Annotated in this window: 51 protein-coding genes and 1 pseudogene (1 of these 52 cut by a window edge); 24 read left to right on the forward strand and 28 right to left on the reverse strand. The window is 66.9% G+C overall.

Annotated features, from left to right (window positions below; genetic code table 11):
- Positions 1-314: 314 nt before the first annotated feature.
- Both lptG and lptF read right to left on the reverse strand, forming a co-directional pair.
- Positions 315-1,421: an LPS export ABC transporter permease LptG gene (lptG, locus tag AC6CHL_RS13565; protein WP_498294808.1), complete on the reverse strand. Its 1,107-nt coding sequence runs from the start codon at positions 1,419-1,421 to the stop codon at positions 315-317.
- The gene (lptF, locus tag AC6CHL_RS13570; RefSeq protein WP_498294810.1) at positions 1,418-2,500 is read right to left on the reverse strand and encodes an LPS export ABC transporter permease LptF; all 1,083 of its coding nucleotides are present in this window, start codon (positions 2,498-2,500) and stop codon (positions 1,418-1,420) included. The genes lptG and lptF overlap by 4 nt, the downstream gene beginning before the upstream one ends.
- Positions 2,501-2,604: 104 nt before the next feature.
- On the opposite strand from lptF, the gene AC6CHL_RS13575 reads away from it, so the two are divergent.
- The 5 genes from AC6CHL_RS13575 (at position 2,605) to AC6CHL_RS13595 (ending at position 8,604) form a co-directional block, all read left to right on the forward strand.
- Positions 2,605-4,083 carry a leucyl aminopeptidase gene (locus AC6CHL_RS13575; protein ID WP_498294812.1) on the forward strand — a complete coding sequence of 493 codons (1,479 nt, stop codon included), beginning with the start codon at positions 2,605-2,607 and terminating at the stop codon, positions 4,081-4,083.
- 86 nt (positions 4,084-4,169) lie between these two features.
- Entirely contained in the window at positions 4,170-4,595 is a 426-nt protein-coding gene (locus AC6CHL_RS13580) for a DNA polymerase III subunit chi (RefSeq protein ID WP_038690584.1), read from the forward strand.
- A 48-nt stretch (positions 4,596-4,643) separates the two neighbouring features.
- Complete coding sequence (locus AC6CHL_RS13585) at positions 4,644-4,832, forward strand: YqaE/Pmp3 family membrane protein (RefSeq protein ID WP_038690586.1); 189 nt, start codon at positions 4,644-4,646, stop codon at positions 4,830-4,832.
- A 43-nt stretch (positions 4,833-4,875) separates the two neighbouring features.
- Complete coding sequence (locus AC6CHL_RS13590; RefSeq protein ID WP_498294814.1) at positions 4,876-7,644, forward strand: valine--tRNA ligase; 2,769 nt, start codon at positions 4,876-4,878, stop codon at positions 7,642-7,644.
- A gap of 135 nt (positions 7,645-7,779) precedes the next feature.
- Complete coding sequence (locus tag AC6CHL_RS13595) at positions 7,780-8,604, forward strand: EamA family transporter (RefSeq protein WP_498294816.1); 825 nt, start codon at positions 7,780-7,782, stop codon at positions 8,602-8,604.
- 167 nt (positions 8,605-8,771) lie between these two features.
- Here the strand turns inward: AC6CHL_RS13595 and rimI are convergent, their stop codons facing one another.
- From rimI to pssA, 3 genes are read right to left on the reverse strand one after another with little or no spacing between them, the layout of a single operon-like run.
- Complete coding sequence (gene rimI, locus AC6CHL_RS13600) at positions 8,772-9,269, reverse strand: ribosomal protein S18-alanine N-acetyltransferase (RefSeq protein WP_038690590.1); 498 nt, start codon at positions 9,267-9,269, stop codon at positions 8,772-8,774.
- Positions 9,266-9,772 (reverse strand): hypothetical protein, encoded by a 507-nt coding sequence (locus tag AC6CHL_RS13605; protein ID WP_498294818.1) that lies wholly within the window; start codon positions 9,770-9,772, stop codon positions 9,266-9,268. The genes rimI and AC6CHL_RS13605 overlap by 4 nt, the downstream gene beginning before the upstream one ends.
- Positions 9,769-10,548 (reverse strand): CDP-diacylglycerol--serine O-phosphatidyltransferase, encoded by a 780-nt coding sequence (pssA, locus tag AC6CHL_RS13610; protein ID WP_038690594.1) that lies wholly within the window; start codon positions 10,546-10,548, stop codon positions 9,769-9,771. The genes AC6CHL_RS13605 and pssA overlap by 4 nt, the downstream gene beginning before the upstream one ends.
- 160 nt (positions 10,549-10,708) lie before the next feature.
- On the opposite strand from pssA, the gene AC6CHL_RS13615 reads away from it, so the two are divergent.
- The 3 genes and pseudogenes from AC6CHL_RS13615 to AC6CHL_RS13625 form a co-directional block, all read left to right on the forward strand.
- Positions 10,709-11,089, forward strand: a complete 381-nt coding sequence (locus tag AC6CHL_RS13615) for a DUF4124 domain-containing protein (protein WP_038690596.1) — start codon at positions 10,709-10,711, stop codon at positions 11,087-11,089.
- A 101-nt stretch (positions 11,090-11,190) separates the two neighbouring features.
- Positions 11,191-12,882: a proline--tRNA ligase gene (locus tag AC6CHL_RS13620; protein WP_498294820.1), complete on the forward strand. Its 1,692-nt coding sequence runs from the start codon at positions 11,191-11,193 to the stop codon at positions 12,880-12,882.
- Between the two features lie 167 nt (positions 12,883-13,049).
- Positions 13,050-13,421, forward strand: a pseudogene (locus AC6CHL_RS13625) (H-NS histone family protein); the annotation flags it as partial.
- Positions 13,422-14,006: 585 nt separating this feature from the next.
- On the opposite strand, the gene AC6CHL_RS13630 reads toward AC6CHL_RS13625, so the two are convergent.
- The gene (locus tag AC6CHL_RS13630; RefSeq protein ID WP_038690601.1) at positions 14,007-15,266 is read right to left on the reverse strand and encodes a threonine/serine exporter family protein; all 1,260 of its coding nucleotides are present in this window, start codon (positions 15,264-15,266) and stop codon (positions 14,007-14,009) included.
- A 101-nt stretch (positions 15,267-15,367) separates the two neighbouring features.
- On the opposite strand from AC6CHL_RS13630, the gene AC6CHL_RS13635 reads away from it, so the two are divergent.
- The 4 genes from AC6CHL_RS13635 to AC6CHL_RS13650 are packed head-to-tail and all read left to right on the forward strand — an operon-like array spanning position 15,368 to position 18,916.
- Positions 15,368-16,480: an ABC transporter permease gene (locus tag AC6CHL_RS13635; protein WP_128096518.1), complete on the forward strand. Its 1,113-nt coding sequence runs from the start codon at positions 15,368-15,370 to the stop codon at positions 16,478-16,480.
- A gap of 4 nt (positions 16,481-16,484) precedes the next feature.
- Positions 16,485-17,315 carry an ABC transporter ATP-binding protein gene (locus AC6CHL_RS13640; protein ID WP_038690605.1) on the forward strand — a complete coding sequence of 277 codons (831 nt, stop codon included), beginning with the start codon at positions 16,485-16,487 and terminating at the stop codon, positions 17,313-17,315.
- 3 nt (positions 17,316-17,318) lie between these two features.
- Positions 17,319-18,245: an MlaD family protein gene (locus tag AC6CHL_RS13645; RefSeq protein WP_038690607.1), complete on the forward strand. Its 927-nt coding sequence runs from the start codon at positions 17,319-17,321 to the stop codon at positions 18,243-18,245.
- On the forward strand, positions 18,242-18,916 hold the full coding sequence (locus tag AC6CHL_RS13650; protein ID WP_498294822.1) for an ABC-type transport auxiliary lipoprotein family protein: 675 nt from the start codon (positions 18,242-18,244) through the stop codon (positions 18,914-18,916). Before AC6CHL_RS13645 ends, AC6CHL_RS13650 begins: the two co-directional genes overlap by 4 nt.
- Here the strand turns inward: AC6CHL_RS13650 and AC6CHL_RS13655 are convergent.
- From AC6CHL_RS13655 to rfbB, 7 genes are all read right to left on the reverse strand, one after another.
- Positions 18,879-19,469, reverse strand: coding sequence for an alpha-ketoglutarate-dependent dioxygenase AlkB family protein (locus tag AC6CHL_RS13655; RefSeq protein ID WP_498294824.1), 591 nt, complete (start codon positions 19,467-19,469; stop codon positions 18,879-18,881). The two genes, AC6CHL_RS13650 and AC6CHL_RS13655, sit on opposite strands and share 38 nt — an antisense overlap.
- A gap of 56 nt (positions 19,470-19,525) precedes the next feature.
- Entirely contained in the window at positions 19,526-20,158 is a 633-nt protein-coding gene (locus AC6CHL_RS13660; RefSeq protein ID WP_313246192.1) for a CoA transferase subunit B, read from the reverse strand.
- Position 20,159: 1 nt separating this feature from the next.
- The gene (locus AC6CHL_RS13665) at positions 20,160-20,894 is read right to left on the reverse strand and encodes a CoA transferase subunit A (RefSeq protein ID WP_038690614.1); all 735 of its coding nucleotides are present in this window, start codon (positions 20,892-20,894) and stop codon (positions 20,160-20,162) included.
- Between the two features lie 77 nt (positions 20,895-20,971).
- Positions 20,972-21,871 carry a dTDP-4-dehydrorhamnose reductase gene (gene rfbD, locus AC6CHL_RS13670; RefSeq protein ID WP_498294826.1) on the reverse strand — a complete coding sequence of 300 codons (900 nt, stop codon included), beginning with the start codon at positions 21,869-21,871 and terminating at the stop codon, positions 20,972-20,974.
- Complete coding sequence (gene rfbC, locus AC6CHL_RS13675; protein WP_159495672.1) at positions 21,868-22,425, reverse strand: dTDP-4-dehydrorhamnose 3,5-epimerase; 558 nt, start codon at positions 22,423-22,425, stop codon at positions 21,868-21,870. The genes rfbD and rfbC overlap by 4 nt, the downstream gene beginning before the upstream one ends.
- Complete coding sequence (rfbA, locus tag AC6CHL_RS13680; protein WP_159495671.1) at positions 22,422-23,309, reverse strand: glucose-1-phosphate thymidylyltransferase RfbA; 888 nt, start codon at positions 23,307-23,309, stop codon at positions 22,422-22,424. The genes rfbC and rfbA overlap by 4 nt, the downstream gene beginning before the upstream one ends.
- A 32-nt stretch (positions 23,310-23,341) precedes the next feature.
- On the reverse strand, positions 23,342-24,397 hold the full coding sequence (gene rfbB, locus AC6CHL_RS13685; protein WP_498294829.1) for a dTDP-glucose 4,6-dehydratase: 1,056 nt from the start codon (positions 24,395-24,397) through the stop codon (positions 23,342-23,344).
- Between the two features lie 287 nt (positions 24,398-24,684).
- Between rfbB and AC6CHL_RS13690 the strand changes: the two genes are divergently transcribed.
- From AC6CHL_RS13690 to AC6CHL_RS13735, 10 genes are all read left to right on the forward strand, one after another.
- Positions 24,685-25,431, forward strand: coding sequence for an electron transfer flavoprotein subunit beta/FixA family protein (locus tag AC6CHL_RS13690; protein WP_038690629.1), 747 nt, complete (start codon positions 24,685-24,687; stop codon positions 25,429-25,431).
- Positions 25,431-26,369 carry an electron transfer flavoprotein subunit alpha/FixB family protein gene (locus AC6CHL_RS13695; protein WP_498294831.1) on the forward strand — a complete coding sequence of 313 codons (939 nt, stop codon included), beginning with the start codon at positions 25,431-25,433 and terminating at the stop codon, positions 26,367-26,369. Before AC6CHL_RS13690 ends, AC6CHL_RS13695 begins: the two co-directional genes overlap by 1 nt.
- A gap of 60 nt (positions 26,370-26,429) precedes the next feature.
- Entirely contained in the window at positions 26,430-27,383 is a 954-nt protein-coding gene (locus AC6CHL_RS13700) for a glycosyltransferase family 2 protein (protein WP_498294833.1), read from the forward strand.
- Complete coding sequence (locus tag AC6CHL_RS13705) at positions 27,380-28,141, forward strand: GNAT family N-acetyltransferase (RefSeq protein WP_463600326.1); 762 nt, start codon at positions 27,380-27,382, stop codon at positions 28,139-28,141. Before AC6CHL_RS13700 ends, AC6CHL_RS13705 begins: the two co-directional genes overlap by 4 nt.
- A 52-nt stretch (positions 28,142-28,193) precedes the next feature.
- On the forward strand, positions 28,194-28,580 hold the full coding sequence (locus AC6CHL_RS13710) for an EamA family transporter (RefSeq protein WP_478070266.1): 387 nt from the start codon (positions 28,194-28,196) through the stop codon (positions 28,578-28,580).
- A gap of 30 nt (positions 28,581-28,610) precedes the next feature.
- The gene (rffA, locus tag AC6CHL_RS13715) at positions 28,611-29,747 is read left to right on the forward strand and encodes a dTDP-4-amino-4,6-dideoxygalactose transaminase (RefSeq protein WP_463600325.1); all 1,137 of its coding nucleotides are present in this window, start codon (positions 28,611-28,613) and stop codon (positions 29,745-29,747) included.
- A 167-nt stretch (positions 29,748-29,914) separates the two neighbouring features.
- Positions 29,915-31,276, forward strand: a complete 1,362-nt coding sequence (locus tag AC6CHL_RS13720; RefSeq protein WP_498294835.1) for a phosphohexomutase domain-containing protein — start codon at positions 29,915-29,917, stop codon at positions 31,274-31,276.
- 14 nt (positions 31,277-31,290) lie between these two features.
- On the forward strand, positions 31,291-32,694 hold the full coding sequence (locus AC6CHL_RS13725; RefSeq protein ID WP_463600323.1) for a mannose-1-phosphate guanylyltransferase/mannose-6-phosphate isomerase: 1,404 nt from the start codon (positions 31,291-31,293) through the stop codon (positions 32,692-32,694).
- Positions 32,695-32,879: 185 nt separating this feature from the next.
- The gene (locus AC6CHL_RS13730) at positions 32,880-33,503 is read left to right on the forward strand and encodes a class I SAM-dependent methyltransferase (protein ID WP_159495664.1); all 624 of its coding nucleotides are present in this window, start codon (positions 32,880-32,882) and stop codon (positions 33,501-33,503) included.
- A gap of 197 nt (positions 33,504-33,700) precedes the next feature.
- Positions 33,701-35,755, forward strand: coding sequence for a hypothetical protein (locus AC6CHL_RS13735; protein ID WP_498294837.1), 2,055 nt, complete (start codon positions 33,701-33,703; stop codon positions 35,753-35,755).
- Positions 35,756-35,800: 45 nt separating this feature from the next.
- Here the strand turns inward: AC6CHL_RS13735 and AC6CHL_RS13740 are convergent, their stop codons facing one another.
- From AC6CHL_RS13740 to AC6CHL_RS13800, 13 genes are all read right to left on the reverse strand, one after another.
- Positions 35,801-37,867: a hypothetical protein gene (locus AC6CHL_RS13740; RefSeq protein WP_498294839.1), complete on the reverse strand. Its 2,067-nt coding sequence runs from the start codon at positions 37,865-37,867 to the stop codon at positions 35,801-35,803.
- Positions 37,864-38,769 carry an NAD-dependent epimerase/dehydratase family protein gene (locus tag AC6CHL_RS13745; RefSeq protein WP_463600320.1) on the reverse strand — a complete coding sequence of 302 codons (906 nt, stop codon included), beginning with the start codon at positions 38,767-38,769 and terminating at the stop codon, positions 37,864-37,866. Before AC6CHL_RS13745 ends, AC6CHL_RS13740 begins: the two co-directional genes overlap by 4 nt.
- On the reverse strand, positions 38,753-39,787 hold the full coding sequence (gmd, locus tag AC6CHL_RS13750; RefSeq protein ID WP_159495660.1) for a GDP-mannose 4,6-dehydratase: 1,035 nt from the start codon (positions 39,785-39,787) through the stop codon (positions 38,753-38,755). The genes AC6CHL_RS13745 and gmd overlap by 17 nt, the downstream gene beginning before the upstream one ends.
- A gap of 287 nt (positions 39,788-40,074) precedes the next feature.
- On the reverse strand, positions 40,075-42,954 hold the full coding sequence (locus tag AC6CHL_RS13755; protein WP_498294841.1) for a glycosyltransferase: 2,880 nt from the start codon (positions 42,952-42,954) through the stop codon (positions 40,075-40,077).
- Entirely contained in the window at positions 42,955-44,430 is a 1,476-nt protein-coding gene (locus AC6CHL_RS13760) for an FkbM family methyltransferase (RefSeq protein ID WP_498294843.1), read from the reverse strand.
- A complete protein-coding gene (locus AC6CHL_RS13765) occupies positions 44,427-45,692 on the reverse strand; it encodes an ABC transporter ATP-binding protein (RefSeq protein ID WP_478070183.1) in 1,266 nt (421 codons plus the stop codon). Before AC6CHL_RS13765 ends, AC6CHL_RS13760 begins: the two co-directional genes overlap by 4 nt.
- Positions 45,689-46,483: an ABC transporter permease gene (locus tag AC6CHL_RS13770; RefSeq protein ID WP_354285168.1), complete on the reverse strand. Its 795-nt coding sequence runs from the start codon at positions 46,481-46,483 to the stop codon at positions 45,689-45,691. The genes AC6CHL_RS13765 and AC6CHL_RS13770 overlap by 4 nt, the downstream gene beginning before the upstream one ends.
- Positions 46,480-47,850, reverse strand: coding sequence for a glycosyltransferase (locus AC6CHL_RS13775; protein WP_498294845.1), 1,371 nt, complete (start codon positions 47,848-47,850; stop codon positions 46,480-46,482). Before AC6CHL_RS13775 ends, AC6CHL_RS13770 begins: the two co-directional genes overlap by 4 nt.
- Positions 47,851-47,887: 37 nt before the next feature.
- Positions 47,888-49,069, reverse strand: coding sequence for a cystathionine gamma-synthase (locus tag AC6CHL_RS13780; RefSeq protein WP_498294847.1), 1,182 nt, complete (start codon positions 49,067-49,069; stop codon positions 47,888-47,890).
- A gap of 130 nt (positions 49,070-49,199) precedes the next feature.
- Positions 49,200-50,570 carry a pyridoxal-phosphate dependent enzyme gene (locus AC6CHL_RS13785; protein ID WP_038690651.1) on the reverse strand — a complete coding sequence of 457 codons (1,371 nt, stop codon included), beginning with the start codon at positions 50,568-50,570 and terminating at the stop codon, positions 49,200-49,202.
- Positions 50,571-50,771: 201 nt separating this feature from the next.
- Positions 50,772-50,990, reverse strand: a complete 219-nt coding sequence (locus AC6CHL_RS13790; RefSeq protein WP_038690653.1) for an HP1242/YdcH family protein — start codon at positions 50,988-50,990, stop codon at positions 50,772-50,774.
- A 392-nt stretch (positions 50,991-51,382) separates the two neighbouring features.
- Positions 51,383-52,294 carry a coiled-coil domain-containing protein gene (locus tag AC6CHL_RS13795; RefSeq protein ID WP_448132956.1) on the reverse strand — a complete coding sequence of 304 codons (912 nt, stop codon included), beginning with the start codon at positions 52,292-52,294 and terminating at the stop codon, positions 51,383-51,385.
- Positions 52,294-52,635, reverse strand: coding sequence for a DUF4398 domain-containing protein (locus tag AC6CHL_RS13800; RefSeq protein ID WP_051598900.1), 342 nt, complete (start codon positions 52,633-52,635; stop codon positions 52,294-52,296). Before AC6CHL_RS13800 ends, AC6CHL_RS13795 begins: the two co-directional genes overlap by 1 nt.
- A gap of 154 nt (positions 52,636-52,789) precedes the next feature.
- Between AC6CHL_RS13800 and AC6CHL_RS13805 the strand changes: the two genes are divergently transcribed.
- Positions 52,790-53,923, forward strand: coding sequence for a PilT/PilU family type 4a pilus ATPase (locus AC6CHL_RS13805; protein WP_038690656.1), 1,134 nt, complete (start codon positions 52,790-52,792; stop codon positions 53,921-53,923).
- Positions 53,924-53,969: 46 nt separating this feature from the next.
- On the opposite strand, the gene maiA is transcribed toward AC6CHL_RS13805, so the two are convergent.
- A complete protein-coding gene (gene maiA, locus AC6CHL_RS13810; RefSeq protein ID WP_498295043.1) occupies positions 53,970-54,614 on the reverse strand; it encodes a maleylacetoacetate isomerase in 645 nt (214 codons plus the stop codon).
- Between the two features lie 29 nt (positions 54,615-54,643).
- Positions 54,644-55,633 carry a fumarylacetoacetate hydrolase family protein gene (locus tag AC6CHL_RS13815; protein ID WP_137191130.1) on the reverse strand — a complete coding sequence of 330 codons (990 nt, stop codon included), beginning with the start codon at positions 55,631-55,633 and terminating at the stop codon, positions 54,644-54,646.
- Positions 55,634-56,391: 758 nt separating this feature from the next.
- Here AC6CHL_RS13815 and AC6CHL_RS13820 point away from each other — a divergent pair.
- A protein-coding gene (locus tag AC6CHL_RS13820) for a DEAD/DEAH box helicase (protein WP_447591737.1) crosses the window boundary here: on the forward strand, positions 56,392-57,319 show its 5' portion. The gene runs 476 nt beyond the window's last position; only the first 928 of its 1,404 coding nucleotides appear in the window; its start codon is at positions 56,392-56,394; the stop codon falls past the right edge of the window.

A 57,319-nucleotide genomic window follows, 5' to 3' on the forward strand; every position in this document is an offset into this window, starting at 1 on the left:
TAGTGCCGGCCGCTGGCCGGCTCCCGATACCGCCTGACAGATTCCGGGGAGCCGGCCAGCGGCCGGCACTACCTGGGCGGTGGAGATTCTGCGGGGAGCCGGCCAGCGGCCGGCACTACCTGGGCGGGGAGATTCTGCGGGGAGCCGGCCAGCGGCCGGCACTACCTGGGCGGGGAGATTCTGAGTGGAGCCGGCCAGCGGCCGGCACTACCTGGGCGGTGGAGATTCTGCGGGGAACCGGTCCGGGCGGCGCCATTCCGGCCGCACACGACGCACCTTCCAGAGCGGGTCACCGCACAACGATGGACGCCGCGTTACCCCGACTTGCGCCGGAACAGCATCCCCGACACCACCAGCATCACGATCGGCGGCAGTGCGTAGGCAATGCGGTAATCGAACTTCAACGCACCGGCCATGCGCCCGAAGAACAACTGCAGCAGCCAGAAGCCCAGCGCGAACAGGATGCCCAGGAACAACCGCTTGCCCATCCCGCCGCTGCGCAGCGAGCCGAACGCGAACGGCACCGCCGCCAGGCACAACGCCAACACGTTCACCGGGTAGAACCACCGGCTCCAGTAGATATCCTCGTAATCGCGCGCATCCAGCCCATTGCGCTTGCGGTACTCGATGCTCGTGCGCAGGTCGGCCGCGCGCAGGTTGCGCGGCTTGGAGATGCCGCTGGCCAGCGCCGCCGCATCCAGCTTCGAATTCCACGGCTCCGATTCCACCGTCTCACGCGTCGCCGAGCGCTCCCCGAACGTATCCCGGCGCACCTTGTTCAACACCCAGCCCGTATCGCCGTGCTCGGCCGTGCCCGCGTAAGTCAACGACGCCAGCTTGCCGTCGTCGCCGATCTTGTACAGCCGCACATCGCGCAGCACCAGCTTGGTCCCGCCGCCCGGCAGCAGCTGCTCGTCGCCTGCGCCCGCGTTGAGGAACGTATCGCCCTCGCGTGCCCACACGCCCGAATAGCGGGCCACCGCCATGTCGTTGCCCCACTTGGCGCTCATCCGGATGTCGTCGGCCCGGCTCTGCGCCCACGGCGCCAGCGTCTCGCCGGTCAACACCATCACCGCCGTCAACAACGACAGCGCGATCGCCACCGACGCGCTCAGGCGCTTGCGCGACAGGCCCAGCGCGCGCAGCGCGGTCAGCTCGGAGGTCGCCGCCAACTGCCCCAGCCCCATCAGCGAACCGATCACCGCTGCCGTCGGGAAGAACGTGTAGGCCCGGCGCGGCACCGTGTACAGCACCCACGCGGCCGCATGGCCGATCGTGTAGCCGCCCTTGCCCACGTCCTTGAATTCGCCGGAGAAGGCCATCACCACGTCCAGCCCCAGCAGCACTGCCCAGGTCAGCAGCACCGTGCCGAACACCGACCGGCCAAGATAAAGATCAAACCGCATCGGGCGAAGCTTCATGCGGTCCTCCGCGGGCGCGACAGCTTGCCGTCACGCAGGTACATCCAGATCGCCAGCGCCAGCAGCGGCAGGCTCAGCCACCACAGACCGACACTGCCGGACAATTTGCCATCGGCGATCCAGCGCGTGCCGATGAACATCAGGTTCATGCCCACCAGGTAGGCCAGGAACGCCAGCATCATCCGGCCGTAGCGCTGCTGGCGCGGCGAACTGCGCGCCAGCGGCAGCGTCATCAGCGCGAACGCCAGCGCGATCAGCGGCGGGGTGATGCGCGAATGCAGCTGCGCCTGCGCCGCCGGGCGCGCGTCACCCAGCAGCTGGGTGGTGGGCAGCAGCTCGGGGTCATCCTTCTGGCGGGTGTCGGCGCCGTCGGGCATGGCCACGTCGTTGCGCGCGAAGGTCATCAGCTTGTAGTCCAGCGCGCCGTTGGCCGGCCCTTCCACCTGGTGGCCGTCGTCCAGCTCCAGGTAGCGCTGGCGCTCGCCCTCGAAGAACATGCGGCCGTGGTCGGCCGACACCACCTCGATGCGGTCGTCCTTCTGCCGCTGCAGGAACACCTTGCCCAGCCGGGTACCGTCCGGCGACAGCGAGGACAGGTAGACCACCCCGCCGTTGTTGGGCAGGTTGGTGAACTTGCCCGACTCCAGCCCGGCCATGGCCACGCTGCGGTTGGCTTCCACGATCATGGTCTCGCTGGTGCGGTCGGCCCAGGGGCCCAGCCACAGCGAGCACAGGCCGATCAGGCCCACCACCGGCAGCACCAGCATCAGCACCGGGCGCAGCAGCCGCCTGGGGCCCACCCCGATGGCAGTCAGCACCGCCATTTCCGAGTCCCGGTAGAGCCGGGCGGTGGCCAGCAGCAGGCCCAGCATCAGCGCCAGCGGCAGGATCAGCGGCATGTAGACGATGAACTGCAGGCCCAGCTGCGAGAACAGCAGGCGGGCCGGTACGCGGCCGTCGGCGATATTGCCGAGGATGTCCACCAGGACACCACCGACGCTTACCACCAGCAGCACGATCAAAGTGGCCAGGAAACTCTGGACGAAATCACGCAGGAGATAGCGATCGAGCTTCGACATGGGGCGGTGGTTTAAACTCTCGGATTCGTTCGCGGTGCTGCCCAGTCTACTGACGGGACGTAAACAGCTCGCGATTGTACGGATTTGCCAACGGAATCTGATCAATGGCCCTGGAATTCACCCTGAACCACGCAACGCCGGCCTCGGCCGCGTTCGATTGCGTCATCGTCGGCGCCTACGCCGACCAGACCCTGAGCCCGGCGGCACAGGCCCTGGACACCGCGTCCGGCGGTCGCCTGACGGCCCTGGTGGCCCGCGGCGACGTCGGCGGCAAGACCGGCAACACCACGCTGCTGCACGACCTGTCGGGCGTCACCGCCCCGCGCGTGCTGGTGGTGGGGCTGGGCGAACCGGCCAAGTTCGGCGTCCCGCAGTACCTCAAGGCGGTGGGCGATGCCAGCCGCGCCCTGAAGAGCGGGGTCAACCACCACGCGCTGTTCACCCTGACCGAGCTGGAGGTCAAGGGCCGCGATGCCGCCTGGAACATCCGCCAGGCCATCATCACCGCCGACCACGCCGCCTACCGCTACAGCGCCACCCTGGGCAAGAAGAAGGCCGACGAACCCGGCCTGACCCAGCTGGCCATCGCCGGTACCGACGCCCAGGCCCTGGCCCAGGGCCAGGCCATCGCCGCCGGCGTGCAGTACGCCCGCGAGCTGGGCAACCTGCCGCCGAACCTGTGCACCCCGGCCTACCTGGCCGAGTCCTCGGTTGCCTTCGCCCAGGCCCACGCCGGCGCCGAGGCGGAGATCCTGGACGAGCACCAGATGGAAGCGCTGGGCATGGGCTCGCTGCTGGCCGTGGCCCGCGGCTCGGCCAACCGCCCGCGCCTGGTGGTGCTGAAGTGGAGCAACGGCGGCGATGCCAAGCCCTACGTGCTGGTCGGCAAGGGCATCACCTTCGACACCGGCGGCGTCAACCTGAAGACCCAGGGCGGCATCGAGGAGATGAAGTACGACATGTGCGGTGGCGCCAACGTCATCGGCACCTTCGTCGCGGCGGTCACCGCCAAGCTGCCGCTGAACCTGGTGGTGGTGGTACCGGCGGTGGAAAACGCCATCGACGGCAATGCCTACCGCCCGTCGGACGTGATCACCTCGATGTCGGGCAAGACCATCGAAGTGGGCAACACCGACGCCGAAGGCCGCCTGATCCTGTGCGACGCGCTCACCTACGCGCAGCGCTTCGAGCCGGCCGCGCTGGTCGACGTGGCCACCCTGACCGGTGCCTGCCTGGTTGCCCTGGGCCACCAGACCGCCGGCCTGATGACCAAGCACGACGACCTGGCCAACGAACTGCTGGCCGCCGGCGAGCACGTGTTCGACCGCGCCTGGCGCCTGCCGCTGTGGGACGAGTACCAGCCGATGCTGGATTCCAGCTTCGCCGACGTCTACAACATCGGCGGCCGCTGGGCCGGCGCGATCACCGCCGGCTGCTTCCTGTCGCGCTTCGCCGAAGGCCAGCGCTGGGCCCACCTGGACATCGCCGGCGTTGCCAGCGACGAAGGCAAGCGTGGCATGGCCACCGGCCGCCCGGTTGGCCTGCTCAGCCAGTGGCTGCTGGACCAGGTCGCCCGCGCCTGATGCCGTGCCCGATCGGGGGGGCCTGAGCGCCGCCCCGATCCCGCCCGGCCTGCTGCCGGGCCTTCCCTTTCGATCCTGGCCTGCCCATGTCCCGTGCTGATTTCTACCTGATCGCCAAGCCCCGCTTCCTGACCGAGCCGCTGCGCCTGGTCTGTGAGCTGGCCCGCAAGGCCAACGACGCCGGGCTGTTCACCCTGGTGCTGGCACGCGACCAGGCCCAGGCCGAGGAGCTGGACGAGCTGCTGTGGTCGTTCGACGACGAGGCCTACATCCCCCACCAGATCGCCGGTGAGGACATGGACGAGGAGGAGGCGCTGGTGCTGATCGCCGTGCCCGGCACGCCGGCCCCGGCGCGCCCGCTGGTGATCAACCTGCGCGACGACCCGTACCTGGCCGAGTGCGACCGGGTGCTGGAAGTGGTGCCGGCCGACCCGGAAGCGCGCGAACCGCTGCGCGAGCGCTGGCGCCAGTACAAGGCGCTGGGCTTTGACCTGAACAAGTACGACATGTAACCCGCGCGGCGCCCGCCGTGGTGCCGCCACCGAGCCCGGAGACCCTTGATGCGCCTGTTGATCGCCCTGATCTTTCCCTGGTTCGCCTTCTTCACCATTGGCCGCCCGTTCGCAGGCATCCTCTGCCTGATCCTGCAAATCACCCTGATTGGCTGGCTCCCGGCCGCGATCTGGGCCGCCTACGCGGTTTCGCAGTTCCATACCGACCAGAAGATCCAGCGCGCCCTCGGGCGCTGATGTTCCGGCACCCCCACCTCCCGTCTTCGATCCTGGTTCCCGCATGACCCAACTCGCCTCCAGCTACGACCCCAAAACCTTCGAAACCGCGCTGTACGACGCGTGGGAGAAGGCCGGCCATTTCAAGCCGTCCGGCAAGGGCGAGCCGTACACCATCCTGCTGCCGCCGCCGAACGTGACCGGCACGCTGCACATGGGCCATGCCTTCCAGCAGACCCTGATGGACGCGCTGGTGCGCTACCACCGCATGCGCGGCTACGACACGCTGTGGCAGGTGGGTACCGACCACGCCGGCATCGCCACCGAAATGGTGGTCAGCCGCAACCTGGCGCTGGAAGGCAAGGGCGAGACCCGCGATTCGCTGGGCCGCGAGGGCTTCATCGAGAAGGTCTGGGAGTGGAAGGCGTTCTCCGGTGACACCATCGAACGCCAGATGCGCCGCCTGGGCACCTCGGCCGACTGGTCGCGCAGCACCTTCACCATGGACCCGCAGCCGTCCGAAGCGGTGATCGAGGCCTTCCTGCGCTGGCACGAGCAGGGCCTGATCTACCGCGGCCAGCGCCTGGTCAACTGGGACCCGGTGCTGAAGACCGCCATTTCCGACCTGGAAGTGGAGAGCGTGGAAGAAGACGGCTTCCTGTGGTCGATCAGCTACCCGCTGGCCGATGGCAGCGGCACGCTGACCGTGGCCACCACCCGCCCGGAAACCATGCTGGGCGACACCGCGGTGATGGTGCATCCCGAGGACGAGCGCTACGCGCACCTGATCGGCAAGATGGTCAAGCTGCCGCTGACCGACCGCGAAATTCCGGTGATCGCCGATGACTACGTGGACCGCGAGTTCGGCACCGGCGTGGTCAAGGTCACCCCCGCGCACGACTTCAACGATTACCAGGTGGGTGTGCGCCACAACCTGCCGATGATCAACCTGTTCACCCCGGTGGCCGCCATCAACGACAACGCCCCGGAGAAGTACCGCGGGCTGGACCGTTATGAAGCGCGCAAGGTGATCCTGGCCGAGCTGGAAGACCTGGGCATCCTGGTCGAAACCAAGCCGCACAAGCTGCAGGTGCCGCGCGGCGACCGCACCCAGCAGGTGATCGAGCCCTACCTTACCGACCAGTGGTTCGTGAAGATGGACGTGCTGGCCAAGCGCGGCCTGGAGCTGGTGGAGAACGGCAGCATCCAGTTCGTTCCGGCCAACTGGATCAACACCTACCGCCACTGGATGGAGAACATCCAGGACTGGTGCATCAGCCGCCAGCTGTGGTGGGGCCACCGCATTCCGGCGTGGTTCGATGACGCGGGCAACTGCTACGTCGGCCGCGACGAGGCCGATGCACGCGCGCGCAACAACGTTGGCGCCGACGTCGCCCTGCACCAGGACAGCGACGTGCTGGAAACCTGGTTCTCCTCGCAGCTGTGGCCGTTCTCCACCCTGGGCTGGCCGAACGAGCAGGCGATGGCCGACCGCGGTTTCGAGCGCTATCTGCCGTCGGCGGTGCTGGTCACCGGCTTCGACATCATCTTCTTCTGGGTGGCCCGCATGATCATGGCCACCGACAGCTTCACCGGGAAGATTCCGTTCAAGGACATCTACATGACCGGCCTGATCCGCGATGCGCAGGGTCAGAAGATGTCCAAGTCCAAGGGCAACGTGCTCGACCCGCTGGACATCATCGACGGCATCTCGCTGGAAGATCTGGTTGCCAAGCGCACCACCGGGCTGATGAAGCCCAAGGATGCGCCGAAGATCGAGAAGGCCACGCGCAAGGAATTCCCCGACGGCATCATTGCCCACGGTGCCGACGCGCTGCGCTTCACCATTGCCGCGCTGGCCACGCACGGCCGCGACATCAAGTTCGACATGAGCCGCGCCGAAGGCTACAAGAACTTCTGCAACAAGCTGTGGAACGCCAGTCGCTTCACCCTGATGAACACCGAGGGCAGCAGCTTCACCGGCGTGCCGCAGCCGCGCACCGATGCCGAGCGCTGGATCCTGGCGCGTCTGGCGGCGGTGTCGGCCGAGGCACAGACGCACTACGCCAACTACCGGTTCGACCTGCTGGCCCAGTGCCTGTACGAGTTTGCCTGGAACGAGTTCTGCGACTGGTTCCTGGAACTGACCAAGCCGGCGCTCAACGGCGACAACGCCGAGGACGCGGCCAGCACCCGCCACACCCTGCTGTACGTGCTGGAAGCACTGCTGCGCCTGCTGCACCCGCTGATTCCGTTCGTCACCGAGCAGCTGTGGCGCCAGGTGGCCCCGCGCCTGGGCCTGGGCGAAGACACCCTGTCGCTGCGTCCGTACCCGACGGCGGAAGAGTTCGCGGGCGATTTCGCCCGTGCCGAGGCCGACGTGGAATGGCTCAAGGGCATGGTCAACGCGCTGCGCCGCGTGCGCAGCGAACTGAACGTGCCGCCGGCCAAGCAGGTCACGTTGCTGCTGCAGGGTGGCACCGAAGACGACCGCACCCGCGTGGCGCGCTTCACGGCCTCGCTGTCGTTCCTGCTGAAGCTGGCGCGCATCGATTGGCTGGCCGACGCGGCCGATACCCCGCCGTCGGCGGCGGCCATCGTGGGTGAGCTGAAGCTGCTGGTGCCGCTGGAAGGCCTGGTCGACCTGGGCGCCGAGCGCGCCCGCCTGGACAAGGAAATTGCCCGGGTGGAGTCTGAGAAGGAGAAGAGCCAGACCAAGCTGGGCAAGTTCACCGACAAGGTGCCGGCGGCGGTGGTCGAGCAGGAACGCGTGCGTCTGGTGGAATGGACCGCGCAGCTGGCCGGCCTGGTCGAGCAGCGCGCGAAGTTGTAACGCGGCGGTGTTTGTCTGGGGGTACCGACCCATGGTCGGTACCTGCCGGGTGGGACGATGGATGCAGCCACCCATGGGGTGGCTCTACCGGGGCATGATGCGTGTTCGTCCATGGAATGCGTGCCTGCCGACACGATGTCACTCTCCATTTTCTGTACCGTGCTGTTCGCTGCCCTGCTGCATGCCAGCTGGAATGCGATCGTCAAACGCGGCAGCGATACGCTGCTGACCACGATCCTGGTTACCGGGTCGGCCGCGCTGATCGCGTCCCTCCTGCTGCCCTTCGTGCCCGCGCCGCTGCCACGCAGCTGGCCATGGCTGGCCGCCTCCACGGTGTTGCAGGTCCTCTATTACGTTCTGGTTGCGCGCACTTACCGGGTGACCGACATGAGCGCGTCCTACCCGCTGATGCGCGGCTGCGCACCGATCCTGGTGGCGCTGGTGGGCACCGTGTTCCTGGGGGAACGCCTGCATGCGGTGGCGTGGTGCGGCATCGCACTGATCTGTGCGGGCATCCTGTGCATGGCACGCGGCGGCGCACGCCAGCACCTGTGGCTGCCGTTGCTCAATGCCGGGGTGATCGCCACCTACACGCTGGTCGATGCATGGGGCGCGCGCCAGTCCGGCGCGGCGCTCAGCTACACGCTGTGGCTGTTTCTGTTGTCCGGGCTGCCGCTGCCGCTATGGGCGGTGTGCACGCGTGGGCCCCGGCTGTGGGCCTACGCGCGGGAAAACGCGGGCTTTGGCGTGGTCGGCGGGATCGGCACGCTGACCTCGTATGGGCTGGCGCTGTGGGCCATGACCATCGCGCCGGTGGCGATGATTTCGGCGCTGCGCGAAACCTCGATCCTGTTCGGCATCCTGATCTCCGCGTTCGTCCTGCACGAGCGGGTAACGCGGATGCGCTGGATCGCGGCGGGGTTGATCGTTGCGGGCGCGACGGTGTTGCGGGTGGCGTGAGGGTGCGCCGGGCGTGCGTGGCCCCGGTCTGGCGTTGCGTGCAGCCGACCAACGGTCGGCTCTACCTGTGTGCCGTGGCGCGCAGCCGACCAACGGTCGGCTCTACGACGGTCGGTAGAGCCGACCGTTGGTCGGCTGCCTTGCGCCGTTTCGGCTGCTTTCCGCCGTTACAGCGGCGGCATGGTCTGGATGTCGTCGTCCACCAGCTCCATCGCCATCACCAGGGCATCCTCACGCCCCTCGCGGGCCGGGTAGTAGCGCGGGCGGCGGCCAATCTCGTTGAAGCCTTCGCTGTGGTACAGCGCCACCGCCGGCGTGTTGGACGGGCGTACTTCCAGGAACACGCGCTGGGCGCCATGGTCGCGTGCCAGCTGGACCAACGCGCGGAACAGAAACCGGCCCAGGCCGCGCGACTGGGTCTGGGGATCCACACACACATTCAATACGTGGGCTTCGTCGGCCGCGATGCTGAGCACGCCGTAGCCGACCAGTACGCCATCGTCCTCCAGCGCCAGCGCCGGGTAGCCCGCCCGCAGGCAGTCCACGAAAATGCCGCGCGTCCACGGGAACGGGTAACCGCGCAGTTCGATCGGCATCAGGGTGTCGATATCGCTTTCGCGCAGCGCGCGCAACGCCAGTGGGCGGGGCGAGCTGACCGCGCTCACGGCCGGCCCCGCTTGCGCAGGGCCCGCAGTTGCGGCCACAGCGCGCGCTTGGCGGCGGCATTGCCGCGCAGGTCGTCCAGGTTCCACCCGGCCATCAACGCCTGCGTCTCCGGCTCGGCGGGATTGCAGCCGGACGCCCGCAGCAGGGCGATCTGCAGGCGGTCGGGCATGCGCACGGCCGGGCGGCGGCCGGGGCTGCGTTCGCGCGTCGCTGCCGGGGTCTCCCCGGCACTGCCGCTGCCCGCGGCGGCCGGCGCATCGATGCTGGTCGGCGCAGTGCGCCGCGGCGGTGGCGCGGCGTGCGCCGGAATATCCGCTGCCGGCGAGGGCGCGGGCGGCGCCACGGCGCGCTCGGCCGGCGCGGCATGGGTCGCCACGCTCAGCGTGATCGGTGCCGGGGCGACCTCGTCGATCTGCCCGTCCACGAACACCGTGTAGCCCATCGCCTGCAGCCACGACTGCTGCGCCGGCGACCACAGCGGCGGCAGGCCGGCCTCGCTCACGCGCGGGGCTCGGCCGTCTTGCGGGCGCGCTGCCACAGCCAGTAGAACGGGCCGGACAGGGCGTACACGATGCCGACGGCAAACAGCACCCGCGGCAGGTCGATGACCATGATGGCAATGGCGATGGGCACCAGCGCCAGGGCCAAGAAGGGCACGCGATCGGCGCGCGGGCCGCGTTCGCCGCTGCCCTTGAAGCTCCAGAAGCGGATCCGGCTGACCATCAGCAACGCCGCCACCAAGGTCACGCCCAACGACACATAGCGCAGCTGATTGCCATCCCAGCCCAGGTTGCCATCGGCGAAGGCCCACACGAAGGACATCATCAGCCCGGCGGCGGCCGGGCTGGCCAGGCCGACGAACCAGCGCTTGTCGACCACGGTGACCTGGGTGTTGAAGCGGGCCAGGCGCAGCGCGGCGCAGGCCGCATACAGGAAGGCCACCGCCCAGCCGACCCGGCCCCAGACCGGGTCATCGAATTTCAGCCACGACAGCGACCAGTGGTACATCACCAGCGCCGGGGCCATGCCGAAGCTGACCAGGTCGGCCAGCGAGTCGTACTGCACGCCGAATTCGCTGCTGGTCCCGGTCAGCCGGGCCACGCGGCCATCCAGGCCGTCCATGACCGCCGCCACGAACACGGCGATGGCCGCATTGACGAAGTCGCCATTGGCCGCGGCGATGATCGCGTAGAAGCCGGCGAACAGGCCTGCGGTGGTGAACAGGTTGGGCAGCAGGTAGATGCTGCGGGAGCGCGGCGGGGGTTTCATCTGATCCATACCGGCCAGTTTAGTGGGTGTGGTGGCCTTTGGGGCAGCCCGGTGCTTCCGGGGCCGGGTGACCGTTGCCGGTACCCACCGGCCCGCCGGTCGCCGGCGGCTTGCCAGCGCCGGGCCGGGGTGCTGCAATCGGCGCCTTGCCCTGATGCCCGGAGTTGCCATGCGTGCCCTGCCCTCGCTGTGCTGCCTGCTGCTGCTCGCCAGCGCCTCGGCCCAGGCCGGTACCGTCTACAAGTGGAAGGACGCCAACGGCGTGACCCAGTATTCGGAAAAGGCCCCGACCGGCCAGAAGTACGAAGCACGCAAGGTGGAAGGGCGCGACCCGGTCGCCCGCCCGGCCACGGCCGCCGCGGTACCGGCGCAGTCGGCCGACTGCACCACCGCGCGCAGCAACCTGACCCTGCTGGACGGCAAGGGCGCGGTCATGCAGGACACCGATGGCGACGGCAAGGCCGAAACCGCCCTCAGCGACGAGCAGCGCGGCGCGCAGCGCAACCTGGCCGAGGCGGCGATCAAGGCCTACTGCAAGCCCGGCGCCTGAGTAAGCCCGGGGCCTGGCCGCCAGGTATGTGGCGGCCGTGATGGGCAGGGCGGCGGCCGGGCTGGCAGAATATCGGCTTCTGCCGTTCAGCGAAGCCGACGATGCGCCTCTCCCAGTTCCACCTGCACACCACCAAGGAAACCCCCAGTGACGCGGAGCTCACCAGCCACCGCTTGATGCTGCGCGCGGGCATGATCCGCAAGCTGGCCTCGGGGTTGTACACCTGGTCGCCGCTGGGCCTGCGCGTGCTGCGCAAGGTCGAGCGCATCGTGCGCGAGGAAATGGAGCGCGCCGGCGCGGTGGAATTCCAGATTCCGACCATCCAGCCCAAGGAACTGTGGGAAACCACCGGGCGCTGGGAAAAGTTCGGCCCGCAGCTGTTGAAGATCAAGGACCGCAAGGACCAGGTGTTCTGCTACAGCCCCACCGCCGAAGAGGCCGCGGCCGACTTCGCGCGCCAGGAGCTGTCCAGCTACAAGCAGCTGCCGGTCAACTTCTTCCAGATCCAGACCAAGTTCCGCGACGAGATCCGCCCGCGCTTCGGCGTGATGCGTTCGCGCGAGTTCCTGATGAAGGACGCCTACTCCTTCCACCTGCACGATGACTGCCTGGTGCGCGAGTACGAGAACATGAAGGCGGCCTACAGCCGCATCTTCACCCGCCTGGGCCTGGATTTCCGCATGGTGCAGGCCGATTCCGGCGCGATCGGCGGCGACGCCTCGCAGGAATTCCACGTGATCGCCGATTCCGGCGAAGACGCGCTGGTGTTCTCCACCGGCTCGGACTACGCGGCCAACATGGAAGCGGCCGTGGCCGCCGCCCCGGGCGCCCGCGGTGCGGCCAGCGAGGCGATGCGCAAGGTGGAAACGCCGACCCAGAAGACCTGCGAAGCGGTAGCCGAGCTGCTCGGGCTGGGCCTGGAGCGCACTGTGAAGTCGATCGCGCTGATGACCGAAGCCGGGTTCGTGCTGGCGCTGGTCCGTGGCGACCACGAGGTCAACGAGATCAAGCTGGGCAAGGTGGAGGGCCTGCAGGGTCACCGCATGGCCGGCGAAGCGGAGATCGCCGCGCACCTGGGCAGCGAGCCGGGCTTCCTGGGCCCGCTGAACCCGGTCAAGCCGATCCGCATCGTGGCCGACCGCGACGTGGCGGCGATGGCCGACTTCGTGATTGGCGCCAACGAGGCCGGTTTCCATTTTGCCGGGGTCAACTGGGGCCGCGACCTGCCCGAGCCGGACGTGGCCGATATCCGCAATGCGAAGGCCGGCGACCGCGCCAGCGACGGTGGCGAGCTGAAGATCGCGCGCGGTATCGAGGTGGGCCACGTGTTCCAGCTGGGCCGCCAGTATGCGCAGGCGCTGAAGGCCACGGTGCTGGATGAGAACGGCAAGGCGGCGGTGATGGCGATGGGCTGCTACGGCATCGGCATTTCGCGCATCGTGGCGGCGGCAATCGAGCAGAACCACGACGAGGCCGGGATTATCTGGCCGGCGGCGATGGCCCCGTGGCAGGTGGTGGTCTGCGTGATCAACCCGAAGCAGGACGAGGCGGTGGCCACCGCAGCGGCCGAGCTGCTGGCGCAGCTGCAGGCGGCCGGGCTGGACGCGGCGCTGGACGACCGGGGTCTGCGCCCGGGCCAGATGTTTGCCGATATGGAGTTGATCGGTGTGCCGCACCGGGTGGTGGTGTCCGAGCGCGGGCTGGCCGCCGGGACCTACGAGTACCGGTCGCGGAGCGCAAGCGAGGCCGAGAGCCTGGACCGCGAGACGCTGCTGACCCGCCTGGCGGGTTGACCGAAACAGGGGATCGAAGAAAGCCGGGTGGAATATCCCGGCTTTTCTTTTGCGCCTTCCGATTGAATATCCCGGTTAACTCTGTGCAGCACCCGATGGGATATGTATGCTGTCGCCGACGCCAAGGACTGGCCCACCCCGTCCTTAAATAGATTCCGGAGTAGTTGATGAGCATTGACCTGAGTGGCCTGTCCGCCAAAGAGCTGGGCGCCCTGATCAAGAACGCGAAGAAGCAGCAGACCATCGTGGCCAAGCGCCCGGCGGTAACCAAGGTGCGCGCGCAGCTGACCAAGCTGGCGAAGGCGCACGGATATTCGATCGAAGAGGTGTTCGGCGGCGTGGCCCCGGCCCGCGGCCGTGCAGCGAAGGCCACCAAGGCCCCGGCCAAGAAGGCCGTGCGCAAGCTGGGCAAGGTTGCCCCGAAGTACCGCAACCCGGCCAACCCGAAGGAAACCTGGACCGGCCGCGGCAAGCAGCCGCGCTGGCTGGCGGCGCTGACGACCAAGGGCAAGAAGGTCGAAGAGTTCCTGATCAAGAAGTAATCGATTCTGGTTTCATCAGAAACCGAATCTCAAAACGCCGGCGAAAGCCGGCGTTTTTTATGAGTTTTCTCTCACGCTGATGGACGTTCTGCGTGCAACGCCAGACGCTAAAACAACAGCCGCAAATGCGCGTGCGAGTGCGCTCTTCCACTGGCTGGGTCGGGTACGGGTGGGTTGGCGGGACACGCCGTGAATCCATCCCTGGAGGCTCGTGGGCGCCATCCATGGCGCCCAACGGTCCCGCCAACCCACCCGTACCCGCCCTCTGACAGTGGGTCGGTACCCACCGAAAAAGCGAGAAGCGGCTGGCCGACCGAAGCCAGTTTCCGCTTCTGCCTTTGCCTTTGCCTGGCCAATGGCCACCAGCCAACTGTCGAGGGTCGGGGGGTGTGGGTTCCCGGGACCCTGAGGCGCATGGATGCGCCGACGGAGCCTACACGGACGTACTTGCGGCGTGTCCCGGGAACCCACACCCCCCGGCCCAGCACGATGCAGGAGGTTACAAGGACTTGGACTTGGACTTGGACTTGATTTGGATTTGGACTTGGACTTGGACCTGGATTTGGATCTTGACCCAAACGGTCAGAGATTCTTCCGCGCCGGCACCAGCAGGTTGCCAAACAGCAGCCCGGCCACCAGCGCCATCACCACATTGAGCACCGTCATCAGCACCGTCTGGCCCGCGCTCATGTCCTGCTGCTGCACCAGCGTCAGCACCCCGCGCAGACTCGTACTGCCCGGCACCAGCATGATGATCCCCGGCAACCGGATGATCGCGCCCGGCCGTTGCACCCACCGACCGAACAGATTGCCCGCAGCCGTCATCACCATCGCCGACATGAAAATACCCGCCGGCAACCCCCATGCCTGCCCGGCGAATTTCGAAATCGCATAACCAGCCACAGAGGCCGCCATCACCCACGGATAATCGCGCCGATTGGCCTTGAACAACATCGCGAACGCAAACGCCGCCACCAGCAGCGCGCTCCATTCCACCCAGTCAGCCTGCGGCCGCGATGCCCGCACCTGTGGGTCCAGCCCGATGATCCCCGACAGCGTCACCGCGATCACCGCGCCTACCGTCAGTTTCAGAATCGTCGTGATCGCACCGGCAAACCGCGCCGTCCCCGAAACCCAGTGCTGACTCGCCAGCTCGTTCACCGCATTGGTCAACGACATCCCGGGCAGCATCACCACCAGCGACGCGATGATCACCGTATTGAGATTCAACGGCCCCAGGAACGACGCCACCAGCGCCGCCACCGTACCGGCCAGCAGCGCCGCCAACGCCTCGCTTGCCTCCCGGCTGGCCGGCCGGCGGTCGGTGTACAGCGTCATCAGCCCGATCAACAACCCGATCATCCCCGCCGTCGCGATATCCAGCCACGGCAGCTTCCACAAACCGGCCACGCCCGCCGCACCCAGGCTGTAGGACAGGATCATCCGGATTTTGCCGCGCCGGCCCGGATCCTTGTCCAACTGCCGCAGCGCCGTGTGACCCTGCGCGATGCTCATCGTGCCGTTGGCCACCGCATCGGTGATCTGGTCGGCGATGCTCAGTTTATGCAGGTCGTTCTCGCCCGGCGCCAGCCGGATCACCCGCGTGATGTCCGACGAACCGATCGCCTTGGTCGGATCGCTGAAACTCAGGATCAGCCCGGTCGGGTTCGACCACGGCTCGCAATCCAGGTCCAGCCGCTGCGCCAGCGCGACCACTGCCGCCTCCAGCCGCTGCGCCGTGGTGCCATAGCTGTGCAGGCGCCCGGCCATTTCCGATACGAATGCCACGCGCTGCGCGTAGGTGGCTTGGGGGGTAACGATGGTGGCGGTATCGGCGGACATGTTTCGTAGTATTACCCGAAGCCTGCCCGGCTGAACATTCATGTTGCCTGCCACACACTTGCCGTCTACACGGACAAGGTATGCTGCGCGGCAGGACGCCCATGACGCACACACACGCCCCCCATCTCGAACAGGATGCGCAGGACCCCGGCCTGGTCCGGTTGTCCGGCCACTGGACCCTGCATACCGCGCTGGCCGCGGCCGAAGTGCTGCGCGGCATTCCCGACACGCTCACCGGCATCGACGCCAGCGGCATCACCGTGCTCGACTCGGCCGGCGTGCTGCAGGTCCTGCGCGTGGCGCGGCGTGCCGACCTGGGCGAAGACGCCCTGGCCTTCCGCGAAGAACACCGCGCGCTGGTGTGCACCATCGAAGAAGTCGCCGACGACCGCCCCCGGCCCAAGCGTGACTTCGGCGTCCTGGCCGCGCTCGAACGCCTGGGCGTCAGCGTGCACGGCATGGGCCACAACATCGTGGCGCTGGCCAGCTTCCTCGGCGAGAACCTGGTCAAAGGCGCGCGCCTGATCAAAGAGCCACGCCGGTTCCGGCTTACTGCCACCGTGGCCCAGATGGAACAGGTCGGGCTGGATGCCGTCCCGCTGGTGGCCCTGCTGTCCTACCTCGTGGGCGCCGTCATCGCCTTCCTCGGCTCGACCATCCTGCGCGACTTCGGCGCGGAGATTTACGTGGTCGAGCTGGTCAGCATCGCCTTCCTGCGCGAATTCGCCGTACTGCTCACCGCCATCGTGCTGGCCGGCCGCACCGCCAGTGCCTTCACCGCGCAGATCGGCGCGATGAAGGCGCGCGAAGAAATCGATGCGATGAAAACCCTCGGCCTGGACCCGATCGACCTGCTGGTGCTGCCGCGACTGGTCGCGCTGCTGATCACCCTGCCGCTGCTGACCTTCATCGCGATGATGGCCGGCCTCGCCGGTGGCGTCACCGTGGGCGCGTTCGATCTCGGCATTCCGCCGCAGATGTATATCGCGCGCATGTACGAGACCATGGAAGTGCGCAACATGCTGGTGGGCCTGTCCAAGGCGCCCGTGTTCGCGCTGGTGATCGGCCTGATCGGCTGCCTGGAAGGCCTCAAGGTGGAAGGCACCGCGCAGTCGGTCGGCGAGCGCACCACGTCCAGTGTGGTCCAGGCCATTTCGCTGGTGATCATCCTCGACGCGTTCGCCGCGCTGTGGTTCATGAAGATGGGCTGGTAACCGGATGACCCTCGACACCGCCCCTGCCGCCGACCACAGCGCGCCCGCCAGCGCCGATCCCGACCTGGTGATCCGCGTGCGCGGGCTGGTCAACCGCTTCGGTGCGCAGCTGGTGCACGACGGCGTCGACCTGGACGTGCGTCGCGGTGAAATCCTGGGCGTGGTGGGCGGCTCGGGTACCGGCAAGTCGGTGCTGATGCGCAGCATCCTCGGCCTGCGCGAGCCCGACGATGGCCAGATCGAGGTACTGGGCGTGGATGCACGTTCCAGCGACCCGGCCAGCCGCCTGCACATCGAACGCAATACCGGCGTGCTGTTCCAGGACGGCGCACTGTTCTCGTCGCTGACCGTGGGCGAGAACGTGCAGGTGCCGCTGAAGGAACACCACCGCGAACTGCCTGAGCGCTGGCACTACGAACTGGCCCTGCTCAAGGTGAAGCTGGCCGGGCTGCCAGCCGATGCGATCAACAAGCTGCCCTCGCAGTTGTCCGGCGGCATGCGCAAGCGCGCCGGCCTGGCCCGTGCGCTGGCGCTGGATCCGCCACTGCTGTTCCTGGACGAACCCACCGCCGGGCTGGACCCGATCGGCGCGGCCGCCTTCGACCGGCTCATCAAGACCCTGCAGGAAGCGCTGGGCCTGACCGTCTTCCTGATCACACATGATCTGGACACGCTGTATGCCATCTGTGACCGGGTGGCGGTGCTGGCCGACAAGAAGGTCATCGCCAACGCACCGCTGCACGAGATCGAACAGCTGGACCACCCGTGGATCCAGGAGTATTTCCACGGACCACGCGCCCGCGCGGCGCGAAGCGCAAAGAACGAGATCGAGTAAGCCATGGAAACCAAAGCCAATTACGTCCTGATCGGCGCCTTCACCCTGGTGGTGGGACTGGCGCTGCTGGCCTTCGGCCTGTGGGCGGCCAAGTACTCCTCCGACCGCACCTGGACCGAGTACCGGGTGGTCTTCCGCGAAGCCGTCACCGGCCTGACGGTGGGCAGCCCGGTGCAGTACAACGGCATCGCGGTCGGCTCGATCACCGAGCTGAACCTGGTGCCGGACGACCCGCGCCAGGTGGTGGCCCGCATCCGCCTGAACTCCAACACGCCGATCAAGACCGACACCCGCGCCAAGCTGGCCATCACCAGCCTGACCGGCCCGTCGATCATCCAGCTCAGCGGTGGCACCCCGCAGGCCGCTGCGCTGACCGCGGTCAACAAGGACCCGGCGCCGATCATTCCGACCACGCCCTCGGCGCTGCAGAACATCACCGACGTGGCCAACCGCATCGTCGAGCGCATGGACCAGGTGCTGAGCGACCGCAACGTAGCCAGCATCAACGCCACCCTGGCCAACCTGGAAACCATCAGCGGCGGCCTGGCCGACCGCGACCAGGGCACCCAGGCGCTGCTGCTCAGCGCGCGCGACGCCGCGCGCAGCCTGGATGTCACCCTCAAGAGCACCAACGGCACCATCCAGCGCCTGGACAAGAACCTGGTGCAGCAGTTGCCGCCGATCCTGGACAAGCTGGAAACCACCCTGAGCAAGCTGGATTCGGCCGCCGGCAATGCCGATTCGATCCTCGGCGAGAACCGTGCGGCGATCAACAGCTTCGCCAACGATGGCCTGGCCCAGCTTGGCCCGACCCTGACCGAGCTGCGCGGGCTGATCCGCGACCTGCGCCGGGTCAGCGACCGCCTCGACAACAACCCGGCACGCTATCTGCTGGGCCGTGACGCGCCCAAGGAGTTCGAACCCAAATGAGCCGCCCGACTCTCACCCGGATCCTGTTGCCGGCGGCGATGCTCGCCCTGCTGGGCGGCTGCTCGCTGCTGGGCAGCAACGAACGCAGCGCAGTCACCATCTATTCCCCGGTCGTGCGCATCCAGGCCGACCCCAGCTGGCCCAAGGTCGACTGGCAGCTGGTGCTGGTCAAGCCCAGCGCCGCACGCGTGGTCGACAGCCCGCGCATCAACGTGCGCCCCTCCCCCTCCGAGCTGGAGGTGTACAAGGGCGTGAGCTGGGCACAGCCGGCCACCGACATGCTGGATGACGCCCTGGTGCGCGGCTTCGAGGATTCCGGCCGCATCCAAGGGGTGGCCCGCGCCACCACCGGCATCCGCGCCGACTACAAGCTGGCCCTGGATGTGCGCCGCTTCGAGGCCGACTACCGCGGCCAGGCCACGCCCACCGCGCTGATCGAAGTGAACGCCAAGCTGATCCACGTGGTGGACCAGCGCGTGGTCGCCGACCGCACCTTCCGCCAGGAGCAGCCGGTGCCGAGCACTGCCACTGCCGATGTCGCCCGCGCGTTCGAGCAGGGCCTGCAGGCCACGACGTCCGAGGTGGTGGGCTGGACGCTGGTGAGCGGCCAGGCCGATTACCAGCAGGCGCAGGTCACGCCGACCCGGGTGCGTCAATCCAGCGGAAAGTAAGGTTGATGCGCTCGGCCAGCGGCCGGGTGCTTTTCGGCAGTGCGTGCTGGTAATGGCGCTGGGTGGCACCGCCCATCAGCAGCAGGTCGCCATGGCCGAGCACCACTTCGGCCTTCTTCGCATGGTCGTCGCGACGACGCAGCGCGAAGCGGCGTTCGGCGCCCAGGCTCAGTGAGGCAATCAGCGGTGCCGGACCCAGCTCGGGTTCGTTGTCGCTGTGCCAGCCCATGCCATCGTCACCGTCGCGGTAGCGATTGAGCAGCACGCTGTTGAAGTCCGTCCCGCAGAATGCCGCCAGTCGCTCGCGCAACGGCAGCAGCGCCGGGTCCCACGGTGCGGGGACGAAGTCGGTGCCCGAATAGCGGTAACGCGCCGCCGGGTCGCCCATCCAGCAGCTCAGCCGCGGCGAGTCCACCTGGCGGCCGAACATGCGGATGCGATGCACCTCCCACGGCACCTGCTCGCGCAGCGTGCGCTGCAGGGCATCGGCGTCGGCAGCCGCCAGCCAGTGGCGGTGCCAGCGTACGTCGGCGTCGCGCAGATGCAGGTCCATGCGGTCCTCGTGGGTGGCCGCGGCGCCCGCTTGCACGGGCACCCCGGCACGCCGGGTCAGGCCTGGCCGAAGGCCACGCCGGTCTTTTCCTTCAGCTCGTCGATGCCCACGCCCGGTGCGGCTTCAACCAGCACCAGGCCGGTGTCGGTCACGTCGAACACGGCCAGGTCGGTGATGATGCGGTCGACCACGCCCACGCCGGTCAGCGGCAGCGTGCACTCGGGCAGGATCTTGTGCTCGCCGTTCTTGGCGGTGTGCTCCATCAGCACCACCACGCGCTGCACGCCGGCCACCAGGTCCATTGCCCCGCCCATGCCCTTGACCATCTTGCCCGGCACCATCCAGTTGGCCAGATCGCCGCTGGCGGTCACCTGCATCGCGCCCAGGATGGCCAAATTGATGTGGCCGCCGCGGATCATCGCGAAGCTGTCGTGGCTGCCGAAATAGCTGGCACCGGCGCGCGCGGTAACGGTCTGCTTGCCGGCATTGATCAGGTCGGCATCGACCTCGGCATCGGTCGGGAACGGGCCGATACCGAGCAGGCCATTCTCCGACTGCAGCCACACATCCACGCCCTCGGGAATGTGGTTGGCCACCAGGGTCGGCAGGCCGATGCCCAAGTTGACGTAGGCGCCATCGGTGAGCTCACGCGCTGCGCGCGCGGCCATTTCATCGCGGGTCCAAGCCATCTCAGTTGCCCTCCGCGCGGACGGTGCGCTGTTCGATACGCTTTTCAGGCGTGGGGTTGTGCACGATGCGGTGTACGTAGATGCCCGGCAGGTGCACCTGGTCGGGGTCGATGCTGCCCAACGGCACCACTTCTTCAACCTCGACGATGCAGACCTTGCCGGCCATCGCGCAGGCCGGGTTGAAGTTGCGCGCGGTCTTGCGGAACACCAGGTTGCCGGCCTCGTCGGCCTTCCACGCCTTGACCAGGGCCACGTCGGCGCGCAGCGCGGTTTCCAGCACGAAGTGCTTGCCGTCGAATTCGCGGGTTTCCTTGCCTTCGGCCACCACCGTGCCGTAGCCGGTGGCGGTGAAGAAGGCCGGGATGCCGGCACCGCCGGCGCGCAGGCGCTCGGCCAGGGTGCCCTGCGGGTTGAACTCCAGTTCCAGCTCACCGGCCAGGAACTGCCGTTCGAATTCCTTGTTCTCGCCCACGTAGGACGAAATCATCTTCTGGATCTGGCGGGTTTCCAGCAGCTGGCCCAGGCCGAAGCCATCCACGCCGGCATTGTTGGAAATCACGGTCAGACCCTTGACCGCGCTGTCGCGCAGCGCGGCGATCAGCGCCTCGGGGATGCCGCACAGGCCGAAACCGCCCACCGCCAGCGTCTGGCCGTCGGCAACCACGCCCTGCAGCGCCTCGGCGGCGCTGGCGTAGCGCTTGCTGCGCCGGCCGGCCGTATCTGGGGACTTGCTCATCTACGCCCTCACCTCGTTGATGTAAGCGCGCATTGTAGCGGGTGGGCCTACCATTCCCCTGCCGCGCCGCGGCACGTTCAGTGACCGCGAACGGCGTCCATCACGCTGGCCAGACCGTCCTGCCAGGCAGGCAGCTGCAACCCGGCGTCGGACTGCAGCCGGCGCACGTCCAGGCACGAGTACGCAGGCCGGCGGGCGGCGGTTGGATACTCGGCCGTGGTGATCGCCTCTACCCGCGGTACACGCGGCAGGATGCCCCGCGCCACGGCCTCGGCAAAAATGGCCTCGGCGAACCCGTGCCAACTGGTGGCACCTGTCGCGGTCAGGTGGTACGTCCCCGACAGCGTAAGACGCTGCTGCAGGATGTGCGCGCTGACATCGGCAATGAGCGTGGCCGGCGTGGGCGTGCCGATCTGATCGGCCACCACGCGCAGCACATCGCGCTCGGCGCCAACGCGCAGCATCGTGCGCAGGAAGTTGGCACCGTGCGCGGCATACACCCATGCCGTTCGGAAGATCAGGTGGCGGCCACCGGCCGCGCGGATCGCCTGCTCGCCGGCAAGCTTGCTGGTGCCGTAGACGCCCAGCGGCGCGGTGGGATCGTCTTCGCGGTACGGGCGCGTGGCGGTGCCGTCGAACACGTAGTCGGTGGAATAGTGCAGCAGCGGCACGCCGGCTGCCGCGCACCAGCGGGCGATCACGCCGGGCGCCTCGGCGTTCGCACGCCAGGCCGCATCAGGATCCGCTTCGGCGCGGTCCACCGCGGTATACGCCGCGGCGTTGACCACCACGTCCGGCGCGATCCGGTCCAGCAAAGCAGGCAACGATGCTGGATCGTCGAAGTCGGCTACCTCGCAGGGGCTGCCATCGGGCAATGCACCGCTGCGGGTGGTCGCCACCAGCGTGCCCAGCGGCGCCAGTGTCCGCAGCAACGCCTGGCCAACCTGGCCATTGCCACCGAACAGCAGCACGTTCACGGCAGGTAGACCGGCAGCCGCTCGGCGGGGATGTCCTGCAGGAACGGCGCCTGCTCATCCTTGGATGAAAGCGTCGGCGCACTGATCGGCCAGTCCACCGCGATGTCGGCATCGTTCCAGCGCACGCTGGCGTCGGCTTCCTTGACGTACACATCGGTGCACAGGTAATTGAACAGCGCGTCGTCGGACAGGACCGCGAATCCGTGCGCGAAACCCGGGGGAATCCACAGCTGGCGGCGGTTTTCCCCGCTCAGGATGAATGCCTCCCATCGACCGAACGTGGGCGACCCACGGCGGATGTCCACGGCGACGTCATACACCTCGCCCTGCAGAACCGTCACCAGTTTTCCCTGTGGCCGCGGCCACTGGTAATGCAGGCCGCGCAGCACGCCCTTGCTGGACGAGGACACGTTGCTCTGCACGAAGCTGCTGGGCAGGCCCTGCGCCGCGTAGCGCTCGGCGTTCCAGGTTTCGAAGAAGAACCCACGGGCATCGCCGAACACCACCGGTTCAAGCAGGACCAGGCCCGGCAGCGAAGTCTGGATCACCTTCACGGCACAACACCGCGCTGCACCAGCTTGTGCAGGTACTGGCCGTAACCGTTCTTGATCAGCGGCGCAGCGAGTGCCTCAAGCTGCGCGGCATCGATCCAGCCCCGACCGAAGGCGATTTCCTCCGGACAGCACACCTGCAGGCCCTGGCGCGTCTGGATGGTTTCGATGAAATTGGAGGCTTCCAGCAGCGACTGGTGGGTGCCGGTATCCAGCCATGCGTACCCGCGCCCCAGGGCTTCCAGATGCAGGCTGCCCTCACGCAGGTAGCGCTGGTTGAGGTCGGTGATTTCCAGCTCGCCGCGGGGCGACGGCTTCAGTTCGGCGGCGTAGTCGCTGGCATGGCCATCGTAGAAATACAGGCCGGTCACCGCATAGTTGGAGCGCGGTTGCGCAGGCTTCTCGACGAGATCGATGACCTTGCCGGCCGCATCGAACTCGGCCACGCCGTAGCGCTCGGGATCGTTCACCCAGTAGCCGAACACGGTGGCCCCCGACGCGCGCTCGTCCGCGCTGCGCAGCAGCTGGCTCAGCCCATGGCCGTGGAAGATGTTGTCGCCCAGCACCAGGCAGCTCGGCTTGCCGTCGACGAAGTCGCGGCCGATCAGGTAGGCCTGCGCCAGCCCGTCCGGGCTCGGCTGCACGGCGTACTGGATGTTCATGCCCCACTGCGAACCATCGCCCAGCAGCGCCTGGAACAGCGCCTGCTCGTGCGGCGTGTTGATGATCAGTACATCGCGGATGCCCGCCAGCATCAGCACGCTGAGCGGGTAGTAGATCATCGGCTTGTCGTACACCGGCAGCAGCTGCTTGCTGACGCCTTTGGTGATCGGGTACAGGCGCGTGCCCGAGCCGCCCGCCAGGATGATGCCCTTGCGTTGAGTCATGCGGTGTTCCTCAGTCTGTGGGGCAGTGCCACTCAAGCGGCGGTGCCGATGCGCTGCAGGCGGTAGCTGCCGTCAAGCACGCCGTTCACCCAGGCCTGGTTGTCCAGGTACCAGTCGACGGTGAAGGCAATGCCCTGGTCGAAGGTGTACGTCGGCTCCCAGCCCAGCTGGTTCTTCAACTTGCTGGCGTCGATCGCATAGCGGCGATCATGGCCCGGACGGTCGGCGACATAGGTGATCTGGCTGCTGCGCGGCTGGCCGTCCTCGCGCGGGCGGCGGGCATCGAGCAGCGCGCAGATCGCATGCACCACTTCGATGTTTTCCTTCTCCGAGTTGCCGCCGACGTTGTAGGTCTCGCCGACCTGGCCCTTGGCCAGCACGGTGCGGATCGCCTCGCAGTGGTCGGACACGAACAGCCAGTCGCGCACCTGCTTGCCATCGCCGTACACCGGCAGCGGCTCGCCGGCCAGCGCCTTGGCGATCACCAGCGGGATCAGCTTCTCGGGGAAGTGGTACGGACCGTAGTTGTTGGAGCAGTTGGTGGTCAGCACCGGCAACCCGTAGGTGTGGTGGAACGCCCGCACCAGGTGGTCCGAGGCCGCCTTGGACGCCGAGTACGGCGAGTTGGGCGCGAACGGAGTGGTTTCGCTGAACTTGCCGGTTTCGCCCAGCGTGCCGTACACCTCGTCGGTGGACACGTGCAGGAAGCGGAACGCGCCGCCCTTGTCGGCCGGCAGCGCCTTCCAGTAGTCGCGCACCGATTCCAGCAGGGCCAGGGTGCCGACCACGTTGGTCTGGATGAACGCACCGGGACCGTCGATGGAGCGGTCGACGTGGCTTTCAGCAGCGAAGTTCAGCACCGCGTCGGGCTGGTGTTCGGCCAGCAGACGCGCCACCAGGGAATGGTCGCCGATGTCGCCGTGCACGAACACGTGGTCCGGGTTGCCCTCCAGCGGGGCCAGGGTTTTCAGGTTACCCGCGTAGGTCAGCGCATCCAGGTTGATTACCCGCACGCCCTTGGCGACGGCTTCGAGGACAAAGTTACCGCCAATGAATCCGGCACCGCCGGTGACAAGCCATGTGGGCACTACCTGTTCTCCTGTTGGATATTGGTCGGGGCGTCGCATTCACGAACCTCCGACACAGCGGAACAGGATACATCGCGCCTGTCTTCACGACTGCCTGCCGCAGGTGAACGCGGCGGTGCCACCCGCGCAGGCGTGCGGCAATGCAGCATAACCATACGCATTCGCATGGTCGACCTTCGCCAGTTAGAATCCGGGTCCCACCCCCCGAACCGGTTGCAGTCCAGGACCGGACGTTCCCCGTTACTGTGAGCCGGCCAGCGGCCGGCACTACAAGGATCGAGCAGCAGATGAAAATCCTCGTCGCGTACAAGCGCGTGGTGGACTACAACGTCCGCATTCAGGTCAAGCCGGACGGTTCCGGCGTGGTCACCGACGGCGTCAAGCTGTCGCCCAACCCCTTTGACGAAATCGCGCTGGAAGAAGCCCTGCGCCTGCGTGACAAGGGCATCGCCACCGAAGTCGTGGTCGCCACCATCGCCCCCGCCGACGCCCAGGCCCACCTGCGCAACGGCCTGGCCATGGGCGCCAACCGCGCCATCCACGTGGTCACCGACCAGGCCATCCAGCCGCTCACCGCCGCGCGCACCCTGCTCAAGCTGGTCGAGAAGGAACAGCCGGACCTGGTGATCCTGGGCAAGCAGGCCATCGATGACGATGCCAACCAGACCGGGCAGATGCTGGCCACGCTGTGGGGCCGCCCGCAGGCGACCTTCGCCAGCAAGCTGGACATTGCCGACGGCAAGGCCACGGTCACCCGTGAAGTCGACGCCGGCCTGGAAACCCTGGAAGTGGATCTGCCGGCCGTGGTCACCACCGACCTGCGCCTGAACGAGCCGCGCTTCATCAAGCTGCCCGACATCATGAAGGCCAAGGCCAAGCCGATGGAGACCCTGCAGCTGGCCGACCTCGGCGTGGACGCCGCCGATACCTTCAAGACCACCCAGTACGCCGCGCCGGTCAAGCGCAGCAAGGGCGTGATGGTCAAGGACGCGGCCGAACTGGTCGCCGCACTCAAGCAGAAGGGGTTGCTGTAATGACCAAGATCCTCGTTGTTGCCGAACACCATGACGGCAAGCTCAACGCCGCCACCGCCAAGACCGTCAGCGCCGCCGCCGCCATCAGCGGCGCCAGCATCGACGTGCTGGTGCTGGCCGCCGACCCGGCCGCCGTGGCCGCCGAGGCCGCGCAGCTGGCGGGCGTGGCCAAGGTGCTGACCGTGGCCAACCCGGCCAACGCGCAGGCGCTGGCCCAGGTACTGGCGCCGCAGATCGCCGCGCTGGCCACCGGCTACACCCACGTGTTCGGCCCGTCGACCACCTTCGGCAAGGACCTGATGCCGTGCGTGGCCGCCCTGCTGGGCGTCAACCAGGTCTCGGACCTGATGACCGTCGAAGGCAGCCACAGCTTCAAGCGCCCGATCTACGCCGGCAACGCGATCATCACCGTGGAGGTCCCGGCCGACCAGATCGTCGTGGCCACCGTGCGTGCCGCCTCCTGGCCGGAAGCAGCCAAGGGCGGCAGCGCCAGCGTGGAAGCGGCCAGCGTCGATGCGACCCTGCCGAGCCACACCCGCTTCATCGGCCTGGCCGCCGGTGCCACCGACCGTCCGGACCTGCAGAGCGCCAAGCGCGTGGTCTCCGGCGGCCGTGGCGTGGGTTCGGAAGAGAACTTCAAGGTGATCTTCCAGCTGGCCGACAAGCTCGGTGCCGCCGTGGGTGCCTCGCGCGCCGCCGTGGACGCCGGCTACGTGCCCAGCGACCTGCAGGTGGGCCAGACCGGCAAGATCATCTCCCCGGAGCTGTACGTGGCCGTCGGCATCAGCGGCGCCATCCAGCACCTGACCGGGATCAAGGATGCCGGCACCATCGTGGCCATCAACAAGGACCCGGATTCGCCGATCTTCGAGATCGCCGACATCGGCCTGGTGGGTGACCTGTTCACCCTGCTGCCGGAGTTGGAAGCGGCGCTTTGATCCACACTGTCCGCTCCCTCCAGATAGGTGCCTGCCGTGATCGGCTGCGATGAAACCGCGGTGAGTGGCCTTCCAGGCACGCCCCCCGACGTGTCGGTGGTCGTGCCTGTGTACGGGTGCGCCAGTTGTCTGGAAGATCTTGCCGACCGGGTAGGCGCCAGCCTGTCCGGTGCGGGTCTGACCCACGAGCTGATTCTGGTGGACGATGACAGCCCGGACAACGCGTGGCGCCGCATCTGCGAGATCAGTTCGCGATCGGCCGCCGTGCGGGGGCTCAGGCTGTCGCGCAATTTCGGCCAGCACGCCGCCATCAGCGCCGGGTTGTCCCGCGCGCGCGGGGCGACGGTGGTGGTCATGGACTGCGATCTGCAGGACGTTCCGGAAGAGATTCCCGCGCTGCTGGCGGGCCTGGATGGCGAACACGAGATCGTGCTCGGCCAGCGCATCGAACGCCAGGACAGTTGGCTCAAGCGCTCTGGTTCGCGCCTGTTCTACCGCACGCTCGGCTGGCTCACCGATACCCGCTATGACGCCTCGACGGCCAACTTCGGGGCGTACAGCCGCAAAGTCGTGAATGCGATGAACGGCATGCCCGAGATGGACCGGTTCCTGCCACTGATGGCACGTTGGACCGGTTTCCGGACGCGCGCCATCCCGGTGTCGCACGGACGGCGTACCGAAGGCCAGAGCGGCTACAGCCTGCGCAAGCTGATCCAGATGGCCACCCGGATCGTGCTGTCCTTCTCGGACAAGCCGCTGCGGCTGGTCATGTCCCTCGCGTTCGCACTGGCCACAGTGGGCGTGTGCATCGCGCTGTTCGCGATGCTCCGCTACCTGGCCGGTGACATCCAGGTGGCCGGCTTCACCAGCATCCTTGCCTCGGTCTGGCTGGTGGGCAGCTTCATCATGGCCAGCCTGGGCGTGGTCGGGCTTTATCTGGGCCGCATCCATTACGAGACCAAGCAGCGGCCGGCCTTCATTGTCTGGCAGGACACCTGGAAGGACGCGGCATGAATGCCGTCTCCGGCCTTGTACCGGCCGCCCTGGATTCGGCCCGTTTCGGCATCCTGGTCGAGCGCGCTGCGTTCGACGAGGACACCGCCCTGTCCACCATCGTGGCGGCGGTCGCACGCTCGGCGGCCGACCTGATCATCCTGCGCACCGCCGCAGGACGCTCGGACATCGCCACCGCGCTGCAGCAGCAGGGTGAATTCGTCATCCATGCCGACACGCTGGTCTACCACGGCATGCCATTGGCCGCCGGATCGGGTGCGTTGGCCCCCAATGTCCGTGTCGCCACGGCCGCCGACCGTGACGCGATCGCCCTGATCGCCGCAGCCAGTTTCCAGGGCTACCGCGCCCACTACGCCGCCAACCCCCTGTTGCCCCAGGACAAGGTGCACGCCGGCTACATCGAGTGGGCCCAGAGCCGGCTCGACGACACCCCCGACCGCGCCGCCACCTGGGTGGTCACCGACGGCGGTGCCATTGCCGGGTTCGCCACCTGTGACCGGCATGGCGACACCGTCGACATCGTGCTCAATGCGGTCCACCCCGATTTCGAGCGCCGCGGCCACTATGGGCGCCTGCTCGGCCACCTGGCGCACCACTACGCGCAACAGTCGCTGCAGCGCCTGATCATCTCGACCCAGGTCTGGAACTACGGCGTACAGCGGCAATGGGCCAAGGCCGGCCTCCGGCTGTACGCTGCACTGGACACCTACCATCTGGACCGCAGGTTGGCGCGATCGAGCGCGTTGCGCCGACCATGATGCCCCTCTTTCCGCAGGCACGTCCCGACACCGGGGCCTGCCTGCCGCCCTTATTTTCCAGGCGCCTTTCTGCATGAGCTATGTATTCATCGGCATGACCATCCTGCTGACTGCTTACGGACAACTTGTCCTGAAGTGGCAGGTGGGACTGCACGGCCATCTTCTGGCCAGCCCGATCCAGCCCCTCAACCTGCTGCAGCTGCTGCTGAAGCCGTGGGTGATCTCGGCCTTCGTGGCCGCCTTCGGCGCATCGCTGTGCTGGATGGCCGCGTTGAGCCGCATGCCGCTCAGCCGTGCCTATCCGTACATGGCGATCAATTTCTTCATTGTCGCCCTGTTCGCCGCGGTGCTCTTCCGCGAACAGCTGGACGCCTACAAGATCGCCGGCACGCTGATTATCATGCTGGGCGTGGTCGTCCTGTCCCGATCCGTCGCCTGACCCGCCCCGACACCTACCCTGAGAGCCATCGTGATTCCATTCAACAAACCATTCATGACGGGTAGCGAACTGGAGCACATCGCCCAGGCACATGCCAACGGCCATCTGTCCGGCGACGGCCCGTTCACCAAACGCTGCCACGCGTGGCTTGAGCAGAACACCGGCGCGGCCCGCGCCCTGCTGACCCACAGTTGCACTTCGGCCCTGGAAATGGCGGCACTGCTGCTGGATCTGGAGGAAGGCGACGAGGTCATCATGCCGTCGTATACCTTCGTTTCCACGGCCAATGCGTTCGCGCTGCGTGGCGCCATTCCGGTGTTCGTCGACGTCCGGGCCGACACGTTGAACCTCGACGAACAGCTGGTCGAGGCAGCGATCACCCCGCGCACCAAGGCCATCTGCGTGGTGCATTACGCGGGCGTGGCCTGTGAGATGGACACGATCATGGACATCGCCGCGCGGCATGGGCTGGTGGTGGTGGAAGACGCGGCGCAGGCCATCATGTCCACCTACAAGGGACGCCCGCTGGGCACCATCGGCGAGCTGGGCGCGCTCAGCTTCCATGAAACCAAGAACATCATTTCCGGCGAAGGCGGCGCCCTGCTCTGCCGCGACAGCACCTACGCCGAACGCGCCGAAATCATCCGTGAGAAGGGCACCAACCGCAGCCGCTTCTTCCGCGGCCAGGTCGACAAGTACACCTGGGTGGACGTGGGCTCCTCGTTCCTGCCCGGTGAGATCACCGCGGCGTTCCTGACCGCGCAGATGGATGCGGCCCGGCAGATCACCGACCAGCGCCTGGCCATCTGGGACCGATACCACGCCTGGGCCGAAGCCCATGAGCGCGCAGGCACCGTGCAGCGTCCCAGCGTACCGGCCGACTGCACGCACAACGCGCACATGTACTACCTGCTGCTTCCCTCGCTGGAGGTGCGTACCCGCTTCATCGCCGAGCTGAAGCAGCGCGGTGTGCAGAGCGTTTTCCATTACATCCCGCTGCATTCGTCGCCGGCCGGGCTGGAACATGGCCGCTGCGGTTCGGCGATGCCGGTTACCGACGACATCAGCGCGCGTCTGGTGCGCCTGCCGCTGTGGGTGGGCGTGGAACAGCAGATGGACACGGTCCTGCAGCACGCCGACGAGGCGCTGCGCGCCGCCCTGGCCTGACCCCGGTCAGGGGCGGGTGGAACGGCCTGCCTGCGCCCACCCTTCCGGGGCCGGGGCGCAGGCATCACGCAAGCTGAATACAGGCGAGTACGCGGGCCGGGCAGGCTGACGCGCCCTTACGGGGCCTGTCGCTATAATCGACGGTCACCCCAAAAAGGACTTCTTTGATGACGCTTCCCTGCTTCAAGGCCTATGACATCCGTGGCCGGGTGCCCGAAGAACTCAACCCGCCGCTGGCCAAGCGCATTGGTGCAGGAACCGCCACGCTGCTGGGCCCGGGCCCGGTGGTGTTGGGCTACGACATCCGCCTGAGCAGCCCCGAGCTGCACCAGGCGCTGGCCGAGGGCTTCCGTGCCTCGGGCCGCGACATCATCGACATCGGGCTGTGCGGCACCGAGGAAGTCTATTTCCAGACCTTCCACCGGCAGGCCGCCGGCGGCGTGATGGTGACCGCCAGCCACAACCCGATGGACTACAACGGCATGAAGCTGGTGCGCGAGCAATCGCGCCCGATCAGCGGCGACACCGGGCTGTTCGACGTGCGTGACTACGCCGCCGCCGACACCCCACTGCCGACCGACGGCAACGGTCAGTTGCGCCGGGACACCGACAAGAGCGCCTACATCGAGCACCTGCTGGGCTATGTGGACCGCAGCGTCCTGAAGCCGCTGAAGATCGTGGTCAACGCCGGCAACGGTGGCGCCGGCCTGGTGATCGACCAGCTTGCGCCGCACCTGCCCTTCGAGTTCATCCGCATCCAGCATGAGCCCGATGGCAGTTTCCCCAACGGCATCCCCAACCCGCTGCTGCCGGAAAACCGCGCCGCCACCGCCACCGCCGTGCGCGAGCATGGCGCCGATTTCGGCATTGCCTGGGACGGCGATTTCGACCGCTGCTTCTTCTTCGACGCGCAGGGCGACTTCATCGAGGGCTACTACCTGGTGGGCCTGCTGGCCACCGCGCTGCTCAAGCGCCACCCGGGCGGCAAGATCATCCACGACCCGCGCCTGACCTGGAACACCGTGGAAATGGTGCAGCAGGCCGGTGGCGTGCCGATCATGAGCAAGACCGGCCATGCGTTCATCAAGGAGCGCATGCGCGCCGAAGACGCCATCTACGGCGGCGAGATGAGCGCACACCATTACTTCCGGGAGTTCGCCTACTGCGATTCGGGCATGATTCCGTGGCTGCTGATCGCCGAGCTGGTGTCGCAGACCGGCACGTCGCTGGGCGATCTGGTCGCCGACCGCATGCAGGCATTCCCGTGCAGCGGCGAGATCAATTTCCGCGTCGACGATGCCAAGGCCACCGTTGCCCGCGTGATGGCCCATTACGCCAGCGAGCAGCCGACCCTGGACAACACCGACGGGGTCAGCGCCGAATTCAAGGACTGGCGCTTCAACCTGCGCAGCTCCAACACCGAACCCCTGCTCCGCTTGAACGTGGAGACCCGTGGTGACGCCGCCCTGCTGCGCACCCGTACCGACGAGCTGACCGCCCTGATCGGCGGCAGCGCGGCCCAACACTGATCCAGGACGCATCCATGTTGCCCATCGTTCCCGTCATCCTCTCCGGTGGTTCCGGCACCCGCCTGTGGCCCGTCTCGCGCGAGGCCTATCCGAAGCAGTTCCTGCCGCTGGTCGGGGAGGACACCATGCTCCAGGCCACGTGGAAGCGCGTTGCGCAGGTCGCCGGTGCCGCGCCGATCGTGGTGGCCAACCAGGAACACCGTTTCATGGCCGCCGAGCAGCTGCGCGAGTGCAATGTCACCCCGCAGGCGCTGATCCTCGAACCGATCGGCCGCAACACCGCCCCGGCGATCGCCATTGCCGCGCTGCAGGCAATGGCCAACGGCGATGACGCGCTGCTGCTGGTGTTGCCGTCGGACCACGTGGTGCGCGATGAAAAGGCGTTCCACGAGGCGGTCAAGCAGGCCGCGGCCGCCGCGCAGACCGGCAAGCTGGTCACCTTCGGCATCGTGCCGACCGCACCGGAAACCGGCTACGGCTACATCAAGGCCGCGGCCGGCCAGGGCGTGCGCGCGGTCGAGCGCTTCGTCGAGAAGCCGAACCTGGAAACCGCCGAACAGTACGTGCGGTCCGGCGAGTACTTCTGGAACAGCGGCATGTTCCTGTTCAAGGCCTCGCGTTACCTGGCTGAGCTTGAAGCCCTGCAGCCGGCGATCCTGGCCGCCAGCCGTGCCGCGCTGGACAAGGCGTCGCGCGACAGCGACTTCATCCGCCTGGATGCCGACGCCTTCGCCGCCAGCCCGAACGATTCGATCGATTACGCGGTGATGGAAAAGACCGCCGATGCGGCCGTGGTGCCGCTGGATGCCGGCTGGAACGACGTGGGCTCCTGGTCGGCACTGTGGGAAGTGTCGGACAAGGATGCCTCGGGCAATGCCTGCCACGGCGACGTGATCGCGGTCGATTGCCGCAACAGCTATGCCTACGGCAGCCGCCTGATCGCCATGGTCGGGCTGGATGACGTGGTGGTGGTGGAAACCGATGATGCGGTGTTCGTGGGCCACAAGGACCGCGTGCAGGACGTCAAGGAAATCGTGGCCCGGATCAAGCGCGACGGCCGCAGCGAAGCAGCCGCGCACCGCAAGGTCTACCGCCCGTGGGGCGCCTACGACTCGATCGACAACGGCGCCCGGTTCCAGGTCAAGCGCATCACCGTCAAGCCGGGCGCCACGCTCAGCCTGCAGATGCACCACCACCGGGCTGAACACTGGATCGTGGTCAGCGGCACTGCCGAGGTGACCCGTGGCGAGGAGGTCATCCTGCTGACCGAAAACCAGAGCACCTACATCCCGCTGGGCGTTACCCATCGCCTGAAGAACCCGGGCAAGCTGCCGTTGGAGCTGATCGAAGTGCAGTCGGGCAGCTATCTGGGCGAAGACGACATCGTGCGCTTCGAGGACAGCTACGGCCGGGCCTGAGCACGCGCGCGGGTAGTTGGCAGTCCCTCAAGACCCCGCTTCGGCGGGGTTTTCTGCATCTGGTGGGCGTGCATCGGTCTGGCATGCCGCAGTCGCACTTGCGTGGCCAGCTGCAAGTGCAGGACTATCAGCAGTCAGGATGGTCATTCCGGCCTCCCGCCACCCCGTACCTCGAGAGGTTAGCCATGGCCCAGAAGACGACCGGCCTTCACGCAATTCTCTCGGCCCCGTGGGCCTACGACCTGCTGCAGAACATCCTGGGCGCACAGAAGGCACGCAAGCGCCTGCTCAACGACCATGCGCGGCCGGGGCCCAACGCGACCATCCTGGATATCGGGTGCGGGACCGGCGAGATCGTCCCCCACCTGCCAAAGGGAGCTGGCTACCACGGCTTCGACCTGTCCCCGCTTTACATCGAATCGGCCAACCGCCGCTTCGGCAACCGCGCCACGTTCCACTGCATGGACATTGCCGACTACCAGCCACAGGACGGCGACGAACTGGCCGACGTGGTCCTGGCCGTCGGCATCCTGCACCACCTGGACGACGACATCGTGGTGAAGTTGATGCAGTCGGCGCGCAGCAAGCTCAAGCCCGGTGGGCACCTGGTCACCATGGATGGCACCCTGGTGGACGACCAGTCGTCCCTGGCACGCAACCTGATCCTGCGCGACCGCGGCCAGAACATCCGCACGCCGGACGCCTACCGCGCCTTGGCGGAGAAGGCATTCCAGGACGTCAAAGTCACCGTTCGCCACGACATGATCTACGTTCCCTACACCCATTGCGTAATGGAGTGCCGCGCCTGAGGGCGAACGATGCCTGAGCGCGCGTCAGCCACGGGGGGCTGACGGCGGCATCGTGCAACAGCGCCGCGCGGGGAAGCGCGGCGACACAGAGCAACCTGAGCAAGAACAGCACTGCCAGATGATGCCCGGGTTGGGTGAGACCCGGTAGAGACCAAACGTGGTTCTTCCTGCGGAATCGACCTGTGAGCAGAGCATCGATGCATTCGACTGCGGTACCGCACGTGCGCGGGGAAAAGCGCTGGCGCGCCGGTGTGACCGGCTTCCTGACCCGTGAGCGCGGGCGCACCGCAGTGGCGTCGGTGCTGCTGGTGATCAATGTGGTCCTGCTGATCACCTACCTGTTCGTCAGCTACAAGGGGATCTTCCACTCCGATTCGGCCGTCAAGAACCTGCTCGCGCAGGAAATGCACGATACGGCGCGTTTCTTCCCGCCGGGCTGGAACTACGTCAACAAGGACCTGATGGTCCTGTTCGGCCAGCTGGGCATCTTTCCCCTGCTGTTGTTCTTCGACAACAGCTACACGCTCTATGCGATCTCCAGCAGCGTGGTGGCCCTGCTCATTCTGGCCAGCGCCGGCTGGTTCACCGGGCTGCTGGACGGCAGACCCTGGCAGCGGGTGCTGGCCGTGGCCGTGCTGGCCGGCGGCATCTCGGGCGGCGTCGCGGAGGATGTGTTCGGACAGGCCGCCTACGGTGCGGTGGTGATGTTCACCTGCCTGGTCACGGTGCTGGCCTGGAAGGTCATGAGCACCGCGATGGCGCGGCGCGTTCTGTGGTGCGCCCTGCTCTTCGGGCTGGTGACCCTGATCACCTGGAGCAATCCGCAGCGGTCGGCCGCGTCCTATCTGCTGCCGCTGTTCTGTGGGCTGGCCGCCTACGCCTGGGGCGGGGAGTGGAAGCAACGCCTGCAGCGCTGCGTGCCGGTTGTCCTGGCGGCCCTGGGTGGCTTTGCCGCAGGCGCGGTTCTGAGCGCGCTCACGCTGACCCGGGTCAACAACAACGCCGGTGCGGGGGCCGCACGCTGGCTGAGCTTTGACGGGATGGCCGCGAACGTGGTGCACACCGGGCATGCGCTGATGGGCCTGCTGGGCGGCGTGCCGGTCGGCGGTGGCAGCGTGACCACCGCGGCCGGACTGTATGCCGCGGTGAGGCTTCTGGCGGCCCTGGTGCTGCTGGTGATGATCGGCCGGAGGATCGTGGTGATGTGTGCGGGGCCCGGCGATCGCGCGCGTTTCGTGGGCGGGCTGCTGGCGGGACTCTCACTGTGCTTCCTGTTCCTGCAGGCCACCACCACCATTCCCGACATCAACGACCCGGTCAGCGCGGCACGTTACCTGACGCCGATGGTCGTCCTCGGGGTGCTGGCGGTGGTCTGCTCGCCGCTGGATGCCGCCGCGCCGCTGCGGTCGCTGGTGGTGGTGGGCATGAGCCTGCTGCTGGCCACCAGCAGTGTGGTGTCCTTCAATCCCGGGTCGATGATCAATCCGGGCTGGCAGAATCCGCAACGCGACGCGCTGGTCGCCGAGCTGAAGACCCTGGGGCTGCGCTACGGCTATGCCAACTACTGGAACGCCGGGTCGCTGACCGTGCTGAGCGGCAGCGAGATCCGGATCCGCCAGATCATCATTTCCAGTGGCCTGCCCCTGCCCATGCGCCATCTGTCATCCGATCGCTGGTACGAACCGGAGGCGTGGCAGGGCGAGACCTTCCTGCTGCTCAATAACACCGACATGGCCGCGATGGACTGGAGTGCCATGACCCGGCATGCCGGGGCGCCGATCCGAGAATCGCGGGTCGGCAACCTGCACCTGTACGTCTTCAAGCACAACATCGCGCGGGACCTGCCCAACTGGAGCAATGCACTGAACGCGCCGTACCGCCTGTCGGCCGCACCTGACAGCGCGAAGATGGTCGGCCGCTGGGTCGATGCGGAAGGCGCGCTGCGAACACGGGTGGGCGAGTCCGGCTTCCTTCAGTACGGCCCGTACCGGCCGCTGCGTCGCGGCACCTATCAGGTGACCTATGACGTCACCGGCAGCAGCGAGCCGACGGGACAGGTGGTGGCCGTTGTGGATGTATCGGTTGCCGGCGGCACCGGCATTCTGGGGTCCGCGGAGGTTCGCGCAGACGGCCAGACCACGCATACGGTCCAGTTCCGCCTGGATCAGCCGGTCACCGACCTTGAACTACGGGTCATGGCAACGGGCAGCGGCGAGGTGGCGTACAGAGGACTCACGCTCTCGGCCCGGTGAAACACCCTGCGCCAGCGCCCCGATGGGCGCCGGCGAGGGGCGCGATCAACGCGCGGACAGTGTCACGCCCTTGTAGGTGACCTCGCCGGTGCCGTTGGCAACCACGCGCATCTCCAGGGTGGCCACGGGCTTGTCCAGCGTGAACTCGATGGTGTGCTGGGCAGTGCCGTCGCCGCGCACCTCGGCCACGCCCATCACCTGCGCCCCGCCTTCGGCGACCACATCCACGACCGCCACCACCTGCTGTGCAGGATCGGCCTGGCCGGCGACATCGAACGTGACGCTGTAGCGTCCGCGGCCAAGCAACACGTAGGGCCCGAACTGAAGGTAGCCGGACTCGCCGGGCATGGCCTTCAGCGACTGGGTCGAGTCGACCCAGCGCCCGACCGTTTTCGACCCGTCCGGCCCGGCGTTGATCCGCAGCGGCTTGCGCAGCACCGCACTCCAGCCGGGAACATCCAGGGCCAGGTTCTGCTTGAACACGAACACCTGCTTGTCACCGATCCTGGCCTGCCGGATCGGCTGGCCGGCATAGTGGGTCAGCGTGCCCCAGTTGATCGACGCCGCTTCGGTGTCGGTCAGCAGCAGGAACGTCTCGCCCTGCCAGGCTTCCGGCTCGTACCAATGGTCTGACGAAAGGTGGCGCATCGGAACCGGCAGACCGTTGAACACCTCGACCTGCCGGATCTTGACGTCGCCGCCGCTCAGGACGGTGAGCGCACCGGCATTCCAATAGGTCGCATACCCATACTTCAGCCCCATGGCCTTCAGCTCGGCCACCAGCGCATCACGCTGCGGGTTCTGCCAGGCGGGGTGGATCATCGAGCCCGGGTTGAAACGGACCACGCTGTTGGTGGCCAACAGCAGGCTGAGTCCCACCACGAGCAGTGCCCCCAGGCGGGACGCGCTCTGGAGCGGCGAGCAGATCACCAGCAGCAGCGCCAGCGTGGTCGCCGGGGCCAGATAGCGGGCCACGCTGACCGGGTCGTTCATGTCGGCCACGGTGGTGGTGACGTGCAGGAACAGGAAGCACGCGGCCAGACCTGCCACCGTCCCGCCCACGAAGCGTGCCTGCGGGCTGGCACTTTGGCACAGCGCAACGACCTTGCGCCCCATCAGCACCAGCAGGATCACCGCGGCAAGCAGCCGCAGCGCCGCGTAGATGCCCGGCGCGCTGATGACATTGCCGCCACCGGCCGGCACGCCGCCCAGCAGGGCCACCAGGCCGTGGGCGGTATGCACGATGTTGGTGGCCATCGCGTTGAAATCGAGCCAATGGGCTGCGCCCACGCCCGCATTGTTGTTGACCTGCGTCAGCGTCCATACGCTGAGACCGGCGCCGATGACGAACCCGAGCACGGTGGCAGCCACCACCGGCACAGATGCCCGCAGGCGCGGCTTCCAGTCCCCGCCCCACAGGTAGGCGGCCAGGCCGCAGTACAACGGCAGCAGATAGGTGGCCGCGGCGCGTTGCGGATTGCTCCACGTGCACAGGGCAACCAGGACGAACAACAGCGCCCACCACACCGGACGTCGCTGCGGCAGGGCCGTCATCGACTTCCAGGTCAGCACCGTGATCAGGCAGCTGAGCATCAGCAGGATGCCGTATGCCGCCTGGCCGAAGATGTCTTCCTCGATGCCCGCCGAGACGCCGCCGGCCAGCACGGCCAACGCCAGCACACGTTGCCAGGTACTGCCCCCGAGCAGCCCGGTAAACCACCAGACACTGCCCAGGATCAGCACGGCCACTGCAACGCCGGTCACCGCATAAAGCGTGTAACTGCCTTCGTAGAAGAACTGAAGCGGCCACACGCCGAGCTGGGCGAACAGGATCATCAGATCCTTGTTGACGTAGTTCCAGCCCGCCGGGAAGAACCGGCCGGTGTCGTGCATCTCCTGCGCCAGCAGTACGCGGACCGCCGAATCGGAGTGGAAGATGCCCTTGTAGCTGACGAAGAGAAACACCACCAGCAGGACGAAATTGATCGCCAGCAGGAAGGCCGCCAGCAGGGTGCGGCGGCGGTCATCGCACAGGAACTGCCCAGCCCGCAGGAGGGCGTCCGGCCAACCGCGTTGTTGGGCGGGGGCAACGTTCAATGGAGATTGGCTCACGGGGTGCTTCCGTACATCCAGGACAGGGTGGAGGCGAAGTCGAACGCGGGCATCTCACCGACCTTGGCCAACACCTTGTCGTTGGAGCCGCGCAGCGATTTGACTTCGTTGCCGCGCACAAAGGCGGGGTTCACCCGCACCTCGATGGTGTAGCCGGCGAGTGCGTTGAGCGTGTCGATCACCTGCTGCAGCGACCACTCCACGCCGGAGCAGATGTTGTACACCTCGCCAACGCCCGGCGTGGCGAGCAACCGCGCGTACAACTCGGCAACCCAGCGCACATCGTAGAAATCGCGCGACACGTCGATGTTGCCCAGCTCGATCACCGGCGCGCGACGCTTGAAATGCCCCACGATCTTGGGAATCAGGAACCGTTCGGACTGCCCTACCCCGGTGTAGTTGAACGGCCTGACCACGGTGATCGGCAACCGGTCCTTCCACAGCGACGCCATCGCCTCCATGGCCATCTTGCTGACGGCATAGTCATTCTGCGGCGACAACGGCGCGTCTTCGCCGAGCACACCGCCCACGTTGCCATACACGTTCGCGCTGCTGGCCAGCAGTACATGCGCCGGCAGCGTCGACAACCCGGCAAGGGCCTCGAGCAGGTTGCGCGTGCCTACGATGTTGACCCGGTAGATTTCATCGGCATCCCCATGGGCGACAAATGAGATCGCCGCCAGGTGGATGACATAGGCCGGCTGCAGCGCCTCAAGGGCGGCCTGCAGCGCTGCGCGATCGAGCAGGTCCACCGACGCGGTGCCCGACGGGCCCGCGTGCGACCCCAGGGTCACCACCTCGTACCCATCGGCCTGCAGCCGCTCGATCACGTAGCGTCCGGTGAAGCCGGACGCCCCTGTGATCAGGACACGCTTACCGGGGATCTCAGAAGGAGAAACCACGTTCGTTCCTCTTCAGGTCCGCCTCAACCATCATCTGGCACAGCTGTTCCAGGGTGGTCGTCGGCTTCCAGCCCAGCACGCGCGCGGCCTTCTCCGGGTTGCCGATCAGCAGGTCGACTTCGGCCGGGCGGTGGAACTTCGCATTGATGCGCATCACCGTCTTTCCGGTGGCCGTATCGACCGCGGTTTCGTCCTGGTCCTTGCCACGGAACTCGACGTCGATGCCCGCGCCCTTGAAGGCCATCTGCACGAAGTCGCGCACGGTCTCGGTGCGGTTGGTTGCCAGCACGAAGGTATCGGGCTGGTCGACCTGCAGCATGCGCCACATGCCTTCCACGTATTCCTTGGCAAAGCCCCAGTCGCGCTTGGCATCCAGGTTGCCCAGCTCCAGGCAGTCCAGCTGGCCGAGCTTGATCTTGGCCACCGAGTCGGTGATCTTGCGGGTCACGAACTCACGGCCGCGCAGTGGGCTTTCGTGGTTGAACAGGATGCCGCTGGAACCGAAGATGTCGTAGCTTTCGCGGTAGTTCACCGTGATCCAGTGCGCGTAGAGCTTGGCCACGCCATACGGGCTGCGCGGGTAGAACGGCGTCTCTTCGATCTGCGGGATGGCCTGCACCTTGCCGAACATTTCCGAGGTCGACGCCTGGTAGAAGCGGATCTTCGGATTGATCAGGCGGATCGCTTCCAGCAGGTGGAGCGCGCCCACGCCGGTGATCTGTGCGGTGGTGGTGGGCTGTTCGAAGCTCACGCCCACGAAGCTCTGCGCGGCCAGGTTGTAGATCTCGTCCGGCTGGATCTTCTGCACCATCGAGATGGTAGTGCCCAGGTCGGTGAGGTCGTACTCGACCAGATGCAGGTTCGGGTGGTTGAGCACACCCACTTCGTCCAGGCGCCAGAAGTTCACCGAGCTGGTGCGACGGTACGTGCCATGGACCTCGTAGCCCTTCTCAAGCAGCAGTTCGGTCAGGTAAGCACCGTCCTGACCCGTGATACCCGTGATGATTGCCTTCTTCATGATGTGTTTTCTTCTTCAATGATTGATACGGTTTTGGCAGGTCGGTCCCTGCTGCAGATCCGGCAGCAAACGGGAGCGACGTTCTCTACGCGCCGGGTGGCTGCGCAGCGAAGCCGCGCGCCCGGACCCCCAGCGAGCCTGGCAGTAGGCTGAAGCGGGATATTCTGCCACGGGTCTTCACATTACCCGCGACACGCCCATCACAGCCTGCAGCACCGGCCCGCCCTGCCAGTGTCCGCTGTAGCAGCGCCGGCCCGGTTGCCGTCGCGATACGGTAGTCGAGCACGTTATCCAGCGTGCATCCTCGGTGCCCAGTCATCCCAGTTCGCCTCCTGCACGCCGGCCCAGCGCAGATTCCGGCGCGCCACGCTGTCCACCGCCTGCGCGTCGGGCACGCCGAGCAGCAGGTCACCCGGTGCTGCGTCCACGGGTTCATCGGCCAGCATGTCGTCAGGACAGCCCAGCAACGCCAGCGTTGCCTTGCGCGCATAGCGGTAGACGCCGTCACCGCGGCAGGTCACCGGCTCGATCCGCCAGCCCGGCGGCGGCGCCAGCAGCAGCACGCGCAGTCGCTCCAGCGCGCTCTCGTTGCCGGCCGCGCTGAGCGCATCGATATCCACCAATGCCTGGGGACAGGTCGACGCCGCCGGGAAACTCCAGGCCATGGACTGGCCAAGCGCGGCTTCATCCACCATCCCGCCGCCGTGGGCCAGGTAACGACCGAGCGAGGTAACCAACGCCTGCGGTGACGCCTCGGCAGCGGCATGGAACGCTTCGATGGCCTGGTGGTACGCCTCTGCGCATCGACGCGGCCCGTGGACGTCGAGCATGAACGTCCGGGCGTCGGCGGACAGGCGCGCGCGCAACGCGTCATCGCGGTAGAGCGTGACCAGTGCATCCTGCAGCGACGCATCGTCGAACGCATCGGGCAACTTGATGACGACATGGTCCGGCAGGTCGGCCATGGCGCCGTTGGCATTCACCACCGTGGCCAGCCCATGGTTCATCGCGTCCAGGACCGCAGCCGACGTCTCGCCGCGCGAGAAGGTCCGCAGCTGCACGGCAACGTCGCCGGCCATCAGGTAGCGGCGGAAATCGTCCCGCTCGGCGAACCCGGTGATGTGGATACGCTTGCCTGCCGGACTGGACTGGATGCTGCGCTCGAGCGCATGGCCGTAGTCGTTCGGATCGGCCTGGCCGACGAAGACCAGGTGGCACCGCTCGTCCTTGGCCAACGGTGACGCCAGCCACGCGTCGACAAGGCGTGCGTTCTGCTTGGATGGCGCCATGAAGCCGAAGCTGCAGACCACGAAGGCGTTCTCAGGCAGGCCCAGCGCTGCGCGTGCAGCACGGCGCTCGGCCGTACCGAGGAACGCCGGCGCACGCATGAGGGGAACCTCACGCCACGACGCCGTATCGCCGCACGGGTAGTACTGCTGGGCCATGCGCTGCGAAACGGCGGAATGGACAACCACGCCCTGCGCAGCAGACAGCACCGTGAAATTGCACGGATAGTCCTGCATGAGCTGTTCGTGCTGGCGGTCGGCCTTGGCCTGCATGGGCACGTAACCATGCGAGCGGTACAACGCCTCGTTCCACGTGCCACGCATCCCCATGGCCAGTTCGCGGTAGGCGAACAGGCCACTGAGGAAGAAATCGTGCAACACCACCACGCCCGGCACCCGCTCCAGCATTTCCACCATGTGGGCGTGATACATCGAGTTGCCGAAATGGTAGATCACCCGGTCGTAGCCGGCGCCGTGCGCCTGGAACCACGCCAGATCACGCACCCGCGCCGTGCCCTCCACGGCATGGTCGTCGATGCCGGCCTGGGTGAGGATCACATCGATCTCATAGAAGCGCGCCAGCTCGGGAACCAGCTCGGCACTGTAGTCGGCGATCCCGCTGCGCTCCGGCGGCATCGGCGAAACGTAGGCCAGGCGTGGCCGCGGGGCCGCCAGCGGACGCTCACAGCATGCCTCCATGGCGGCGATGGCCTTGATGGCGCTGGCATCCCAGGAGAACTTCAGCGCCTGCACCGGCGCGTGCGCAAGCAGCCGCGCGCGGAAGGCCTCGTCGGTCAGGCCCTGCGCCATCTTCTGCATGATGGCCAGATCGTCATAGGGGTCGAACAGGGCCTCTTCCAGGCCGATGACCTCCGGCAGGCTGGACGTGGCCGCACCGATCACCGGCGCACCACACTGCATCGCCTCCAGCGCGGGCAGGCCGAATCCTTCATGCCAGGACGGGAACACGAACAGCCGCGCGATGTTGTACAGCGCCACCAGGTCCTCTTCCGGCACGAATCCGGTGAGCACCACTTCGTCCTCGCGCAATCCACAGTCGCGCATGAGGGCGGTCAGCAGGCGTCGCGGCTCTTCGTGCACGGAGCACACGATGGCCAGCTGATGCGCCGATCGCACGTTCTTGGGCAACTTCGCATAGGCGCGGATCAGCCCTTCAATGTTCTTGCGATGGTCGATGCCGCCGGTGTACATCACAAAGGGACGCGTCAGCGCGTACCTGCCCCGGACAGCCGCCTCGTCCAGGGCATCGGCACCCAGGCGCTGGAAGCCCTCGTCGATGGCGGAAGAAATATTGACCACGCCGTCGGCATCGAAGCCGAGATGGTCCACTGCCTCCTGCGCGGCCGAGGCGGAGATACCCAGCAGCAGGTCGGCCCGCCGCATCTGCGCGATCTTGCCGTGATACCAGCGCGCCATCACCGGGTTGTCCAGGTAACGCTTGCGGTAGATCAGCGGAATCAGATCGAACAGGGTCACCGCGGTGCGCATCGGGGTACTGCCAACGCCGATGCTGGTGATGGCAGGCTCGCCCAGCCCTTCAAACAGACTGGACACATGCACGATGTCCGGCTTCAACGCCTGCAGGAAGGCTTCACGCAGGCGATCATCCACCCCATCGTCACCGACCAGTCCGGCCGTGCGCACAGGCAGCCAGATGTGGAAGCGGTCCGCCGGAAGCGTGTCACCGAACGCCTTGATGATGGGCTCGATGCTGTCCTCGAAGCGGCCATTGAGCACGACATGGATCTCATGGCTGCCCGCATTGCGCACCATGGCCAGCGCCAGCGACAACGAATAGCGGCCGATACCACGGAAGCGGCTGCCGGACTGCGCGCCCTGAAGGTCGATTACGATGCGCACTTAGGCCTTCGCTCCTACCACTGCATGGCGCAGGCGCAGCAAACGCTGCCTTGCCTGGGCCGAAACATCCGCCGGCAACGGCTCAGCGAGCAGTTGCCGGAGGGCCGTTGAATCCACCGCCGTGATCGCCTGCGGGCCCGGGTGAATCACCGTCGGTCTGCCCAGGGCGGCACCATGCCAGGCGCGAAGGCGCGCATCCAGCGCCGGCATCGACGCCAGGACGTTGCCCGCCGTACGCCGGAGCCTCGGCGAGCGCGACGCACGGCGAAGGACGCCGAAGACGACCCGCTTCACTGCCGGCTTGAACGCCTGCACCCCGTGCCGCGCCAGGCTGACCGGCGCCTTGGCGACGGCGCGCAGCACGCGCGACAACACCCGCAGGGGCGCCGTGACGATCCACGAGGTGCTGTTATGGATGATCGTGAGATCGCCATGCAGCTTGGCCACCTGGGACAGCGCGAGGTCGCGCTCGTCGGAGACCTGTGCGATGGCCGCCGCCACTGCCTCGGCCGCGGCGGCCTTGGTCTGCATCAACTCTTCCTGCAGGCGACCCGCATGGCTCATGGCCCATGCCTGGTCTGCCAGCAGCGCCTTCTGCCGCTCGCTGGCGTCCAGCCGCTGCTGCAGCATGCGCAGCTCGAACTCCGTATTGGCCTGTTGGGTGCTCGACAACACGTCCTTGGTCTGCGCCAGCTCGGCGGATATCCGCGCCAGGTCTTCTCCCCTGCGTGCCGCTTCGCCGTGGGCGACGGCGGCATCGAGGTTCAACTTGGCGGCGAAGGTGGATGTGGCGGTGCCGGCCAGTTGGAAGCGGTCGAATACGTTCGGCCCGACGTGGAAGGCATCGGCCAGCTCCGGGTGGGCGTCACTGACGTAGAAGCGGTTGAGGCCGTCGAAATACACGAACAGGTAGCCCTTCTCGACCACCAGCGCGTCCCACTCCTCGTAGTTCTGTTCCTGGCTCATGGGGCGCGTGCTTTCGATCACCAGCACCCACGGGCGCAAGGGGCCATGCCAGCCCTCCAGGACCTGCTTTTCGGCACCTTCGACGTCGATCTTCAACCAGTGGACATCGCCTTCGACGATCGCCAGGACCTGATCGAGCGTGACCACCGGCACCACGACGCGGGTGACGTCCCGGCCGTCGCGCTCGTAGCCCTCGGCAAGGTCTTCGCGCGAGGTGCTCAAGCCGGTGCCGGACATCGCAAACAGGGCACCGATCCCTTCTTCGGCACCGACCATCACCTGCATCACCACGTCACCCGGCCGCTCCTTGCGAAGCTGGTCCGCATAGAACGGCATGGGCTCCACGTGCACGCCCTTCCAGCCCTGCTCATGGAAGGCGCGGCTGACCGAGTCCTCGTAGGCGCTCTGCGCACCGACGTCCACGTAGTTGCCTGCCGGCACGTGACCCAGTGCGCGCCAGAGGATCACATCCTCGAAATTCTGCGCATAGGAAATGATGCCGTCCTTCATGCGATGCCCCCCTTCGCAGGCACATGCTGGGCGGTACCCCGTTCGATGACGAAATCGCCATCAAGCCAGGTCGTACCAATGAACACGTCCCGATCCACATTCACCACGTCGAAAACCAGCAGGTTGTCGACCCATTCGTAATTGTTCTCAAGATGGTTGTCCCCGCTCACCAGCGCCGGCGAGACCGAATAGGAACCCGGGCCGAGCGTGCAGGTGAACGGAAGCGAAAACACCACCGTCTCGCCGGCAACCAGCCCATGCTCCACCTGTTTGGTATGCCAGGTATTGGTGCCCCAGACCACGTGCCCATACTTGTCGCGGACCATGTAGCCCAGCACCAGCCGGTCCACCGGCGCGTGCACGCCGGCAACCAGGCGAAGCTCCACCTTCTGCCCCACCGTGGCGACCTGGATCGGGTTGCCCTGCGCATCCAGCAGTGCCAGTGAATTGCAGGTCACTTCGCGCGTACCACTGCGCGTCAGCATCCAGCCATCCGCTTCGCGATGCTGCTCGATGTTGAGCGAGGCATTTTCCTTCTTCGCCACCAGCGCGTTGTAGTAGTCCACCACTTCGTCGGGCGACCCATCCTTGAGCACGCGGCCGGCGTCGAGCAGGATCACGCGATCGCACAGCGTCTTCACTTCGGACATGCCGTGGGAGACGAACAGGATCGACGTGCCCTGCTCGCGGAAGGCCCGGATGCGGTCGAAGCTCTTGTGCTGGAAATAGGAGTCGCCCACCGACAACGCTTCGTCGACGATGAGGATGTCCGGCTTGAAGGCGGTGGCCACGCTGAAGGCCACGCGCATCTGCATGCCGCTGGAGTAGGTGCGGACGGGCTGGTCGAAGTAGTCGCCGATCTCGGCAAACGCTTCGATCGCCGGCATCGCCTCCAGCACCTGGCTCATCTCGTAGCCCATCAGGCCAGCGGCATGGGTGGCGTTCTGGCGACCGGTCAGCTCGGGGTTGAAGCCCATGCCCAGTTCAAGAATAGCGGCAATGCGCCCGCGCCGGCCCACCTGGCCGACGGTGGGCCGCACGGTGCCGGTCACGATCTTGAGCAGGGTGCTCTTTCCTGCGCCGTTCTGACCGATGAGGCCAATGGCCTCGCCCGGCCCGACGTGCAGGTCGATGTCCTGGAGCACCCAGTGCTCATCGGTGGGACGGGCGGGAATGCCAAACCAGGAGGCCACCCGCTTCCATTCGCTGCCCCAGGTCCGGTAGGACTTGCCAACGCCGGAAAGTGTCAGTTCGCCGCTCATAGTGCATCCACCATTTCAGGCGAGGCCCGCCGGAACACGATCATCGCCACCAACGCAGCGGCCAGGGTAAAGACGGTCAGCACCGCCAGCTCGCGCAGCATTGGCGGCTTGCCGAACACAAGCACGTTCTGATAGCTGGCCACCAGCGGGTACAACGGATTGAGCTTGAAGAACTGCTGCACACGCTCCGGCAGGATGTTGATGCTGTAGACCACCGGGGTGAGCCAGAACAGCGCCTGCAGGACCACCGGCACCACCTGCCCGATGTCGCGCATGAACACATTGAGCGAGCCAAGCAGGATGCCCACCGACATGGACAGCAGCAGCGTCAGCAGCATCAGCGGCGGCAGCCACAGGGCCTGCGCGTCCGGCAGATGGCCCAACGCGGCGAACACCCCGAAGATGGCCACCATCAGCAGCACGTTGGTGACCAGCATCTGGCCCGCCGCGATCAACGGCAGGCACAGCCGCGGGAACGCCATCTTCTTCATCAGGTTGCCATTATCGATGAATAGATTGGTGCACTTCTGCAGCGTTTCAGAGAACAGCGTCCAGCACAGCTGCCCGGCCATCAGGAAGATCGCGTACGCATACTTGTTGTCGATGCCGGGCAGCTTGGCAGCCAGCACTTCGGACAGGATCAGCGCAAAAATAAGCACCTGGGCCAGTGGATGGATGATCATCCACAACCCGCCCAGTTTGCTTCGGATGAAGCGCGACCGCAGGTCGTTCTTGATCGATGAGAGGATGAAGTGGCGGTAAGCCCACACCGCACGTAGAAGTTCTTTCATGACACCCTTTGTTGGGAATGCCGGTCGCCCGGCAAGGAAGTGCGTTCAAGCAGGTGGGTGATGGCGCTGCGCAGGCCCGATGCGCACGCAGCCGATGACAAGGTCTGATGGATATCCGTACGTGCCTGCGCGCCCAGCGCCCCGGCCAGGGCCGGCTCACCGCGCACGCGGCGCATGGCAAGGGCGGCCTGGTCGATATCGGCGTCGGCCCAGCGCGCACGGGGATCACCCGGGTAGTCGCCAGGCTGCACCGGCACCAGCTGCGCATCAACCAGCAGGCTGTTATGCGCCGTCATGAAGTCCAGGTTGCCCGACCACGCCGTGGCGATCACCGGCTTGCCGATGGCCATGCATTCGGCCATCCCCAGCCCCAGTCCTTCGCTGCGATGCAGGGACACAAAGGCGTCGCAGCACCGCTGCAGCGCGGCCACATGCGCAGGGGCGATCAGGTCGTCACGCACCTGCACGCGGTCGTCGGCGCCGGCAAGGGACAGCAGCGTCTGCAGGTGCTCCGGATGGCGGTGCCCGTGGCTGGTCTTGAGCAGCAGGCGCACCGAACGATCGGCGGGCGGAAACGCCGCGCGGAAGGCCGCAATCACCGCACCGGGATTCTTGCGCTGCATCCACGAATTGAAGTCGAAACTGTACAGGAACAGGAAAGGCGCCTCTTCCAGTCCAAAATCGCTGCGTTGCAGGCCGCTATCCACCGCTGCGTGCATCGGTACCGGTACGTGGAACAACGGCGTACTGCACGCGCGGGCAAAGGCATCCTGGATGAACTGCGTCGCCACGACGATGCCATCCACACGCGCGATATCCGGCTGCCATGCCTCGGGAATCGCCTCCAGCTCCCAGAACCAGCTGGCCAGCAGTGGCTTGCCCTGCAGGCGCGCGGGACCGATGCGGTCGAGCACCTCGGAAAAATCATCCGGATTGGTACAGACCAGGTTGACGGCGTGCGGGGCAGACGCGTCGTGGTAGCGGGCCAGGTGTGGATCGGCGCCGTTGCCCGGGGCACCGATGTCCACCAGTGCGACGGGCACGCCGTTGCCTGCCAGGGCGCGCGCATACGCACGCGCCACTTCGGCCAGACCGAACTCGCCCGAAAAATGGCCGAACACGTTCAACCCGGGCGCACCGGGTTCCGATGGACGAACCGTCGGCGCGGCCGGCCGCTGGATGGGCTGCGACCAGGCCGGCGTGCGGACGAAGCGCAATTGCTCCACCACGCTGCCGGCCATCGCCGAGGACACCTTTTCGCGCCACGCCCGCGGCAGCGGGCGATACAAGGCCCGCACCAGACCCTGGCTGCGCAGCCATGCCGACAGCCGCAACCAGCGACTGCCTGTCGGCACAGGTGCCGCCATCACGGCGATCCGGAGGCAGGCCAGGGGCGCGGCGTGCTCACGAAAGCGCACCTTCCAGATCCACCTGCAGATCCCCCAGCTCTTCCACGCCCACGCTCAGCCGTACCAGCGCATCGCTGATGCCCAGCTGGGCGCGGCGTTCCACCGGGATCGAGGCATGGGTCATCACCGCCGGGTGGTTGACCAGGCTTTCCACGCCGCCGAGCGACTCGGCCAGGGTGAACAGCTCGGTCTTCTCGCAGAAGCGCTTGGCCGCCTCGAAACCGCCCTTGAGGACGATCGAGACAATGCCGCCGTAGCCGTTCATCTGGCGCGTGGCCAGTTCATGCTGCGGGTGCGAGGCCAGGCCGGGGTAGATCACCTTTTCCACCGCCGGGTGGGTTTCCAGCCACTGGGCCAGGGCCAGCGCGTTGGCGCAATGGGCCTTCATGCGCAGCGGCAACGTCTTCAGGCCGCGCAGGGCCAGGAAGCTGTCGAACGGCCCCTGCACGCCCCCGATGGAGTTCTGCAGGAAGGCCATCTGTTCGGCCAGCTCGGCGTTGTCGCCCACCACCACCATGCCGCCGACCATGTCCGAGTGCCCGTTGAGGTACTTGGTGGCCGAGTGCAGAACCAGGTCCGCGCCCAGTTCCAGCGGGCGCTGCAGCATCGGCGAGGCGAAGGTGTTGTCCACCACCACGACCAGGCCATGGCGCTTGGCGATGGCACTCACCGCGGCGATGTCCACGATCTTCAGCATCGGGTTGGTCGGGGTTTCGATCCACACCATCCTGGTCTGCGGGGTGATCGAGGCTTCGAACGCGGCCAGGTCGGTCAGGTCGACGAAGCTGAACTGCAGGTTGGCGGTGCGCTTCCGCACGCGCTCGAACAGGCGGAAGGTGCCGCCGTAGATGTCATCCATCGCCACCACGTGGCTGCCGGCGTCCAGCAGCTCCATCACGGTGGAGCTGGCGGCCATGCCCGAGGCGAACGCGAAGCCGCGGCTGCCGCCTTCCAGGGAGGCCACGCAGCGCTCGTAGGCGAAGCGGGTCGGGTTGTGGGTACGCGAGTACTCGAAGCCCTGGTGTTCACCGGGGCTGGACTGGGCGTAGGTGGAGGTCGCGTAGATCGGCGGCATCACTGCGCCGGTGCTCGGATCCGGCGACTGTCCGCCGTGGATGGCCAGGGTAGCCAGGGCAAGCGCACGGTTGCCGTGCCCGGAGGAAGCGTGGTCGGACATGTTGTTTCCCAGCAAGGAGAGCCCCGGTGGGGGCTCCCGCAAAAGGAGCGGAAGTCTATCAGCGGCGGCTTAATCGGCCGTTGACGCGGATAAACGCAGATTCAGAGCAGCGGCGGCCGGGGCCAGACGTTTACTGAACGCGGCGGCGCAGGTAGTTGAGCAGGTCGATGCGGGTGATCAGGCCCAGGAAGGTGCCGCCGTCCATGACGATGGCCACCTGGCCACGGTCGAACACCGGCAGCAGCGCCTCGATCGGGGACTTCACATCCAGCCGGTCCAGCTTGCTGACCATGGCCGTGGCCACCGGGTCGCGGAAGCGGGCTTCATCGCCATACACGTGCAGCAGGACGTCGCTTTCGTCGACGATGCCGACCAGCTGGTCGCCGTCCATCACCGGCAGCTGCGACACGTCGTACAGCTTCATGCGCTGGTAGGCGGTGGTGAGCAGGTCGTTCGGGCCGATCACGACGGTGTCGCGCTGGCCATACGGGCGCAGGATCAGGTCGCGCAGGTCGCCGCTCTGCGGGCGCTCCAGGAAGCCGTTGTCCAGCATCCAGTAGTCGTTGTACATCTTGGACAGGTATTTGTTGCCGGTGTCGCAGACCAGCACCAGCACCTTCTTCGGGGTGGTCTGCTCCTTGCAGTACTTCAGCGCCGCCGCCAGCAGGGTGCCGGTGGAGGAACCGCCGAGGATGCCTTCCTTGCCCAGCAGCTCGCGCGCGGTGTGGAAGCTTTCCGCATCGGTGATGGCATAGGCCTTGGTGACGCGGCTGAAATCGGCAATGGAGGGCAGGAAGTCTTCGCCGATGCCTTCCACCAGCCAGCTGCCCGACTTGTCGTTGAGCACGCCGTCGTTGATGTACTCGGCCAGGATCGAGCCGACCGGGTCGGCCAGGACCAGCTCGGTCTTCGGCGAGGCGCTGGCGAAGGCGCGGGACAGGCCGGTCATGGTGCCCGAGCTGCCGCAGCCGAACACGATCGCGTCCAGGTCGCCGTCCATCTGTTCCAGGATCTCCGGGCCGGTGCCGAACTCATGGGCGGCCGGGTTGTCCGGGTTGCCGAACTGGTTGATGAAGTACGCGCCGGGGGTTTCCTCGGCCACGCGCTTGGCCATGTCCTGGTAGTACTCCGGGTGGCCCTTGGCCACGTCCGAACGGGTCAGGCGCACTTCGGCGCCCATCGCCTTCAGGTTGAAGATCTTCTCGCGGCTCATCTTGTCGGGCACGACCAGGATCAGCTTGTAGCCCTTCTGCTGGGCTACCAGGGCCAGGCCCAGGCCGGTGTTGCCGGCGGTGCCCTCGACCAGGGTCGCGCCCGGGGTGAGCTCGCCGCGCTTTTCAGCGGCCTCGATCATCGACAGGCCGATGCGGTCCTTGATCGATCCTCCGGGATTGGCGCTCTCCAGCTTCAGGTAGAGCTCGCAGACACCGGTGTCCAGGCGCTGGGCCTTGACGATCGGGGTGTGCCCAATGAGGTCGAGTACGGAGGAGTGGATTGCCATCGGATCACATCGTTCGCGCCGCAATGCGGCCGGACCGGTGATTATCCGACGGTTGACGCGGAAAGTCAGGTTGTGGCGATCAAAGGCCGATGCCGGGCTGTAGGCGGCGGGGTGATGCCGGCCGCGACAGCGGAGCGACGCGAACGGCGCCCGTCGACGAGGTGACGGACGCCGCCCGCGGCGTTGGGTCAAAACCTTACATCAATGCATGGGGGAGTCGTACATCCGTTCCAGCTTCTGCTTGGCCAGCAGCTTCTCACGCTTCATCTGGCCCAAGGTGAGATCGTCTATCGGCAGTACACCGAGTTGGGCATCCATGCACTTTTTGTTCAACTTCTGGTGCCGTTCGTAAAGTGCCTTGAATTCCGGATCACGCTTGCGGCGTGCGTCGATCTCGCTCTGGGGCTGACCTTCAAACATGATGAACCTCCTATCGCTGTACGGCAGAAACAAGAACGCCCCGGCCTGACGGCACGGGGCGTTGCTTTTGGGTGGAGCACCTGGCGATGACCGCGGCCGAACCCGCATGCGCAACCGGGACTGCCCGGACTGCAGACTGCTGTGGTTCGTGCCCTCGGTTCATCGGCCCGGCCCTCCAATCGTCCGGGTCGCGGAAGGCGCCCCGGACAACTGACCCTACGCCTGCCCGAAGGGGTCTTCAAGCGTTTCATCTGAAATTTTCGATGCGCTCCAGCCGGGGTTCAGGCTGAACGCGCACTTCAACGAAAATTAAACAAAAACAGCGGGTTGCGTCATGACCAACGGTCATGACCGACCGTTGCCGGCGACCTGCGGTGACCCGCAGACCCGGCTCAGGGGGCGATGATGACCTCGGCCGAACGCGCCTTGGTGGCCGCGGCCTTCTTGCCCGCCACCTGCAGGCGGCTGGCGCTGACGCCGGCGGCCACCAGGGCGTCACGCAGGGCCTGGGCGCGCTGGTCGCCCACCCCGGCCGCAGCGTCATAGGCCTCGATCCGGACCCGGCCCTTCTTGCCGATGTTCAGGTACTCGGCCAGTGCCTTGGCCTGCCCCTTGGCGCCGCCGGACAGACTGCCCTTGCCGGCCGCGAAGGCATCGCCATTGAAGGTGAACACTTCGCCGCGGCTGTCGAACTTCGACCCCGGCAGCGTGTTGCCCGAGACCAGTTCGGCTTCCTCACGGGCCAGCTTGGCCGCGCTCTGCTGGGCCGCGCTCAGGCGGGCGGTCTGCTTGCCGGCCACGCTGGTCAGCGCCGTTTCGGCGTCCTGGCGGGCCAGGGCCTCCTGCTCGGCCGACTGACGCAGGCGCTCGGTTTCCTCGGCCTGGATCTGCGCCTGCACGCGCAGGCGTTCGGTTTCCTGCCGGGCGCGCTGGGCGTCGCGGCGGCTGGCTTCGATCAGCAGTTCGCTGCGGGTACGTTCCAGCTGGTCCACCTCGCGCTGGGCCAGTGCGGCGCGCACGCTGGTTTCGGCGATCTCGACCCGGCGTTCGGCCAGGTAACGGGCCTGGTCCAGGTCGCGGCGCTTGGCCTTGGCCAGGTCGGCCACGGCCTGCTGGGCCTGCAGGCGTTCGAAGGCGGCCAGCTGCGAGGCGTCGGGATTGGCCTGCATGGCCATCAGGCGCTGGGTCAGCTGGGCCACGGCCGGGTCTTCGGCGGCCTGGGCCAGCAGCGGCAGGGCCAGGCCGGCGGCCAGCACCAGGGTGGACGCGCGCAGCGTGCGGGACTTCTTCGGCGCGACGGTCATCAACGGTTCTCCCCGGTGGCGAGCTGGCGTTGCAGCTGGGTCACTTCATTGCGACGCAGCTGCAGCTGGGCGGTGGCGGTGGCTTCTTCGCTGCGGGCGCGGGCCAGGTCGGCATCCACGGTGGCGCGCACGGCCAGGGCCGGGGCGTTCTTGCGCTCGCGGCGGTCGCCGGCGGCGCGCTGGGCCTGTTCCAGGCCTTGGCGGGCCACGGCGATCAGATCCGGGGCGTACTGGTCGGCATCGGCCTGGGTGGCCTTGTCCACCGCCTGCCGGGCCTGCATCAGTTCCAGGGCGCCGTCCTGGGCCTGGGCGGCGCCTGCCAGCGCGAATGTGCACGCCATCACGCAAACAATCATGACCACCGACGGGATACGTCGTATTTGTGCGAAGCTATTCATTGGGGGTGCCGTCGCCAGAAGTAGGAGCGCGGCCATTGTCGGAAGCCTGCGGCGTGCTTGCAATGGCACGCGGCCGATTGTTGGGGAAACATTTCGCATGGATATCGGCTATTTCCTGAAGCTGATGACCGAAAAGAACGCGTCGGACATGTTCTTGACCACCGGCGCCCCGGTCTACATCAAGATCGAGGGCAAGCTGTACCCGTTGGGGAACACCGGCTTGCCCCCGGGCATGGTCAAGAAAATCGCCTACTCGCTGATGGACGAAGGCCAGGTGCCCGAGTTCGAGCGCGAGCTGGAGCTGAACATGGCCATCGCCCTGGCCGAGGCCGGGCGTTTCCGCGTCAACGTGTTCAAGCAGCGCGGCGAGGTCGGCATGGTGATCCGTGCGATCCGCAGCAAGATTCCCAGCATCGAAGAGCTCAACCTGCCGCAGGTGCTCAAGGACGTCATCATGACCCCGCGCGGGCTGGTGCTGGTGGTGGGCTCGACCGGTTCGGGCAAGTCCACCTCGCTGGCGTCGATGATCGACCACCGCAACAGCACCACCACCGGTCACATCCTCACCATCGAGGACCCGATCGAGTACCTGCACAAGCACAAGATGTCCATCGTCAACCAGCGCGAGGTGGGGCTGGATACGCACGCCTTCCACAACGCACTGAAGAACGCGATGCGTGAAGCGCCGGACGTGATCCTGATCGGCGAGATCCTGGATGCCGAAACGATGGAGGCGGCCATCGCCTTCGCCGAGACCGGGCACCTGTGCCTGGCCACGCTGCACTCCAACAACGCCGACCAGACCATCGAGCGCATCCTCAACTTCTTCCCGGAAAGCGCGCACCGCAACGTGCTGATGAACCTGTCGCTGAACCTGCGCGCGGTGGTGTCCCAGCGCCTGGTGAAGGGCAAGGACGGGCGCCGCCTGCCGGCCACCGAGGTGTTGATCAACACCCCGATGATCCGCGACCTGCTGCGCCGCGGCCAAGTGCACGAGATCAAGGCCGCAATGGAAGCATCGCTGGAAGAGGGCATGGAGAGCTTCGACCAGTGCCTGTTCCGGATGGCCAAGAACGGCATCATCGAGCAGGAGGAAGCGCTGCGCGCGGCCGACTCGCGCGATGGCCTGGCGCTGAAGTTCCGCCTGTCCGAAGGCGGCAGCGGCGAGCACGATCCGTACGCGGATTTCTCGGCCAACAGCGCCCCGGCAGCGATCACCCACGGGTTCTGATGCGCGGGTGATACGGCGCATCGACCAACGGTCGATGCCTACCGGTTCACCCCGCGTCGATCTGGTTTTCCGGGCGGGCCGTGTCGAAGGCCGGCAGCGCCAGGCAGGCCACGTCGATCCGGACCAGGGTCGGGTACGCGGCCAGGTCCAGGTTGAAGCGGCGCGCGTTGTAGAGCTGCGGCACCAGGCAGCAGTCGGCCAGGGTCGGGCTGTCGCCGTGGCAGAACCGGCCGGTGTCCACCGATTCGACCAGCAGCCGCTCCATCGCCTCGAACCCCACCCGCATCCAGTGCCGGGTCCAGTCGTCGCGCTCGGGCTGCGGCACGCTCCAGGTATCGCTGAAGAACTGCATCACCCGCAGGTTGTTGAGCGGGTGGATGTCGCAGGCCACCAGCTGCGCCAGCGCGCGCACCCGCGCCCGCCCGGGCGCATCGTCAGGCAGCAGCGCCGGCAGCGGGAACACCTCGTCCAGGTATTCCAGGATCGCCATCGACTGGTGCAGCACCTGCCCGTCATGGCGCAGCGTGGGCACCAGCTCCTGCGGGTTCAGCGCCGCATAGGCCTCGCTGTGCTGCTGGCCGCCATCGCGGACCAGGTGCACGGGCGTGATCCGGTGCGCCAGCTGCTTGAGGTTCAGCCCGATCCGCACGCGGTAGGCCGCGCTGGACCGCCAGTAGCTGAACAGCTCGATCGCACTCTCGTCGGTGGCGGCGGTGGCGTTCAGGGCTTGGCGGCCTGTTCGATGCGCTGTTCGATGGCACCGAAGATGCTGTCACCGGCCGCGTCCAGCATCTCGATGCGGACCACGTCGCCGAAGGACATGAACGGCGTGCTCGGCTTGCCATCGCGCAGGGTTTCCACCGTGCGCAGCTCGGCAAAGCAGGAGGCGCCCTTGCTGGTGTCCTCGTTGGCGATGGTGCCCGAGCCGACGATCGCACCGGCGCCCAGCGGGCGGGTCTTGGCGGCGTGCGCGACCAGCTGGGCAAAGTTGAACTGCATGTCCACGCCCGCTTCCGGGGCGCCGAACCAGGCGCCATTGATGTGGGTCAGCAGCGGCAGGTGCACCTTGCTGTCCTGCCAGGCGTCGCCCAGCTCGTCGGGGGTGACGAACACCGGCGACAGCGCCGAGCGCGGCTTGGACTGCAGGAAGCCGAAGCCCTTGGCCAGCTCGCCCGGGATCAGGTTGCGCAGCGACACATCGTTGACCAGGCCCACCAGCTGGATATGGCCGGCGGCCTGTTCGGCGGTGACGGCCATCGGCACGTCGTCGGTGATCACCACGATCTCCGCTTCCAGGTCGATGCCGTATTCCTCGCTGACCACCTTCACCGCATCACGCGGGCCATGGAAGCCGGCGCTGGTGGCCTGGTACATCAGCGGGTCGGTATAGAAGCTCTCCGGCACCTCGGCACCGCGGGCGCGGCGGACGCGCTCGACGTGCGGCAGGTAGGCGCTGCCGTCCACGAACTCGTAGGACCGCGGCAGCGGCGCGGCCAGCGCCTGCAGGTCAATGTCGAAGACGCCGTCGGCGCTGCCGTCGTTGAGCGACTCGTACAAGGCGTTCAGGCGCGGCGCCAGGTGGCTCCAGTCTTCCAGCGCCTGCTGCAGGGTGGCGGCGATGCCGGTGGCGCGCGCGCCGTGGCGCAGGTCGCGCGAGACCACGATCAGGGTGCCGTCACGGCCGCCTTCCTTCAAAGAACCAAGCTTCATGGGTGGGTATCCGGGATCGCGAAAAATAGGTTTCGAGTGTAACCAAAATTGTCGCACCACCAAGCTGCAACGCGACATCCCACCCTACCGCACGTCACGCGCCCACCCAACCAACATCCTCCGCCCACCCGCCTCTCCCCGCGAATCTCTCTATCCCTATCCCTATACCTATCCCTATCCCTATCCCTATCCCTATCCCCATCCCCATCCCTTTACCTATGCCTTTGCGTCTGCTTCTGCCTCGGCCCCAAACGCAACGCCCACGCCATGTCAGGAGGAGGCGGGGTGGGTCCGGTTGCAGGGGCGTGAGCGCCATGGATGGCGCGACCGAGCTTACAGGGACGTACTTGCAGCGTCCCCTGCAACCGGACCCACCCCGCCTCCCCCCGCACACCCGCGCCGTTGCCGTTGCTGTGGCTGTGGCCGTTGCTGTGGCCGTTGCAGCCCCGGGCGCAGGCCGCCCCCCCTCCCAACCTGAACAGGCCAATTTGGTATGGATCTCAAACATCCGCTAGACTATGCGGGTCTGCAGCGGCCGTCCGTTTCCCTTCGGGATCGCCGGCGATATGGATCATCGATCCGTCGCCCGCCCCCACTCCGACGCCATTCGTCATGCATTCCAGTCTGCGCACCGCGCCGGCTGCACCCAATTCTCGCAGCGCGGTTTACGGGAACGCTCCGAGTCAGCCGATCACCTTGATCTGCCTCGCGTCCGGCCATTCGGCCTGGCGTTACTTTGTCTTTGGAGCTTCCACCCGATGTCTTTTGAATCCTTGGGCCTTGCCCCGTTCCTGCTGCGCGCGTTGGCCGAGCAGGGCTACGAAACCCCCACTCCGATCCAGGAGCAGGCCATCCCGCTCGCCCTGGAAGGCCGCGACCTGCTGGCCGGCGCACAGACCGGTACCGGCAAAACCGCCGCGTTCGGCCTGCCGCTGCTGCAGCACCTGGGCACCAACCCGCAGGCCGTCGATGGCCCGCGCCGTCCCCGTGCACTGGTGCTGACCCCGACCCGCGAGCTGGCCACCCAGGTGCATGACAGCCTGCGCGGCTACAGCAAGTACCTGCGCATTCCGAGCGCCTGCATCTACGGCGGCGTCGGCATGGGCAACCAGTTCGACGTGCTGCGCCGTGGCGTGGACCTGCTGGTCGCCTGCCCGGGCCGCCTGATCGATCACATCGAGCGTCGCAGCGTCGACCTCTCCGGCATCGAAATCCTGGTGCTGGACGAAGCCGACCGCATGCTCGACATGGGCTTCCTGCCGTCGATCAAGAAGATCCTCGCCAAGCTGCCGCGCCAGAACCGCCAGACCCTGCTGTTCTCGGCGACCTTCGAAGAAAGCATCAAGCAGCTGGCCCTGGAGTTCATGCGCAACCCGGAGCAGATCCAGGTCACGCCGAAGAACACCGTTGCCGAGAACATCAGCCACCGCGTGCACCCGGTCGATGGCCCGCGCAAGCGCGAGCTGCTGCTGCACCTGCTGGCCCAGGACAGCCGTGAGCAGACCCTGGTGTTCGGCCGTACCAAGCACGGCTGCGACAAGCTGGCCATGTTCCTGGACAAGTCGGGCATCAAGACCGCGGCGATCCACGGCAACAAGAGCCAGGGCCAGCGCCTGCGTGCGCTGGGCGACTTCAAGGCCGGTCGCGTGACCGTGCTGGTGGCCACCGACATCGCCGCGCGCGGTA

Source organism: Stenotrophomonas sp. GQ19, assembly GCF_059758695.1.

What these genes read in the sequence shown, in the direction of transcription:
- lptG (WP_498294808.1), bottom strand. Translation starts at nt 1,421, where the DNA reads ATGAAGCTTCGCCCGATGCGGTTTGATCTTTATCTTGGCCGGTCGGTG.
- lptF (WP_498294810.1), bottom strand. Translation starts at nt 2,500, where the DNA reads ATGTCGAAGCTCGATCGCTATCTCCTGCGTGATTTCGTCCAGAGTTTC.
- AC6CHL_RS13575 (WP_498294812.1), top strand. Translation starts at nt 2,605, where the DNA reads ATGGCCCTGGAATTCACCCTGAACCACGCAACGCCGGCCTCGGCCGCG.
- AC6CHL_RS13580 (WP_038690584.1), top strand. Translation starts at nt 4,170, where the DNA reads ATGTCCCGTGCTGATTTCTACCTGATCGCCAAGCCCCGCTTCCTGACC.
- AC6CHL_RS13585 (WP_038690586.1), top strand. Translation starts at nt 4,644, where the DNA reads ATGCGCCTGTTGATCGCCCTGATCTTTCCCTGGTTCGCCTTCTTCACC.
- AC6CHL_RS13590 (WP_498294814.1), top strand. Translation starts at nt 4,876, where the DNA reads ATGACCCAACTCGCCTCCAGCTACGACCCCAAAACCTTCGAAACCGCG.
- AC6CHL_RS13595 (WP_498294816.1), top strand. Translation starts at nt 7,780, where the DNA reads ATGTCACTCTCCATTTTCTGTACCGTGCTGTTCGCTGCCCTGCTGCAT.
- pssA (WP_038690594.1), bottom strand. Translation starts at nt 10,548, where the DNA reads ATGGATCAGATGAAACCCCCGCCGCGCTCCCGCAGCATCTACCTGCTG.
- AC6CHL_RS13615 (WP_038690596.1), top strand. Translation starts at nt 10,709, where the DNA reads ATGCGTGCCCTGCCCTCGCTGTGCTGCCTGCTGCTGCTCGCCAGCGCC.
- AC6CHL_RS13620 (WP_498294820.1), top strand. Translation starts at nt 11,191, where the DNA reads ATGCGCCTCTCCCAGTTCCACCTGCACACCACCAAGGAAACCCCCAGT.
- AC6CHL_RS13630 (WP_038690601.1), bottom strand. Translation starts at nt 15,266, where the DNA reads ATGTCCGCCGATACCGCCACCATCGTTACCCCCCAAGCCACCTACGCG.
- AC6CHL_RS13635 (WP_128096518.1), top strand. Translation starts at nt 15,368, where the DNA reads ATGACGCACACACACGCCCCCCATCTCGAACAGGATGCGCAGGACCCC.
- AC6CHL_RS13640 (WP_038690605.1), top strand. Translation starts at nt 16,485, where the DNA reads ATGACCCTCGACACCGCCCCTGCCGCCGACCACAGCGCGCCCGCCAGC.
- AC6CHL_RS13645 (WP_038690607.1), top strand. Translation starts at nt 17,319, where the DNA reads ATGGAAACCAAAGCCAATTACGTCCTGATCGGCGCCTTCACCCTGGTG.
- AC6CHL_RS13650 (WP_498294822.1), top strand. Translation starts at nt 18,242, where the DNA reads ATGAGCCGCCCGACTCTCACCCGGATCCTGTTGCCGGCGGCGATGCTC.
- AC6CHL_RS13655 (WP_498294824.1), bottom strand. Translation starts at nt 19,469, where the DNA reads ATGGACCTGCATCTGCGCGACGCCGACGTACGCTGGCACCGCCACTGG.
- AC6CHL_RS13660 (WP_313246192.1), bottom strand. Translation starts at nt 20,158, where the DNA reads ATGGCTTGGACCCGCGATGAAATGGCCGCGCGCGCAGCGCGTGAGCTC.
- AC6CHL_RS13665 (WP_038690614.1), bottom strand. Translation starts at nt 20,894, where the DNA reads ATGAGCAAGTCCCCAGATACGGCCGGCCGGCGCAGCAAGCGCTACGCC.
- rfbA (WP_159495671.1), bottom strand. Translation starts at nt 23,309, where the DNA reads ATGACTCAACGCAAGGGCATCATCCTGGCGGGCGGCTCGGGCACGCGC.
- AC6CHL_RS13690 (WP_038690629.1), top strand. Translation starts at nt 24,685, where the DNA reads ATGAAAATCCTCGTCGCGTACAAGCGCGTGGTGGACTACAACGTCCGC.
- AC6CHL_RS13695 (WP_498294831.1), top strand. Translation starts at nt 25,431, where the DNA reads ATGACCAAGATCCTCGTTGTTGCCGAACACCATGACGGCAAGCTCAAC.
- AC6CHL_RS13705 (WP_463600326.1), top strand. Translation starts at nt 27,380, where the DNA reads ATGAATGCCGTCTCCGGCCTTGTACCGGCCGCCCTGGATTCGGCCCGT.
- AC6CHL_RS13720 (WP_498294835.1), top strand. Translation starts at nt 29,915, where the DNA reads ATGACGCTTCCCTGCTTCAAGGCCTATGACATCCGTGGCCGGGTGCCC.
- AC6CHL_RS13725 (WP_463600323.1), top strand. Translation starts at nt 31,291, where the DNA reads ATGTTGCCCATCGTTCCCGTCATCCTCTCCGGTGGTTCCGGCACCCGC.
- AC6CHL_RS13730 (WP_159495664.1), top strand. Translation starts at nt 32,880, where the DNA reads ATGGCCCAGAAGACGACCGGCCTTCACGCAATTCTCTCGGCCCCGTGG.
- AC6CHL_RS13735 (WP_498294837.1), top strand. Translation starts at nt 33,701, where the DNA reads ATGCATTCGACTGCGGTACCGCACGTGCGCGGGGAAAAGCGCTGGCGC.
- gmd (WP_159495660.1), bottom strand. Translation starts at nt 39,787, where the DNA reads ATGAAGAAGGCAATCATCACGGGTATCACGGGTCAGGACGGTGCTTAC.
- AC6CHL_RS13760 (WP_498294843.1), bottom strand. Translation starts at nt 44,430, where the DNA reads ATGAAGGACGGCATCATTTCCTATGCGCAGAATTTCGAGGATGTGATC.
- AC6CHL_RS13765 (WP_478070183.1), bottom strand. Translation starts at nt 45,692, where the DNA reads ATGAGCGGCGAACTGACACTTTCCGGCGTTGGCAAGTCCTACCGGACC.
- AC6CHL_RS13770 (WP_354285168.1), bottom strand. Translation starts at nt 46,483, where the DNA reads ATGAAAGAACTTCTACGTGCGGTGTGGGCTTACCGCCACTTCATCCTC.
- AC6CHL_RS13775 (WP_498294845.1), bottom strand. Translation starts at nt 47,850, where the DNA reads ATGGCGGCACCTGTGCCGACAGGCAGTCGCTGGTTGCGGCTGTCGGCA.
- AC6CHL_RS13780 (WP_498294847.1), bottom strand. Translation starts at nt 49,069, where the DNA reads ATGTCCGACCACGCTTCCTCCGGGCACGGCAACCGTGCGCTTGCCCTG.
- AC6CHL_RS13785 (WP_038690651.1), bottom strand. Translation starts at nt 50,570, where the DNA reads ATGGCAATCCACTCCTCCGTACTCGACCTCATTGGGCACACCCCGATC.
- AC6CHL_RS13790 (WP_038690653.1), bottom strand. Translation starts at nt 50,990, where the DNA reads ATGTTTGAAGGTCAGCCCCAGAGCGAGATCGACGCACGCCGCAAGCGT.
- AC6CHL_RS13795 (WP_448132956.1), bottom strand. Translation starts at nt 52,294, where the DNA reads ATGACCGTCGCGCCGAAGAAGTCCCGCACGCTGCGCGCGTCCACCCTG.
- AC6CHL_RS13800 (WP_051598900.1), bottom strand. Translation starts at nt 52,635, where the DNA reads ATGGCGTGCACATTCGCGCTGGCAGGCGCCGCCCAGGCCCAGGACGGC.
- AC6CHL_RS13805 (WP_038690656.1), top strand. Translation starts at nt 52,790, where the DNA reads ATGGATATCGGCTATTTCCTGAAGCTGATGACCGAAAAGAACGCGTCG.
- AC6CHL_RS13815 (WP_137191130.1), bottom strand. Translation starts at nt 55,633, where the DNA reads ATGAAGCTTGGTTCTTTGAAGGAAGGCGGCCGTGACGGCACCCTGATC.